Source organism: Streptomyces sp. NPDC107454, assembly GCF_055582885.1.
Window position 1 is genome coordinate 170,213 of record NZ_JBVJPA010000014.1, and the last position, 52,168, is coordinate 222,380.

A 52,168-nucleotide genomic window follows, 5' to 3' on the forward strand; every position below is an offset into this window, starting at 1 on the left:
GGCTTTCGCGGATCGCCGTTCCTGAACGCGGCCGCCGAGTACCCGGACGCCGACCACCCGGTCCGCATCTTGGTGACAGCGCACCGGGACTGGCTCCGCGGCCTGTTCCAGGGCCTGCTCACCCGCCTTGGCCACAGCGACCCGGAGTCGGCAGCCGGCGCCCTGCTGATGCTGTACGACGGAGCGATGGCAGCCGGTTACCTGGACGATTCGACGACCGCCCACAAGACACTGCTGGACGCCGTCCGTCTGATCCGATCCGGAGGCTGACCCGTGCGCGACCGCGCGGAGCACCGGCTCCGTGCGGCGCCCCGGCCAGGCCGGGAATCGGATTGACTTCATGGAATCCTCTGATCGCTTGCCGATGTGCATCGGCGACCCACGGCAGCTCTCCCGGGAAGGTGGCCCGAGTGGGATGCCTGCCGGCCGCCTCAACAAGTAGGTAGACCGGTCACTCTACCTCTCGACGGTATCACCCGTGAGGCCCGCGCGCGAACAGTCACCCTTTGTGCGGAATTCATCGCCGACCGTCACGGCTCCTTGGTGTGCATCCGCGGGAGAGGGCTGGTTTTTGTTTCATAGGCGGTCGCTCATGAATCACCCCACCGTGCGGCGGTCCACCTGCGCCGCCCCCGCGGGCTCGCCGTGCCGCACCGGCAAGAACAAGGTGGCCATCCAGTACCACACCGCCCGCTTCCGCCTCGTGCCCCAACTCGCCAAGGCCCTCAGCGTGCCGACCCCCGCCGTACGCAAGCCCGGCTCGGCCTGGACCGAACTGCCCGGCCCGTAAGCGCCGGCATCACCCCGGTCGGGCACGTCCGCCTCGGCTACGCACGCGCCTCGACGGCCCGGCAGTCCCTGGACGCGCAGCTGGACTCGCTTGCCGAGGCCGGGGTCACCCGGGTCTTCTCGGAGAAGATCTCCACCCGCGCCACCATGCGTCCCGAGCTGGACGCCGCCGTGAAGCTCGCCGGGGAGATCCGGGCCTCCGGCGTTGCCGTCACGCTCGTCGTGCATGAGCACAAGCGGCTCGGCCGCGGCATCGAACTGGCCATGCTCGCCGAGGAGCTGAAGGCGAGCGATGTCGGCCTGGAGTTCCTCACCGGGGAGCTCAAGGGCTCACACGAACCCTCCGGGATCGTCTTCACCGTGCTCGCTGCGATGTCCGGCATGGAACGCGAGTACATCCGGGACCGCACCCTCGAAGGCCACGAGTCCGCCCGTAAGCGCGGCAAGACCATTGGCGGCGCGGGCGTCACCGACGACGACATGCTGTTCACCGCCCTGCGCCTACGTGACGAGGAGTTGAGCCTGCGCGACATCGCGGCCCGGCTCGTCATCTCCAAGGGCGCGAAGAAGGGTCAGCACCCCTCGCCCGCCACCGTCCTGCGCATGCTGCGCGAACATGATGAACAAGTCGTCACGGCCTCGAATGCCTGAGCCGCCAAAGCTACCGGCGGGTTACTTGTTCCCTGGTGTCTGGGCTAGGACTTCGAGGCCGATACGAGTCGATTGGGACGGACGGACCCTGCGGGATCGCCATGGGCAAGGACAGGGAGGATGGTGGCCTGGGGTGGCCCCGCCATTGCGTAGACTTTCGTCGTTTGACCTCGTCGATCCGGGCGGGGAGCCGCGGCGGTCTGAGGGACGGGCCGTCGTGGAGCAGCGCGGTGTCCCGAGGTGGTGATGATGACCGGCAGGACGAGGCGGGACGAGCAGGTCAGCGCGACGCGTGAGGCGCTCCTCGACGCGGCCGAGCGGCTGTTCGCCGAGCATGGGGTGCACGCGGTCGCCAACCGCCAGATCAGCCTGGCCGCCGGGCAGGGGAACAACGCCGCCGTCAGCTACCACTTCGGCACCAAGACCGACCTGGTGCGCGCGGTCGCCCGTCGTCATGCCGAGCAGATAGAGGTCGGCCGACTGCGCATGTTGGAGAGCATCGGCGACTCCACCGAGCTGCGGGACTGGGTGGCCTGCGCGGTCCGGCCCGTCACCGAGCACATGGAGTCCCTGGGCAGCCCCAGTTGGTACGCCCGGTTCATCGCCCAGGTCACCAGCGACCCCGCCTTGCGTGCGGACATGGTCGAGGCGTTCGTGGCCGCCTCCCCGTCGATGGAGAAGCTGCAGGGCGGCCTGAACCGCTGCCTGCCCGATCTGCCGCCAGAGGTACACGACGAACGCGCCGCCATGACCCGTCACCTCATCACGCAGATGACCGCCGAGCGTGAGCGCGCCCTCGCGGACGGCGGGCCGACGTCCCGCGCAACCTGGCACGAGGCGGCGAACGGCCTGATCGACGCCATCGTCGCTCTGTGGCAGGCGCCCGTCACGCACGAGAGCTGAACGACGGCCGGTTCTGCGCGTTCCTGCGGGTCTGCCGGTGTGGTCCGGTCCGGGTGGCAGGGTGCGGTGGACGGCTCCGTCGAAGAGGGTGAGCCGGACCAGGTCGGCCGAAGGGTGCCGCAGGGCGATCGGCGGAGGCGCGCTGAGCAGGACGAGGTCCGCGCGTGCTCCGGGACGCTGGGGGCGGAGCGCCTGGCGAGTGTGCCGGGGACAGGTTCGCTGTCAGCGCCTGAGCGGGTGTGATGCGCTCGGCAGGGCTTGCGGTTCTCCTGTCCGGGGCGCGTCGCGAGGCGGCCGCCGATATCACGGACCACGGGTCGAGAGAGCCGGGGCCGTACGGGGCGTCGAGCGCGAGCGGAATGCCGTGGCCGATGAACGAGGCGCACCGGTAGAGGTCGGTGTGCTCGTCGGGTGCGATGCCGTGGAGGAAGTCGCTGCCCCGGTTCGGGAGGAATCCCGCCAGGCGGCGGCCGGTGAGAAGGCGCGCAGGCACGCATGCGTGCAGCCTGCCGCCGCGGAAGACCGAACCCGCCCAGGCGGTTGAACCTCGCCTCGAAGCGGGGTGGTGGAGCCGGACATGCTGGGGCGGTGGTCGGTCGTAGCAGCATGTCCGGCCGCCGACGCCGCCAGCGGTCAGGACTGCAGGAGGGCGAGGATCCGCGGGTCGTCGGTCAGCCCGGAGCCGTTCACCACCCGGCCTGCCGCTACGCGGTCGACGAAGGCGGCGACCCGGTCGAGAGCCTCCAGGGCCTCGGGCAGGATGACTCCGCAGATGGGCCAGGCGTGATGCATGTCGGGCCAGATCTCCAGCACCGTTTCCACCCCGCAGCTGCCCGCGCGCGTGGCCAGGCGGATCGAGTCGTCCCGGAGCAGTTCCCCGCCCGAGACGAGGACGAAGAGTGGCGGCAGACCGGTGAGATCGGCGAGGGCGGGGGAGGCCTGCGGGTCCTCCGCACGGTGTCCGCCGAGGTAGTTCTCGGCGATCGACGGCCCGTGGGCAGTCGTGAGCATCGTGTCGCTGTCCTCGTTCTCGGCCCAGCTGCCCGAGACGTAGTTCTCGGGGCGCAGGTCGAAGACGCCGGAGTACAACACCCCGGCGAGTGGGGACGGGTCGCCCGCGTCGCGCAGGCGCAGCAGGAGAGCGGCGGCCAGGCCGGCTCCCGCGGAGTCTCCCGCCACGACGACGCGGGCTTCGGGATACGCGGCGCGGACGGCGGCGTAGGCCTCGGCGCAGTCGTCCAGACCGGCAGGGAAGGGGTGCTCCGGAGCGAGCCGGTATTCGGGTGACACCGCTCGGGCGCGTGTCCGCAGGGCCAGGAGTCCTGCTGCGGAGCGCGTCTGCGCCGCACTGCCGAGGCGGAAGCCGCCGCCGTGGATGTGGAACAGGATCACATCCTCACGGGGAGCCGCCGGTTCGAAGAGGAGGGCCCCCTCCTGACCGGCGAACGGGGACTCGGTGATGCCCTCCGGCGTGGGGGTGAGGGCCGCGTTGGCGGCGGCAGCGGCGCGCTCCTCGGCAAGCGTGGGGGGAGCCTGACCGCGCCCGGACTGGATGCGGTCGGTCAACCATTGATCGGCCTTGCTGGGCATGGGCTCTCCATGTCGTGTCGTGGCGCTGGTGTCGAAGGCCGGCGACGGGTACCGGAATGACGGCGCACATCGTTCGCGTCACCTCCACGGTGCGGTCCGCCGCCGGTCGGCTAGGCGGCGCCGCTCCTGGCATCACCGACGAGTCACACCGGGCAGGGGGGCATCACGGAATCCCGTGACGGTGCGTAGTGTTCGCGGAAGGAGTCGAGGCGTTTCCGGTGGACCGGGCCTTCGCCGTCGTACACACGCCCCCCGCCGTCGTCGGTGCCCATGAGGAACGCGCCGCCGGAGTTGAGGGCGATGCCCTCAGACGAGCCCACGTTCCTCGGAACCGGTGCCTGTGACCCGTGTTCCTGCTGTCCGCCGAGCGGCGCACAGTCGGCGGGTGGGGACGTCGAAACGTGGTCCATGGCGCTCCGAACTGCCGGTTCCTGGGTTGATCACCGAGTCGCTCGCTCGATGTCACTCCAGCTTCAAATTTTTGTGATTAATAGATTTTCGCGTTGAGATCTCGGCTGCCACGTCGCGAGGCAAGGCGGGGGCACGGTCTGCCGGGCCGACTGCCGACCTGGCGGAGAGCGCGGTGGCGAGTGCCCGTCGCAACGCGGACCGTCCCGGGCGCGAGAAGCCCTCGGTCACGGTGCCGGCATTGGCCATCAATCCGCTGAGCCCCTGCGCACGAGTACTTCACCCAGCGCTGCGGCGACCTCTCGGCGAAGGTGTCGCTCGCGCGCCAGGCTTCCGGCGTGGACGGGCCTGATTGACGCCTGCTCAGAATGCTGACTTCAGAGTCGATTCGCTTCCACGGTGTGCCGAACCCTCGAAATCCGCACCTCGTGTTCCGCCGCGGCGTCGGCCGCGGACCGTGTTGTGCAGAGCTGTATGTGGTGGTCGTGCGGGGGTGCGGCCGGAAGAACTCTCGGCCGCGGAACACAGGTTGAGGAGTGTTCAGTTGCCTTCATCGCTCCGGACGAGACGCATGAGTGTGGAGACGATGTCGTCGACGAGTGCAGCGTTGGCCCTCTTGGTGTCGGTGGCGCGGTGGTTCCACGAGGGTACGAAATTCATGGCCTCCTGAAGCGACATGTGTGCCGCCAGTTCGTTCCGGCAGTCGAATTCGCCGGAATTCATGTCATCGGAGATCATCTGGCGGAAGATCCGGCCGTGTTCCCGCTGCCAGCCGTGAATGTCGTCAGCTCGGCTTCTGCCTCGGACTGGGCAACTTCAAGATTGCTGGGATCGCCGAGGGCATCCACGCCCGTCACCAACAGGGACTGACGGTGGGCGAGGGCTTCGAAACCGTCGGTCTGGCGGTTCCGCGACTCGTGGCCGCCGGTTTGCGCGCGCTCGACGGAAGGCAGGCACCGTGACCGGGGTGGGCGGCCGTCCGGTCGCGCCGGCCACCGGGGCGTCACGGGGGATCGGGCGGGGGCCTTCCAGCGGCTCGCCGACGTCGGCTACGGGGCGGCCGTCACCCGTGTCGCATCGCCCCGGTGATCACCGGGGCGAGACGGCACGGTCAGTGGCTCAGCTGTCGATGAACGTGATGGCGGCGGCGGGACAGACGGCGGCCGCGTCCCGGACAGCCTCGTGCTGGCCCGCCGCGGGCTCCGGGTCGAGCAGCACGACGATGCCGTCCTCGTCGCGCTGATCGAAGACCTCCGGCGCGGCCATCACGCAACTCCCGGCGGCGCAGCACTTCTCCTCGTCGACGGTGATCTTCATGGTCGTTCCCTTCTGTTCACCCGGCCGCTCGGCCGGAAGGTCTGTTGTCTCTGCGGTCGGTACGCAGGTCTCGTCGGCGCGCGTCACCACCGCGCGGGCGCTTCCCGCAGCCCGGCGACGGTCAGCCCCTCGATGTGCGGCAACTCCGCCACCGGCACGGCCGGTTCAAGGCCCGGCGGGTTCGCAGCGGCACCTCCAGGGCGACCTTGCGCTCGGTGCGGGCCAGGGACCGGCCCAGGCACGAGTGGATGTCGGCGCTGAAGGTGAGACGGCGGTCGGGGCTGCGGGCGAGGTCGACCCCGTCCGGGTCGGCGATCGCCCGCCCATCGCGGTTCGCGGCGGACGCGACCAGCCGGTTCCAGTGGGCGGGAGGATCCGGCGGCCCGACTGTGGGGAGCGGTAGACGGAGGGGGTCGTGATGACTCATCTGACATCTCCATGTGAGGGAGGAGGATGTGCATCGCGCAGCGTCGGGGCCCGCAGGGGAGTGGGGGAGATGTTGCATGTGTTGTGAGGTCTCGGCTGGTTGGCGGGACGAGCGGTCTATTTTAAATCAAGGGATTTATTTAAAATAGCGGTACCGGAATCCTTCTTCAAGGGCGGGTCGTCGTGTGACCGGATGTGATCCTCCTCTCCCTTGTGATACGCCGTACCGCGCGATGTCGAGCCTCTGGGGCCAGGCGAGCCGCCGTCCGAGGAGGTAGGGCGCCGAACAGGGCGCCGGTCGGCCGGCTCCAGAGTCGTCAGTACGCTGAACACGTGCGGGGGGATCACAGGCCTGGGGAAGGCGCCGCTGTTACAGGTGCTGACAGGCCCCCCATGTCTGCTGAGGTTCTGCGGTTCCGCCATGGGACGCGCACAGCCGCGGGCAGTGACCGTATCCGAGGCGGTGAGCGAACGGGCCCCGCCCACGCCCTGCGCACCGCATCGGGCGGCCCCTCCGTTCTGGCGCCCAGCCTCAGGTCAGCGCGCTTGTCACACGCGAGGCCACGGCCCGACGCACGCGCCGGCACCGGGTGTCGGGCCGTGCCCGTCCGGTCCGGGCGGGTACGGCCGGCACCCGCACTCGACGTGGCGCCGTCCGTGCTCGTTCAGCCGCTGACGGCGGCGTGGACCTTGGCGATGTCGAACATGTTGTGGACCGAGACGAACTTCTCCGACTCGATGTCAATGGTGAAGATCGACGTCGCGGGCAGCGCGAGACGCGTCACCGCCGAGCCCGTGCCTATGGAGAAGATCGGAAGAGCGGTGGACACGACGGTCATGGTCGAGACGGACCGCTCAGGCAGCAGGTTCACCGGCACGACGTCACCCATCAGCGGGGTGGCCCATATGTCGATCATGGTGTGCCGGATCCCGGAGACGACGTGGAGGAACCCTTCAGAGAACTGCTTGATGGCTTCGACGGTCACGATGGGGTCGTCGGCGTTGAACTGCAGCGTCGTGGTCGGAGCATCGCGGTAGGTGTTGGCAACGCGGGTGGCATCCCCGGAGTCGACGGCGTCGTAGTACGCCTGGACGATCCGGACAAGGTTGGCGTTGGGGATCGCGGTCTGGGTACTCATTTTCGGTTCACTTTCTTGTACTTCTGAAACGGACTGCGGCCCCCGCCGGGCGGGCGACGGCTCGGCGGGGTGGCTGACGGGTCAGGGAAGCAGAACGACCTTGCCCTTGTTGTGGTGGGCCTCGACCTCGGTGTGAGCCCGGGCGGTCTCGGTGAGGGGGAAGGTGCGCCACACCGGCACCTCAAGCCTGCCGCGGACGACGAGGTCGGCCAGCAGGGGCAGGGCCTGCGGGAACCGGTCGGCCGGGTCGAGTCCGGTGAAGCGCACCTTGTGCTCGGCGAAGGCCATGTCGGCGATGGTGATGACCCGCGCGGGGTCGCCGGTCAGAGCCACGGAGTCAGCGAGGACACCCACGCCCGCGGCATCGAGCACGTGATCCACCCCCGGCACGGCGGCCCAGACCCGCTCGGCCCAGCCTTCGCCGTAGCGGACTGCCGTGGCCCCGAGCCTGCCGACCCGGTCGAGGTCGTCCTCGCCGGCGGTGCCGACCACCGTGACGCCGCGGGCGACGGCCAACTGCACCGCGACAGCGCCGACGGCACCACCCGCGGCATGGACCAGCAGGGTCTGCCCGGGCGCGACGCCCAGGTGTTCGAGCGCCCGGTAGGCGGTCTCACCGACCGTGATCATGGCCGCCGCGGTCTCGAACGACAGCTCCTTCGGCTTGGCGAACGGCCGGTCCAGCAGGACGTACTCGCTGTAGCCGCCGAAATGAACCGACCCGAAGACCTCGTCACCGGGCGAGAAGCCGGTGTCCTCGCCCGCCTCGTCGACCACCCCGGCGACGTCCTGGCCAGGGATCACCGGGAACTCGACCGGGATGATCCCCTCCATCCCGCCGGAGCGGATCCTGAGGTCGATGGGGTTGACGGCGGCGGCGCGGACCCGGATACGGACCTGGCCCGGACCGGGCTGCGGCGTCGGGACGTCGGACACGGTCAGAACGTCGGGCGCGCCGTACTCGGAGAAGGTGATTGCAGCAGACACAGGGACTCCTGAAACGCAGGGAAACCAGTTCTCACACCCTGAATCACTCAAGGCGTATGATTTCTGGTGTATCACACGCTGTGTATGATTCACAAAGCCTGAGAGACGTATGTCACACATGGCGTATGATTTGGAGTCGTGACCTCGATGCCGGCCCACCGTCGCCCGCCCGCCCTGAGCAACCCGCGCGCCCAGCGCACTCGCGCCCGGATCCTGGCCGTCGCGCGCGAGCTACTGCCCGAGGTCGGCCCGACCGGACTGACCTACGCCCTGCTCGCGGAGCGAGCGGACGTCACCCGCCAGACGCTCTACCGGCACTGGCCCAACCGCTCGGCCCTGCTCTTCGACCTGATCCTCGACGGTCCCGACGTCGGCGACTACCCCGACCCGAACAGCGACGTACGCGCAGCTGCCACGGCCTGGCTGAAAAGTCTGCGCGCCGGCGTCACCGTCCCGGCGATGCGCACCGCTCTGCTCGCCGTCCTCGCCGAGGCCGACCACCACCCCGACAGCACGCAGGCGCTCGTCCGTATTGGCGAGGACCGCCGCGCGGCCTTGAACCGGGTCCTCGAACCCTCCGGCATCCAGGTCGACGCCGACGAATACACCCTGCTCTACGGACCCGTGCTCGCCCGGCTCCTGCTCGACCGCGGCCCAATCACCGACGCCTTCATCGACGCCGTCGTCGCTCAATGGCTCAGCACCCTGCGGTGAACAGGAGCCGGCCCTCGCACAGATCTCCAGGTCCGAGGCCTCCCCGATGGACCCCCGAGCGATCAGTAAGCACTGGTGGCTCCCGGCCGTCCTCAACTCGAAATGATCACCGGCGGCCGGCATGGCTCGAAGCGCTCGTTCCCCTGGCTCTCGGTCTCGGTCGTAGGTCGCAGTAGGACAGGACCAGAGACGGATGGCCCTGCTGCGGACGGTTGTTAGCGTGGCAAGTGGTTCCGGCAACCAAGTGGAAGGAGGCCGATCGATGGCTGTCGAGCTCAACCACACGATCGTCGCCGCGCACGACAAGCGGGCGTCCGCACGGTTTCTCGCCGAACTGCTGGGTTTGGAAGTGGCACCGCAATACGGTCCGTTCGTCCCGGTGCATATACCGAACGGCGTGACGCTGGACTACGCGGACACGGCCGGTTCGATCACCCCACAGCACTATGTGTTCCTCGTCTCCGAGGACGACTTCGACGCGATCTTCGCCCGTGTCCGCGAAGCGGGCCTGAGCTACTGGGCGGATCCGTACCACCACCGCTCCGGCGACATCAACCACAACGACGGTGGCCGCGGGGTCTACTTCGACGACCCGAACGGGCACAACCTGGAGATCCTGACCAGACCGTACGGGAGCGGCGGGGGCTGACGGGTCTGAAGACGAGTCCTGGGATCAGCCATCCATGGGCGCCGGCGCGGACTGCCAGGACGCGACGTCGTACTCGGGCATGGTCCCGCTTTTTCGGACCGGGCGTCGTGGTGCTCGCCGAAGAACATCCAGTCCCGGGTGGGGCCGTCGGTCATGCGCCAGGTGCTGTCGCTGACGATCCGTTGCGTCCCGTCGTTTCGCAGGGTGCTGTCGAGCTGGGCGAGCAGACGCGGTTCCGAGGCCCAGACAGACTCGTGGCCGCCGGCTCCGGAGGCATGGGAACGGCCGAGTGCGACGCCGATGGTGTTCTCGCCCTCGCGCAGCAACTCGGTGACGTCGAAGGTGCGTGAGTACGCCGTCTTGTCGTACGGGGAGGGAGGGGGGTCCAACAGCGCGTCGCTCACCGCGCGACCGTTGACCTCCGCCACGTAGTAACCCAGGCCGACGATGTGCAGTGGGGCGTGCTCGGGTCGGTCCGCGAGTCTGAAGTCCCTCCGGAGGAGCGGTGCCGGCGGCTGATCGTCAGGGGGCGACGGAGGCGTGGGGTTGTCGCGGCCGGTCCACTGGGCGCTGAGGGCGAAGGAGTGGGGTGCGACCTCCTCCGGCGGCGGGGAGCCGGCCTGTCCTCGCGAGGACGGCGAAGAACCCCGGAGGCGGGTGAACTGGGTTTTTCGGACGGCATGAGTCTCCCGTCGAAGAGGAACGTGGCAGGTCCGAGGACGCCTGCGGTACGCGCACGGCCGTTCGGCGGGTCTGTGCCCCCAGAAGGCGTAGGCCGTCGTCGGCCCCGGCCGGTTCCGACGTCGAGACGGAGCCGGCCGGGGAGGGAGCGTGGGCAAGCGAGGTCAGGCAGCTTGTCCGACCGGTACCTCGTCGAGGGTTTTGGCCTTGGGGATCAGGGCGATGAGCAGGGTGCCGACGGCGATCACGCCGGCGAAGAGCAGGAAGCCCTTGCTGTAGCTGTCGTCGACGTAGAAGGCGGTGCCCTTCATCACCTTGCTGTTCTGCGCGACGATGACGAACGCCACCTGGGTGAGCACGGACTGCAGAACGCCCTGCATCATGCTCTGTGCGCCGTTGCCGAGAGCCTGTTCCTCGGGCCTCACCGACTCGATGACCATGATGGGCGCCAGAGCCACGACCATGCCCATACCCACTCCGCTGATCACACCGATCGATATGAGCTGGGCGGCGCTGTGGTGGAAGTGGGATATGAGGGCGACACCGACAGCGACCAGAGTGCCGCCGATCGCCAGCAGTACGCGTGAGTCGATACGTCGGACGAGAGCGCCGGTCGCCACCGAAACCGCGATGAGCAGGAGGCTGTTGGGTGCGCTGACCCAGGCGTTCTTGGTGGCGGTCCAGCCCAGGCCGTCGGACAGGCCGGGGATCTTGGGCATGAGGACGAGCAGGTTCAGCACCGTGCCCTGCGCGAAGACCGCCCCCATGATGAGCGAGGTCACCAGGAACGTGGACCAGATCCGGCGGCGTCCGAGGAGGGTGATGGGGAACATCGGGTGGGAGACCTTGCGTTCGACCAGGACGAAGGCGATCACGGCTGCCAGGCCTCCGCCGATGAAGCCCAGCGTGTCACCGCTGGTCCAGCCCCAGGCCTGGCCCTTGCCGACGCCGTAGGCGACCGACGCCAGGCCGCCGCCGAGCAGGAGGCCGCCGGGCCAGTCGATCGGGGTACGGGCCTCGCGGACGGGGCTTTCGGGTACGAGGAAGAGCAGGGCGAGCAGGCTGATGGCGGTGGCGATGACCATGAACCACAGGACGCCGCGGTAGCCGTAGTCGTCGAGGATCCAGCCGGACAGGAAGGGGCCGCCGAGGGCGAGTACGCCCATGCCGCCGCCGAGGAAGCCGCTGGCCGGGCCGACCAGCTTGGGCGGGAAGACGTCCCGGGCCAGTGCGTAGACGAGCGCGATCGAGGGGCCGTAGAAGCCTGCGATGGCGCGTCCGGTGAGCAGCGTCTCGTAGTTGGTGGAGAGGGCGGCGATCAGGTCGCCGATCAGGCCGAGGGTAGTGATGATGACCAGCAGGCGCTTCTTACCGAAGACCCCGGCGGCCTTCACGATGAAGGGCGTGGCGAAGACGCCGACGAGCGAGCCGATCTGGGTGAACCAGGCGATCTGGGTGGTGTGGTAATGGATCGCGATCTGTGACTGGGCGTTGGAGCCCATGAGGCCGATGAGGCCGTTCAGCTGGGACGCCCACAGCAGTGCGATCAGGATCAGTGCGAACCGCGCGCCGAAACCGGACTTACCGGCTTCCTCTTCATGCTGCGGTGACTCGACGTTGAGTGACATTGCGGAACCCCGGCCCTTTCGTACGGGTGGAGCCCTTGTGCTCCCAGCGCGCAGGCTAGCTCTTAATTTTTTGGCGTGATAGATTTTCGTCACGGAAACATTTCCGTGACCTTGGGGTGGACGAAGCCTCCGGGTCCTGGCAGGCCCGCGTTGACGTGGTCGTATCCCCGGAAGGGGCCCCGCTCATGCAGCAATCGGATCCGGCCGTCCTCCCGTTGGAGAGGAAGACGTCTCTGCTCTCCGGCGGGGGCTTTTGGTCCACTGGGCCGCTTGACGAGGTTGGTCTGCCGGGGTGGTGTTGACGGATGGCCCGCATGTGATCCGTCGTCAGAAGGTTGATGCGGATCACCTGGGTTTCCATGCGAGTGAGCCGTCCACCCGTTTCCCGCCGGCTGTCGCGGTCGGATCGAGCTGGGATGCCGAGCCGGCCGTACGGGTGGGGGAAGCGGTGGGCCGGGAGGCCAGTGGGCTGGGCGTGGGGGGCGTTCTGACCGTCACCCTGACCGGCGACACCGCCGCGGCCATCCTGTCCCTCGACTCCGCTATCGGCGATTGGTTCGCCCATCCGGTCGCCGGACCGCTGCTGCGTGAGGCGCTCATGACCGGAGCGACCGAAGGACGACGTCAACAGGCCGCGGTCAACAGCGACTTGATGGAGATGGTCGCGTCCTTCCCGGCCCGCCAGTGCCTGCACTTCCCCGACGTCCCCGTGTCCACCGACGACCTGACCGAGATTCTGGAGGCCATCCGATGAACCGCCCCCCGACCTTCGCCCCGACTTCCTGTGGGGCGCCTCGACCGCGCCGCACCAGATCGAGGGGAACAACCTCAACAGCGACTGGTGACGCATGGAGCACCAGAGCCAGGGCCGCCTTGAGCTGAGCGGCGACGCCTGTGACAGCTACCACCGCTACGCATGAGGACATGCGGCTGCTGTCGGAAGCCGGCCTCAACGCCTACCGGTTCGGCATCGAGTGAGCCCGCATCGAGCCCGAGCCCGGTGAGTTCTCGTGGGCCGAACTCGCCCACTACCGGCGCATGATCGAGACCGCGCGGGGCCTCGGCCTCGAACCGGTCGTCACCCTGTACCACTTCGCCGGCCCGCTCTGGTTCGCCGACGAGGGAGGCTGGACCGGTCCGACGGCCGTCAACCGCTTCACCCGGTACGTCGAGCGGGCCTGCACGATCCTGCACGACGTCAACTGGGTCGTGACGATCAACGAGCCGAACATTCTGGCCCTGATGAGCGGCATGGTGACGGTCGTGGCCGAGGGCGTCGAGATCAATCTCGGCGCGGACTTCCGGATGCCCACCCCCAGCACGGCGATCGGCGAAACCCTGGTGCGGGCCCACCGTGCCGCGGTGGCCGTCGTACGCGAGCACACCTCGGCGAAGGTCGGCCGGACCGTGGCGCAGCAGTCCCTCGTGCCGGCCCCCGGTTGCGAGGAGCTGCACGCCGAACTGCGGTGGGCGTGGGAGGACCTCTACCACCACGGGGCGCGCGGCGACGACTTCCTGTGCGTGCAGTCGTACACCAGCCAGACCGTCGAGGCGCAAGGCATCGTGGCCCACCCCGACCACCCCGACAACACCCTGACCGGCTGGGCCTACCGGCCCGACGCCCTCGGCATCGCGCTGCGCCAGGCCTGGGAAGCCACGGAAGGGGCGGTTCCCCTGCTCGTCACGGAGAAGGGCATCGCCACCGCCGACGACACCCGCCGGATCGCCTGCACGACCGAGGCGCTGGGGCACCTGTACGACGCGGTCGCCGACGGAATCGACGTCCGCGGATACCTGCAGTGGTCGGCGCTGGACAACTTCGAATGGGGCCACTGGGCACCGACGTTCGGCCTCATCGCCGTCGACCGCGAGATGTTCGCCCGCACGCCCGAGCCGAGCCTGGCCTGGCTCGGGGACGTCGCGCGCAAGAGCGGCGCGCTGGAGGCGGACGGTTCGCACGCGGGACGCTGAGGTCAGACGGGGAAGTTCTCCGGTCGTGGCCGCGTCAGTAGGGCGACGGCCGGAGGCAGCGGATTCACCGCGGCCACCGTCAGGGCGTCGAGTACGAAGGCGATGTAGCGACGCCACCCGTCGGTCCCCGTGTCCATCGTCCACAGGATGCTGAAGAACATGACCATGAATCTGGGCAGGTCCTCTTCGACCAGGTCGGCGCGCATGAGGCCGGCCCGCTGGCAGCGGCGGGCCAGCTCGGCGAGTGTCTCGTGGAACTCGGCCGCGACGTCAGAGGTGAGCGAGTCGGACATCCGGGCGGCGGTCAGGGTGTTGTGCTCGCGGGCCGCAAGCGCCAGCGCCGCCTCGATCAACATGGTGAAGGCGAGCAGTGGATCGGGGTCGGCGAGCGCCCGTGCCTGGGCCGGAGACAGGTCCTCGGCAAGGCACTGTTCAAGTGAGGCCCGGGCCAGCACCCCCTTGTCCGGGAACCGGCGGTAGAGCGTCGAGATGCCCACGCCGGCCTGGCGGGCGATCTCCTCCAGCGGGGCATCGGCCCCCTGCTCCGCCCAGACCTTCCGTGCGGCGCGCTGGATCCGCTCGGCGTTGCGCGCGGCGTCTGCGCGCAGGTGTCGTGAGGTGTCCGTAGTCACCAAATCAGTCTAGCAAGTAGTAGCGCACTCTCGCTTATGGTTCACTAGGGCAACCGGTAGTGGACTTCCAGTTGCGGGAGGAGAGACGGGTGAAGGTGACAGTCGGCATCGAGAAGCGGGTCGGCGGATGAACCGCGTCGTGGTGGTGGGTGCGTCGGCGGGCGGGCTGGCCGCGGCGGAAGCGCTGCGCAGAGCGAAGTATGAGGGTGAGATCACGCTCGTCGGTGATGAACCGCATCTCCCCTACGACCGTCCGCCGCTGTCCAAGCAGCTGCTGTGCGGGGACTGGGAACCGGATCGCCTCAGCCTGCGGTCGAGCACCGATCTCGAGGCGCTGGGCGTGGAGTGGCGCCTGGGTGCGGCCGCGACCGGCCTGGACGCCGCGCAGCGCGTGGTGACGCTGGCCGACGGTTGCGAGGTGCGCTACGACTGTCTGGTTGTCGCGACCGGGGTCCGCCCCCGCCGCCTGCCGGGAGCCGATGCGCGGCCCGGCCTGCACGTCCTGCGCAGCCTGACGGACGCGCTGGCGCTGAAGAAGGCGCTGCGTCCGGGCGGGCGGCTGGTGATCGTCGGCGCCGGTTTCATCGGTGCGGAGGTGGCCGCGACGGCCCGCGGTCTCGGAGTCGAGGTGACGATGCTGGAGTCGGCGGCGGTACCGCTGGCCCTGGCTGTCGGTGAGGAGGCCGGCCGGTTCCTGACCCGTCTCCACCACGAGCAGGGCGTCGATGTGCGGACCCATGCCGCCGTCGCCGAGATCCTCGGCGGCGACGGCGGTGTCACCGGCGTCCGGCTGAACGACGGGACCGTCGTCCCGGCCGACGACGTACTGGTCGCCATCGGCTCGGTACCGAACACCGAATGGCTCGCCGGCAGTGGGCTCACCGTGGACAACGGACTGGTGTGCGACGAGTACTGCGCCGCCGCGCCCGGCGTGTACGGGGTCGGGGACGTGGCCCGCTGGCACAACCCGCTCTTCGACACCCTGATGCGCGTCGAGCACCGTACTCATGCCGCCGAGCAAGGCATGGCGGTCGCGCGCAACCTGCTCCAGCCCGACGAGAGGCGTTCCTTCGCCCCGGTGCCGTACTTCTGGTCCGATCAGTACAAGACCAAGTTCCAGGCGTACGGCAACCTGCGCCACCACGACGAGGCACTCGTCCTGGACAGCGACTTCGGGGAGCGGCAACTCCTCGTCGCCTACCGCAAGGGCGACCGGCTGACCGGAGTGCTGGCCACGGGCAAGACCCCCAAGGTCCTGCGCGCCTGGCGTTCCCTCATCGCCGCGCGCACTCCATGGACGGACGCTCTCACCGAACCGGTCCCCGGGTGAGAGCCGAGCCCCTAGACGAGCCGGGAGCCGTCACCGCCGGGCCGGGGCGGACTCCTCCGGCCTTCATGCGGCGTGCGGGTGCTCCGGGAGAGGGCCGGGAGAACCCGTGAAGCCGATCAGCCACCTCGCCCAGAGAGCGCTCAGACTGCCCCCGCCGCTGACGCGGGACGTGGTCGTCCAGCGGGATCTGCGGGTACCGATGTCCGACGGCATCGAGCTGCTGGCCGACCGGTGGGCGCCTCGGTCCGGCGGTGGCGGCCTGCCGCTCGTCCTGGTGCGATCCCCGTACGGGAGACGGGGGCCGGTCGGTGTGCAACTGGGCCTGATACCTGCGGAGCGCGGCTTCCAGGTGCTGATCCAGAGTGTGCGAGGAACCCACGGCTCGGGCGGGGCCTTCGACCCCATGTGCCAGGAACGCGACGACGGCCTGGCCACGCTGGAATGGGTGGTCGGGCAACCCTGGTGCGGCAAGTCCGTCGTACTCGTCGGCGCCAGCTATCTCGGCTATGTGCAGTGGGCCATGGCGGACCGGCTGCCGCCGCAGGTCAAAGCCATGATCCCGAACATGACTGAGTCCGCGCTGACGTTGGAGTTCCTCCGCCCCGACGGACTGTCCCTGGAGACGCCGTTCACCTGGGGAGTGAACAACGCCCTCGACGAGCCGACCGGCGTACTGCGCGGGCTGGCACAGATCCGCAGGAAGCAACGGGCGCTGTACACCCTGCCGTTGAGCCAGGCCGACGTCGCCGCCACCGGGCAGCGCGTCCAGTACATCCAGGATGTCCTCGCCCACGACGCGGACTCGGCACGCTGGACCGGTTTCGACCACCGGCACCGGGTGCCGGCCACCACCGTGCCCGTGAGCTCGATCGGGGGCTGGTTCGACATCTTCCTGCCCGGTCAGATCCGTGACTTCCAGGCCTTGCAAGGAGCGGGCCGAGAGGCGCGGCTGACGATCGGCCCCTGGACCCACGCCAACCTCGACAACACCCCGAGCCGTGAACTGCTCACCTTCGGACTCGCCCTCGCCCAGGGCAGGAAACCACCGCCGCGGGCCCCCGTACGGCTGTACATGATGGGCGAGGAGGCCTGGGCGGACTTCCCGTCCTGGCCGCCGCCAGGCTACTCGCCCCGGCGTTTCCACCTCCAGCCCGACGGTGCCCTGTCCACCGGGGCGCCGGCCGATTCGGCGCCCGACCGCTACCGCTACGACCCGACGGACCCCACTCCGGCGGTGGGCGGGGTCCGCGCCGCCGGCGGCGGACGCAAGGACAACGCCAAGCTGGAGGCACGCCCGGACGTGCTCACCTACACCACCTCCGTCCTCGACAGGGACGTCGAGGTCGTCGGCGAGGTGAGCGCCGGGATCTGGTTCCGCTCCAGTCGGCCGTTCGCCGACGTGTTCGTGCGTCTGTGCGATGTGGACGAGCGCGGCCGTTCGGTCAACGTGTGCGACGGCCTGGTCTCGCTCTGCGGCGCCGACGAGCTTTCCCTCGCCACCGTACGGCTGTGGCCCACCGCCTACCGGTTCCGGCGCGGACACCGGATCAGGGTGCAGGTCTCCAGCGGAGCCTTCCCCCGTTACGCCCGCAACCCCGGCACCGGCGAGCCCCACGCGACCGCCACCGAACTCCGTCCGGCAGACCAGGAGGTGTATCACGACCCGGCTCGGCCGTCGGCCGTCGTTCTTCCCGTGCACGGCGGGCACTAGCTCATCCGCGGAGCGAGTGCACGTCCCGATCTCAAAGACCGAGCATCGCCCGGGACATGGTCCACAACCGTTCGGCGGCGCCGGGATCCAGGGCGTGAGCGGCCACCCCGGTCGGCTCCGCCTCGTCTGCGGCGGCGGCCGGGTCGTGGGGCAGGGCTTCGTTGCAGTTCTCGAAGTACCGTCCGCCGATCCTGTCCACCAGAGGCGACGCGGCGAGGAACACGGAGGTGGCCGCGCCCTGTTCCGGGGTCCGCCAGGGGAAGCGCGCCATCACCTCCTGCGCGTGTGCGTTCGACGCCAGGATCGCCGTCTGATGGCGCTGGATGCCGGTGCGGATGCCACCGGGGTGCAGGGCGTTGGCCGTGATGCCGTCGTCGGCCCAGCGCCGGGACGCCTCGACGGCGAAGAGCACGTTGGCGGTCTTCGACTGACCGTAGGCGAGCCAGGGATCGTAGGCGCGGCGGTCGAAGTGGATGTCGTCGAAGTCGACCGGAGCGTGCAGATGGGTGAAGGAGCTGACGGCGACGACGCGCGCGCCCTCGGCGGCGAGCGCGTGGTGCAGGCCCAGGGCGAGGTGGAGGTGGCCGAGATGGTTGACAGCGAACTGGGATTCCCATCCTTCCGGGGTGCGGCGCAGCTCCGGCACGGCCATGACGCCGGCGTTGTTGACCAGGATGTGCAGCGGGCCTGACCAGCCGGAGACGAAGGAGGCCACCGAATCCTGGTCCGTCAGGTCCAGGGCGGACACCTCGACCTGGGTGCTGCCGGTGGTGGCGGTGATGTCGGCGGCGGTCTGCCGGCCGGCGTCGGTGTCGCGCACGGCGAGGGTCACCTCGGCGCCGGCCCGGGCGAGGGCGCGGGCGGTTTCCCTGCCGAGGCCGGAGGAGGCGCCGGTGACCACCGCGCGCCGGCCGGTCAGGTCGACGTCGGCCAGGACCTCGTCAGCGGTGGTGCCGCGGGTGAAGGGCGTGGTCAGACGGCGACCGTTGCTCATGGCGCTCCTCCGGGAGGGATGGCTTCCGCAGCACCATGCGAGGCGACGGACGGTCGCGGGGTCGACCTGGCCCTCGACCCGGTCGGCAAGGCGCGTTCGGTGAGGGCGCGCAGGGCGGTCGGGGACGTCTGGGCCAGGGTGAGGATGGAGAAGCCAGAACCTGTATCTGACCTCCGACATCGACGAGTTCGGCCGCGAGGACTCCTGGATCGCGGTCGCGGTGGCCACCGACGAGCAGTGGGCGGCCCTGCGGGACGCGATCGGCCGGCCCGGCTGGGCGACGGACCCGGAACTGGACACCGCCGACGGACGGCGCCGACACCACGACGACATCGACGAGCACCTGGCGGCCTGGTGTCGCGAGCGCGGCGCGGACGAGATCGTCGAACGGCTGTGGAACGCCGGTGTGCCCGTGGGCAAGGTGATGCAGCCCCACCGCCAGGAGGAGCTGGCACAACTGCGGTTCCGCGGCTTCTTCGAAAGGGTCGAGCATCCCGTCAACGGCTCGGCCCGGTACAGCACCCTGCCCGTCAGGCTGTCCCGAGGGCCTGATCGGCACCACGTCCATCACGCCCCTCTGCTCGGACAGCACAACAACGAACTGCTCACCCAACTGGGTCTCAACGAGCAGGAGATCGCCGCCCTCGAAGCCGACGGGGTGATCGGCCGGGCGCCGGCCCGATAGACCCCGACCAGGTTGCCGGGCCCATGAACCGCTGAAGGAAAGGAGCCGACATGCAGCCGCAGATCGGAATGATGCTTGCGAGCACGGTGGACAACACCACCGTCGTGATCGTCCGCTGGACGGCCGACGAAAAGGAAGCGACCTGCGGAGGCCGGCCGATGGTCGCCCAGACGCAGCACGACGCCTCACTCCAGCAGCCCCTCGACCCCGACCACGCGACCGGAACACTGCTGGGCAAGCGGTACGCCACCGAGGACGGGAGCGTGGAGCTGCTGTGCACCAAACCCGGCCAGGGCACCCTCGCCGTCGGAGGCGTGCCGCTGGCCGTGAAGAGCGCCAAGCCGTTGCCGGCTTCGGACTGAATGCGGACGGACGCCGATGGATCTCACGATGCTCCTGGACATGGCGGCCGACGGGTACGCCGACCGCACACTGGTGGGCACCGCCGAGGACGGACTCACGGCCCGGCAACTGCGCGATGCGGCACGCCGAGGCGCCTCGCTCGTCGCCGCGTCGGGCGCCGGTTCGGTCGTCTACCTGGCGGCCAACGGCCCGGCCTTCCCCGTGGCCCTGTTCGCAGCCGCCACCGCGGGGGTGCCCTTCGTTCCCCTCAACTACCGGCTCGTCACAGAGCAGTTGCAGTCCCTGCTGGCGAACCACGCCGACGCTTATGTGATCGCGGACGATCACCACGCACCCCTGCTCGCCGGCGCCGCGGCCCACGCACACACCCCGAAGGCATGGCTCGACACGACGACCTCCAAGGCGTCCGGGGAAAGCCCGTCACCCGAGACCGGCCAACCGGCCGCGGCCATCATCTACACCAGCGGAACGACGTCTGCGCCGAAGGGGGTCGTGCTGCGCCACGACAACCTGGTCTCGTACGTCATCGGAAGCGTGGAGTTCGGCAGCGCACAGCCGGACGACGCGGCCCTGATGTGCGTACCCCCGTACCACATCGCCGCCGTGTCGAACGTCCTGACCAACGTCTACGCCGGCCGGCGGCTGGTCGTCCTCGACACGTTCTCGCCCACGCGCTGGCTGGAGTTGGTGCGTGCCCAGCGCATCACCAACGCCATGGTCGTGCCGACCATGCTGGCCCGGCTGATGGACGAACACGAGGGCGAGCGATCAGCACCCACGCTGCGCACGCTCGCGTACGGCGGCGCCGCGATGCCGCCCCGGGTGATCGAGCGGGCGCTGGAGGAATGGCCGCATGTCGGGTTCGTCAACGCGTACGGGCTGACGGAGACCAGCTCCACCGTCTCCGTCCTCGGACCGGACGACCACCGCCGCGCCTTCGACTCCGAGGAGCCGAAGGCGCGGGCGCGCCTGCACTCCGCCGGGCGCCCGATCCCGGGCGTCGAGATCGAGATCCGTGACGACGACGGCACACCCGTGCCGCCGGATGTGTCGGAGTGTGTCTGGGTGCGCGGGGCCCAGGTGTCGGGGCAGTACGCCGGCATCGAATCCCGGGCGGCCGACGGCTGGTTCGACACCCGTGACCTGGGTCGGCTCGACCATCAGGGCTTCCTGTTCATCGAGGGTCGCCGGGACGACACGATCATCCGCGGTGCGGAGAACATCGCACCGGCCGAGATCGAGGACGTCCTGCTGCGCCAGACCGGTGTCGCGGACGCCGTCGTGGTCGGCGTGCCCGACGAGGAGTGGGGCCAGCGCATCGAGGCCGTCGTCGTCCCCGCCCGGGGAGCCTCGCTCGACAGCGAGGACCTGCGCACCGAAGTCCGGCGACGGCTGCGTAGTTCGAAGACACCCGACCGCATCGTCGTATGGGACGAGATACCCCGCACCGCCACCGGAAAGATCCTGCGTCATGAAGTCCGAGCGGAGCTGAGCCGCTGATCCGGCGACTTCGTCGGCGTCGTCCGGCCGCGGCAGGGATGGCCCCGGCCCGGTTCGCACTATCCCACGGAGACCGGAATGATTACCCTGGATGCATTGCCCCCTGACCCCGCGACCCTACGACGGGCCTACGGATGCTTCCCTTCCGGAGTGACCGCGGTCTGCGCCCTGCTGGACGGCGTCCCCGTCGGAATGGCGGCCAGCTCGTTCACCTCGGTGTCGTTGAGCCCACCCTTGGTCTCGCTGTGCGTGCAGCACTCGTCGCGGACCTGGCCGAAGCTGCTGGACTGCCCGAGGCTCGGGGTGAGTGTGCTCGCCGCAGACCATGACCTGGCATGTGTGAGTCTGTCCCGCAGGGAAGGCGACCGTTTCGCCGGAGTGAAGTGGGAACCGACCGAGCAAGGGGCGGTGTTCGTGCACGGGGCGACCGCCTGGCTCGAATGCTCGGTGGAGACGGAGATACCGGCCGGCGACCACGACATCGCCCTTCTTCGCATCCACGGGCTGCGTGCGGAACCCGAAACAACGCCACTGATTTTCCACGCGAGCAGGTTTCGCACCCTGGCGGCGACCGACTGATCCGCCCCCCTCGCAGGGTCGGGATGCCACGACGCGGATCACTCCTGCTGCAACGACCGGGCCCGCAGTGGCAGTTCGGTGACCACTTCGAAGCCCCTCGTTCCCGTGGACCCACGTGGAGCACACCGGCGCCGGCCTCGAGTTCGCTCAGCGCCGTGGCGGCGGTGCCGGTGAGGCCGGTGGCCACCGACCGGGCCTCGGCGGGCCGGGCGTGGACCAGGCGAGCCACGGTGTCGGCGTGGAGTGCGGTCGGGACGAGGTGGTGGGCGACGACGTCGTGCAGGTCGCGCGCTCTGCGCAGGCGTTCGTCGGTGACGCGCTGAGGGGCCTCTTTTTCTGGATGGGCCTTGTACGTCCGGCTCGTGGTGCCGAGGGCGGTGGGGAACAGCAGCCAGGCGGTGGGGCCGTCGAGGAACCCTGTCAACACCAGCGGGGCGACGGAGGTGCGGGCGAAGGTGTTCGCGACCTCCGCCGCGTGCGGGCGGCCGACGAGAGGTCCGGGCCGAGGCGCGTGCCGAACGCACAGTCATGGCGCGCCACCTGAACCTGCATGACTGCGCCGAGTGTGGGCGTGACCTCGCCGCGAACCTTCCCACGCCCCGTGATAGTTGGCAGGGCACGGCTTCCGGCCTGATCGGCGTATCGTCGCCGTGTGGTGTGCACCGACCAGCCGTAGATGGCGGCGCCGCTGAGGGCACCCCGTTGCGGCGGGCTGCCCTCTTGCGCTCGTCCTGTCCCGAGCAACCGACGAAACGCTCGCTTGGCTCCGTCGGAGGGCCGGGGCAGGAATCAGCCTTTGCCCTGGAGGCGCCAGATCTGGTTCTTCTTGGTGCCGAGGGCGCTTGCGGGGTCGCAGGTCCACTGGTGGATCAGGGCACCCGCTGTGGTGGAGACGTTGGAGACGTCGACGCACTTGCCGCTGTGGACGGCGACGACCTGGTAGTCGTGGCTGTTGCCGAGCGCGGTGACGGGGTTGAGCGTGAACTGCTGGTTGGTGGCGCCGTTGCAGGTGTACTGGATGACGGCGGCGCCGTCTGTGGTGGAAGCCCCGGACACGTCCAGGCACTTGCCGCTGAGCTCGTTGACAACGGTGTACGTGTTCGTCTTGCCGCTGACCGGTTTGAGGTCGAGCATCTGCTGGTAGCCGCCCTCGCAGTACCACTGCTGGTACTGCGTGCCGTTGGCCGTGCTCAGGTTGGTGTCGTCCAGGCACTGCCCGCTGTTCTGGCTCACCGCGACGGTGGAGACGGTGGTGTTGGACGGCGGCAGGAGGGTGACGGTGTAGCCGTCTTTGGCGTTCGACCAGGGGATGGACAGCGAGGCGGCGTTGCCCGTGACGGTGAGGGTGGTGTCGGAGATGGTCTCCGGGCCGGTCACGGCGGCGCCGTTGTTGTAGGGGATGCGCTGGACGACCGCGCGGACCCGGCTGTTCTCCATCACCGATGTCGTGTTCAGGCCGGTGAGGTTGACGGTGACCGTGCCGGTGTTGCCGCTGCTGCCGAGCAGGATCTTGGCGTTCTTGGCGGTGTTGTCCTTGGTGGCGAGTCCGTCGGTGCCGGTGCCCGGGAGCAGGTTGACGATGTTGCCGGTCTGCGAGCCGTAGTAGCGGTACATGAACCACTCGCCGAGCGGCAGGTACTGGCCGGCGCTGTTCTTGGTCAGCAGGTTGGCCTCGTTGTCGTGCAGGCCGGTTCCCGAGGCCCAGTTGCCGCGCAGACCGTCGGCGCCGGCCCGCTCCAGTCGGCCGATGAACCAGGCGCCGCCGCCCGGGGACTGCATGGACAGTGTGGCGTACTCGTTGATCTGGTACGGACGGTTGTTGGTCAGGCCCGCCGCCGAAAGCGTCGAGTTGGCGCGGCCGATGTCGGTCACCGGGTCACCGGGCTCGTCGTGCCAGCTGTAGATGTCCGGGGCGACGTTGTTGGCCTTGACGTAGTTCAGGTACGTGGTCCACCAGCTGTTGGAGGAGTTCGGCTGTCCCGCGGTACTGGGGCCGACGATCAGCTGGGTGGGGAAGGCCGCCCGGACCTTGGCGTAGAACCGCGACCACATCTGCAGGTACTGGCTCTGCGAGGGCTTCCAGAAGCCGCTGCCGTCGGGTTCGTTCCACAGGTCCCACTGGACGGTCATGTTGTTGGCGCGCACATCGTTGATCAGCTGGGTGACGAAGTTGTCGAACTGCGTCCAGTCACCGTTGTCGCCGGGCCAGCCCTGACTGGTGGTGCCGTCCGCGCCCCACAGGTCGTGCGGGAGCAGGACGAATGTGCCGCCGAGGGCGGCGGTCCGCTTGTACTGGGCGAGGGTGGAGTTCCAGCGGGTCTGGTAGTCGGCGAGGCTGGTGGCGTAGCCGCCGCTGTTGAGCTGGGCTCCGCCGGCCCGCATGAGGTGCCACTTGATGTCCTTGAAGAAGTGGTCCTGCGGGAGTGAGCCGTCCGGGGTCATCCCGTAGATCGTGCCGGAGGCGTGGTAGGCAGGGGCGCCGCCGGCGGTGGCGAAGTCCACGGTGACGCTGGTGTCGGCGGCATGCGAGGCGGTGGCGGGCAGCAGGCTCGCCGCCAGGGCCGCCAGCAGGACTGTGGCGGTGGACAGCAGACGTGGCGAATGCAGGCGCATGAGCGGTTCTCCGAGTGTCAGGGATGTCCGGGGGCAATGGGGGGCCCGGGCCTTCTGTAGCCCGGGAGAGAGGGGGAGGCGGGGGGCCGGCACGCATCGCGGCCCATCGGTGGGTCCCGGGATGTCCGCGGGGCTACTTCCGGGTGAGCGGTGTGACGGCGATCTGGTCGATCACCGGGGCGAACGGAGAGCGTTGGTCGTACTGGTTGTAGGTGTCGCCGTTGAAGTCGGGTAGCTCTTCCGAGGTGAAGGAGAGCCGGTTGGTGCCCTTCTTGAGCGTGACGGGGACGGTCAGTTCCCAGAAGTTGTTGAAGTGGAAGGTGGTCGGGAAGAGCACCCTGCGGGCCGGTCCACCGTTGACGGAGAGGTCGGCGTGACGGGCGATCGGGTCGGGGTTGTAGTGCGTGGCCGGGGCCTGTTCCGCGTTGGAGTAGCGGATGGTCACCGCGTGCCGCCCGGACCGCCCGGCGACGACGTCGAAGGTGAGGGCGCTCTGCTTGCCGTCGCCGACATCGGTGACCGCTCTACCGCCGGTGGCGAAGGTGTAGGCGTCGGTCACCTTGGCGGCACCCTTCAGCCGGCCGTCCTCCGCCTGGTAGACCTTGGTCGCCAGAGTGCCGCTGGACGGCGCGACCCGCAGCCGGTCGAGGAGCAGCTCGCGCGAGGCGCCGGTGACGGTGATCTTGTTGATGCCGCCGGACAGGAAGACCGGGACCTGATCCGTGCCCTTCTTGCTCCCGCCGATCTCGGGCGCGCTCAGTTTCTCGCCGTTGAGCGACACGCTCGCCGTGCCGCCGCCGAGGTGGTCGACGGACACAGTCGACTCGCCGTCGGTGCGGGAGTAGACCCAGAACGTCGCCGAGTCGCCCTTGCACAGCGCCACCGTGCCGGCGCCCGAGGCTCGGCGGTGGGTGTAGTCCGGCATGGCCCCGTCGAGGGTGGCGTACTCGGCCTCGTAGACCGCCGGCGCGGTCACGTGCTGGTCGCGCAGCGACAGGTCGATCTTGTCGATGATGGCGTCGCCCTTGGTGACGCCGAGGTCCGGGTCCTTGGCGGCGAGCGTGATGCGGTGCTTTCCGGCGGTGAGCTTCACTGTGGTGTCGGTGTGGCCCCAGACCACCCATTTGTAGCCGAGCGGCAGCCGCAGCTCCTGCGGGTCGTTGCCGTCGACACGGAGGAAGACGTTGGTGGGTCCCTGTTCCTTCACCAGGTCGTACAGGTTGTAGGAGTTGGCGAACACGCTCAGGTCGTACGTGCCGTCCTGCGGGACGTCGACGTCGAAGCCGAGGACGCCGTCGGATCCGGTGCGCAGACCGCCCACGTTGTAGGTGCCGGAGGTCGCGAACCCGCCGACGTTCGAGGGTGTGCCTTCAGGGCCGTTCTTGGAGTAACCGCCACCGGTGTACGTGGCGTTCTCGGCCTCGTACGTCCTGCGCCAGCTGACGGACGGTTCGTCCGGTGCGCTGCCCTTGCCGCCGGGGGAGAGGATGACCTGGTAGGCGGACATCTCGTTCATGCCGGTCATCGGCAGCGTCACCGAGCCGTCCGTGCCGACCGTGACCTCCTGGTCCGCCAGCCGCAGCGGTTGCGCCGAGTCGCCGACCTGTCCGCTCCAGGGGATCTCCTGCACGGTGGCGTGCACGGTCGTGCCGAACAGCTTCGGGTCGACGTTCCGGAAGACCACGTCGGCGTCCCCGCTCTTGCCGCCGAAGATCGCCCGGGACTGCTTCTTGCCCTCGTCGAGGGTGGCGACGCCCTGGAGGGTGTACTGCTGGTTGGGGTGCGGGGCGGTCACCTGGACGGTGTGGCCGGTCATCTGGCCGTAGGCGTTGAACAGCCACCACTGGCCGTTGCCCTTGTTGGCCTCGACGGCCGAGTCGTTGAGGTTGCCGTCGATGTTCCAGTAGGCGAGGTCGGCGTCGATCTTGGACTCCTCGATGGCGGAGACCCACTGGACGACCTGGCCGGGCACGGAGAGGTGGTAGTTGTGGCCGTACTCGTTGACGTTGACCGGCAGCGGGCCGATGCCGACGTCCTTCTCCATCTGCCGGTACTTCGCCACATTCGTGCGGACCGCGGCGGGCGACGACAGCTCGTGCCAGGTCATCACGTCCGGGACCACGTCGTTGGCCTTGGCGTACTGCAGGAAGCCCTTGACCTGGTCGTAGAGCACGCTGGTGTTGGGGCCGGCGATGCGGGCGTCCGGGTCGAGGCCCTTGATGAGGTGGTAGACCTCCTTCCAGGCCGCGAAGTAGTACTGCGGGTCGTTAAGCCAGGAGGTCTTGTTGTAGCTCCACTCGCCGGTGCCGAACATGTTCCCTTCGGGCTCGTTGAACGGCACGAAGACGACGTGGTCCTTGTAGCCGTCCATGGTCAGGACCTGCTGGACCTGTTTCTTGATCTTCGCCTCGAAGTCGGCGAGCCGTGCGGGACCGTCGGCCCCCGGCCACTGGTAGGGGAAGCCGCGGTAGATGTCGGTCATGTAGACGTAGACGTCCTTGCCGCCGGAGTCCACGAACGATGGCAGGACCTCCAGTGCGTCCGCTCCGGGGTGCTGGGGCCCGTCCTGCGCTTTCGTCGACACCGTGCGGACGTGCATGCCCTCCAGGAGGTTGCGGCTCGGTACTCCGTCACCGTAGACGCCGTACAGGGAGCCGGACGCGCCCCCGTGGAAGGGGCCGGTGTCGGTGGCGAGATCGATCGTGAGGTGCTCCGGTTCCGCCGCGCGGGCCGTGCCGATGGCAGGCACGGCGAGGAGGGCGGCGAGGGCTGTCACGGCTGTGGCGCCGGCGGTTGCTCGTCTGCTGCGTCTGCGTGGCACTGGGGTCTCCGTAAACCGTGTGGGTGATCCGGTCCCGTCATGCGAACCGGTTCGATCGATTCGATCGGTGCAGAGTCCGGACGGGCGGGAAGAGTGCGGCCCGGGTTCGGCGGGAAAGACGGCTTCGAGCGGCTCCCGTCGAACCGGTTCGCCGGAAGCTAGCACCGCCGGAAACAGCCCAGCAATACGTGTGACACAGATGAGGCGGCAGTTTTTCCGATGTGTGCGCAAAGCATTGACAGCGGCTCCAGTCGCTCTTAACTTCCCTTCACGCGAACCGGTTCGACAGCTGGCTCGCTGTCGAACCGGTTCGATCAATTCGGTTAAGGAGTCCCCCGTGAACATCGGTGAGATCGCCAAGCGGGCCGGTGTCTCGCGGAGCACGGTGTCGTACGCGTTGAGCGGCAAGCGCCCGGTGTCGGACGAGACCCGCGAGAAGATCCAGCGGGTCATCAAGGAGCTGGGGTACCGGCCCAACGCGAGCGCACGTGCCCTGGCCAACGGCCGGACCAGCACCATCGGTCTGGTCTTCCCGCCGGCCGGCGACCACTACACCGGCATGCAACTCGACTTCATCGGCAGCGTGGTGGAGGCCGCGGCCGCCTATGACTACGACGTACTGCTCTCCCCGAGCGGTGTGGACAGCGACCGCTCGTTCCAGCGGCTGCTGGGCGAGCGGCGCGTCGACGGCGCGATCCTCATGGAGATCAGGCTCCAGGACGACCGCGTGGACCATCTCGTCGCCGAGAACTTCCCCGCCGTCTGCATCGGCCGCACCTCGCAGCCGGACGGCGCCTGGTGGGTGGGCCTGGATCACACCGCGCTGGCGGCGGCCTGTGTCCACCACCTGGCGGACCTGGGCCACCGCAGGATCGCCTTCGTCAACCGTCCCGAGCAGCTCCTGCGTGCCGGGTACGAGTCGGCGCACCGAGGGCTCGACGGCTTCACCAAGGCCGCTGCCGAGCGAGGGCTCACCGTCCGCGCGTACACCTGTGGGGACGATGCCACCTCGGGTGAGGCCTGCCTGGAGCGGATCCTGCACGACGACCCCGCCACCACGGCCCTCGTCACGCTCAACGAGGCCGCGCTGGGCGGCCTCTACCGGGGCCTGGCCCACGCGGGCCGCCATGTGCCGCGCGACTTCTCCGTCACCGGGGTGGTGGCCGGCCGGTGGGCGGAGACGGTGACCCCGCAGCTCACGGCGGCCGACGTGCCAGCGCCGCAGATGGGGCGCCTGGCCGTCGAACTGCTCGTCGAGCGGCTCGACCATCCCGAGGCGCCACCGCGCCATCACCTGCTGGCCCCGCCGATCTCGCTGCGCGCCAGCACCGGGCCCGCCGGCCCCGGCTCGTCCACGGACGCACACGGCACCCTGGACGCCGCCCGGTCTACCTGACCGGCACCCCCTGTTCCTCACCCCGGCGACTTGCTCCACTCCTTCGCCTTTCCGCCTGACCGTTCGGGCGGCCGTCCGCGACTCCGTGGCGCCCTTCGGCGCGCCCTGCCATGTCTCTGCCATCTCCGGACACAGCACTGTCTGCATGTCCATGCCCAATATGAAGGAACGTCCGATGAACAGATCCACCAGAGGCCGTCTCACCCTCACCGCTGTGACCGTCGCCGCCCTCACCATCGGCGCCACCGCCTGCTCCTCCGACGACAGTTCGTCCACGAAGGGAAACGACAACGGCACCTACACCGTCTGGGACCCCTACCCGCAGTTCGACAAGAGCTCGGCATGGGCGAAGCTGCTGGACAGCTGTGGTACCAAGGCGGGGGTGAAGATCAAGCGGACGGCGTTCGACACCAGCGACCTGACGAACAAGGCGCTGCTGGCGGCCCAGCAGGACAACTCCGCGGACGTGCTGATCGTCGACAACCCGGTGGTGTCGACCCTGGCGGAGGCCGGAGTCCTCACCACCACCGAGGACAGCAAACTGGACACCTCGAAGGTCGACCCCAACCTGCTCGCGGCCGGTCAGTCGGGCGGGAAGACCTACGGAACGCCCATCGGCGCAAACACCCTGGCCCTCTACTACAACAAGGCCGTCCTCAAGGCGGCGGGCGTGGACGTCGCCTCGGTCAAGGACTGGAAGTCGCTGACGGTGGCCCTGGAGAAGGTCAAGAAGGCGGGCAAGAAGGGCATCACCTTCTCCGCGATCGGCACGGAGGAGGGCAGCTTCCAGTTCCTGCCGTGGTTCTGGGGCTCGGGCGCGAAGCTGACAGAGCTCGACTCCGCCCAGGGCGTCTCGGCCGTCTCCCTGTGGAGCGACTGGCTCAAGAAGGGATACGCGCCCAACTCGGTCATCAACAACACCCAGACCACCAGTTGGCAGGAGTTCGCGAGCGGCGACTATGCGTTCGCGGAGAACGGCACCTGGCAGCTCGCGAACGCCGAGAAGGCGGGCTTCGACTACGGCGTCCTGCCGATCCCCGGCGCCGGGGGAGGCAACGCGGCGGCTCCGACCGGCGGCGAGTTCGTCACCGTGCCGGTCCAGAGCGACACCGGCCGGTACGCCACCACGCAGAAGCTGGTGTCGTGCCTCACCAGCACCGAGAACCTGTACGCCACCGACACCACCCTGTCCTACGTGGCTCCCACAAGTGAGGTGCAGGACAAGCAGGTGGCGTCAAACGCCAAGCTGAAGCCCTGGGTCGAAGCGGTCAAGGCGGCCAAGGGCCGCACCAGCGACGACCTTGGCACCAAGTACCCCAAGATCTCCGAGCAGATGTGGAAGGCGGTCCAGTCCGCCCTCAGCGGGGCCAAGTCTCCGAAGGACGCGCTCACCACGGCACAGGACGCCGTCAAGTAAACCGTCAGGCAACCACATTCCGGGGCTCCTTGATGAACCGCACGACACACCTGCCGGAACGTCGGCCGGTGCGCGACCGGGGTGGGGCGGTCACCGCCGCCCCACCCCGGTCGCGCACAGCGCCGTGGCGCCGTCGCCCGACCTCCCAGCAGTGGGCCGCCTGGGCCTTCCTCGCCCCGGTGACCCTCTACCTCGTCCTCTTCTACGCCTATCCGCTGTACCGCAACCTCGACCTGAGTCTGCGGAACTACACCGTCCGCTCCTTCGTCCACGGTGACGCGCCGTTCACCGGCCTGGAGAACTACCGGACCGTCTTCGACGACCCGACCTTCGCACCAGCGCTGCTGCACACCGTGGTGTTCACCGCCGTCTGCCTGTTCTTCCAGTACGCCATCGGCCTGGCCCTCGCCGTCTTCTTCAACCAGAACTTCCGGCTCTCCGCGACCCTGCGCGCCCTGTTCCTGGTGCCGTGGCTGCTGCCGTTGATCGTGTCGGCCTCCACCTGGTCGTGGATGCTCAACAGCGACTCCGGCATCGTCAACGCCGCCCTGCACGCAGTCGGCATCGGGCCGGTGAACTGGCTGACCTCACCGTCGTGGTCACTGACCTCGGTGATCATCGCCAACATCTGGATCGGCGTGCCGTTCAACCTCGTCGTGCTGTACAGCGGTCTGCAGGCGATCCCCGACAGTCTGTACGAAGCGGCCGCGCTCGACGGCGCGAACGCCTGGCGGCGCTTCTGGAGCATCACCTTCCCGCTGCTGCGACCAGTGTCCGCCATCACCCTCCTGCTGGGCCTGGTCTACACACTCAAGGTCTTCGACATCATCTGGATCATGACCAAGGGTGGCCCGGCGGACTCGTCCACCACCTTCGCCACCTGGTCCTACCAGCTCGGCTTCGGCAACCTGCTGCCCGCCTTCGGCCCCGGCGCGGCCGTCGGGAACCTGCTTGTCGTCGCCGCCCTGGTCTTCGGCCTGGTGTATCTCAGGGTCCAGCGAAAGCAGGCACTGTCATGAGCGCGCCCGCCATGAACCGCACCGGCCGCACGTGGTGGAAGACGGCCACGGGCCTCCTGCTCACCGCCGCCATGCTCTTCCCGGTCTACTGGATGCTCAACGTGTCCTTCACCCGGGAACAGGACATGCGCAAGAGCCCGCCGGACCTGTTCCCCGCCCACGCCACGCTGGACGGCTACCGCGCGGTTTTCGACCAACAGTTTCCCTACCTCGGCACCAGCCTCGTCATCGGCCTGGGCACCGTCGTCCTCACCCTGGCGCTGGCCGCACCCGCCGGCTACGCGCTCGCCAAACTGCGGCCACGCGGCGGCGGCGTCGTCAGCTTCCTGCTCCTGGTCGCGCAGATGATCCCCGGCATCATCATGGCGATGGGCTTCTACGCCATCTACCTCAGCCTCGGCCTGCTCCAGTCGGTGCCCGGGCTGATCGTCGCGGACTCCACGCTGGCCGTCCCGTTCGCGGTACTGATCTTCACCGCGTTCATGTCCGGGATCCCGGAAGAACTGCTCCAGGCCGCCAAGACCGACGGAGCCGGGCCCCTGCGCACGTTCCGCTCGATCGTGCTGCCCATGAGCCGCAACGCCCTCGTCACGGTGTCGCTGTTCGCGTTCCTGTGGTCATGGTCCGACTTCGTGTTCGCCAGCACCCTCGCCGGCGGCGGAGCACACGAGCCGATCACCCTCGGCATCTACCACTACATCGGCAACAACAACCAGGAGTGGAACGCCATCATGGCCACCGCCGTCGTGGCCTCGCTGCCCGCGGCGGTGATTCTCGTCCTCGCCCAGCGTTACGTCGCCGCCGGTGTGACCGCCGGTGCCGTCAAGGACTGACGCCTCCTCCCGGCAGTTCACCGGTGATCCCCGCTGAAGAAATGAGTGACTCCGCATGACCGCCGCCCGACCCGGCCCGGCCTTCTCCGTCCACGACATTCCGTTCAGCACACACGGCTCATGGTTCGACATCTCCCCGGTGGTGGCGGAGAAGACGTACGCCGAAGACCTCCATCTGGTCTCCCACCAGAACGGGATGCGGCCCGTCCTGCGCTTCGTGCCGCTCGACGCCACCACGGGCGCCCGGGCCGAGGCACATGTCGAGGCGACTCCCGCTCTGCTCAGCTGGACGCACGGGGGCGGTCGCGTCGATCTCGCCTACCAGTCGCCGGAGGTCATACGGCTGCGGGGGGAAGGGGTGAGCCTGCGGATCACCGCGGCGGCGCAGACGCTCACGCCTTTCACGGGCACGTACTTCTTCCGCGACCCCGCGGACGGAGCGTACGTGTTCACCTCGTACGAGACCGGCCGTCGCTACCGGGTCACCGTGCTGTCCGGAGTGCCGGGCGACACCTCGGGCGGCCAGGCGCTGGGCAGCGCCGAGCGCGGTCTGACGATCACCGCGGAAGCGGGCGGAACCTGGGAGGCCGCCGTCGAGGAACTCGACACCGCGCGTCGTTCCCGTACTTCCTGGGCAGCGTTCAGCAAGGTCGTGGCCGCGGCGTGGCAGACCTTCGCCGACTTCGCCGACGCGGTGGCTCCCTGGCGCTCCCCCCGTACCCCGGCCGCCGAACTGGCCGCGTACGTCCTGTGGTCGGCGACGGTCCGCCCGGTGTCCTTGGTCACCCGGCCCGCGGTGCTCATGTCCAAGCACTGGATGGACAAGGTCTGGAGCTGGGATCACTGCTTCAACGCCCTCGCCCTGGCACCCGGAGCGCCCGCCCTGGCCTGGGACCAGTTCTCGCTGCCGTTCGACCACCAGGACGAGAGCGGGGCCCTGCCCGACTCGGTGACCCACTCGGAGGTCCTCTACAACTTCGTCAAACCGCCCATCCACGGCTGGGCCCTGGCCCACCTGCGCCGACGGCTCCCCGAACCCCTCGCCCGCACGGAACTCGCGGAGATCTACGACCGGTTGAGACGCTGGACGGACTTCTGGCTCACCGCGCGCCGCGCACCGGGCGCCGCCCTGCCCCACTACCAGCACGGCAACGACAGCGGCTGGGACAACGCCACCACCTTCGACCCCGAGCGTCTGGTCGTCACCGCCGACCTGGCCGCGTTCCTCGCCCTCCAGCTCCGTCAACTCGCCGGTCTGGCAACCGAACTGGGCTTTCCCGACGAGGCCCGCCGCTGGACCCGCAGCGCCGAGGCGACGCAGACGGCGATGCTCGACGAGCTGTGGACGGGGGAGTGGTTCGTGGCCCGTGGAGCCGAGAGCGGTGACACCTGGAGCAGTGCGAGTCTGCTCGACCTGATGCCGATCGTCCTGGGCGAGTACCTGCCCGAGCACGTCGCCAAGACCCTGGCCACCCGGATCGAGGCCCACCTGACCCCGTACGGCCTGGCCACCGAACTCACCGCCTCACCGCACTACCGCTCCGACGGCTACTGGCGCGGCCCCATCTGGGCCCCCGCCACCGTCCTCGTCGAAGACGGTCTGCGCCGCGCCGGACACCACCGCCTCGCCGACGAGATCAGCGCCCGCTTCCGGACCCTGTGCGAAACCCACGGCTTCGCCGAGAACTTCGATGCTCTCACCGGCAGCGGCCTGCGCGACCGCGCCTACACCTGGACTGCCGCCGCCTACCTCCTGCTCGCCGAAGCCCACGAACTCCGGCGCATCGCGCCCACATCCGCCGCGCGCAACGGCGGCTGAGCCGCCCCGACAGGCCGCGAGGCAGGCGAAAGCGTTCGCCGGCTCGTGTCTTCAGCGCCAGGTGGCGGTGATCCGCAGGTGGGGGCGGTGGCCTCTACGGGTGATGCGGTGTACGGCAGTCGGTAGCGGGGCTTCTTCGGCTCGGCGTCGGCGAGTTCGCCGTCCGGCACCAGGGTGCGCGTCCAGGCGAGCAGGTCGAAGGGGGTCAGGGACAGCTCCAGCCAGGCCGTGTTGGCCTGGAAGAGCCGGGAGGGAAGCGGTCGAGGCCGGTGGCTCTGTGCCGCAGCGGATCCGGTTCTCGAGGCGGGCGTGCGCGCGGTGACGGACTTGTTCTTGGCCCACTTGCTGATCTTTAAGGCCAAGGGTAACGACGAGACATGGCCCCGCCTTCAGCCGCTACACCGCCTGCCTCGCGCTGGACTGCCCCGAACGTCTTGGCCGTTGGAGAAGGGGCGGCAATATGGCGGAGACGGCAGACCGAGGTGGCCGGGCGGTTCTGGAGCCGCTGGAGCGGGGCCAGGTCTGCAAAGGGGTGATGTCGTCCATCGAGCGGTTCGGCGCGTTCGTCGACATCGGGGGCTTCCATGGACTGGTGAACACGGCCGAGTTGACCTGGGCTCACCTCTTCGACGCGGTGTCGGACATCGTAGAGGCCGGGCAGGAGGTCAACATCGTGGTCCTGGACGTCGATGCCGAACGGGAACGGGCTTCCTTCTCACTGAAGGCGGAGCACCCTCCGTAACAAGCCCCCGACCGGCTACCTCGCAGCACTCCACCTACGCGGCGCGATCATCTGGCTCCGTAGCCTCCGCTGAAGACCGGAACTCGGCACACGCTCTACGGCCGGTAGCGGATCTCCAACATCAAGCAGCCTCCGGTTGTCCGGTACGGGCCGTGTTCCATACCCGGGGGCCGGGCGGCGAAGTCTCCGGCGCAGAAGGTCTGATCCAGGGTCAGGTCGTGCAGGTCGCCTTCGAGCAGATAGACCTCCTCGACCCACTCGTGCCGGATCACGCCGGAGAGCGAGGTGTCGAGGCCCGGCTCCCAGCGCACCAGCCGGGTCAGCACCTCCGGATCAGCGTCGTCCCTGCTCAGAATCCTCTCGGCGGTCCCGGGCTGCGGCCCGGTGTGCCACTGCATGGCGTCCGGTGAAAAGAATTCCCGCTCGTTCTTCATGTCAGTGACCTTCTGAAAGTAGTGAGGAGTAAGAAGCCGGGGTTGGCCAGAGCCCGCTGGAAACGTGACGTATGCGGTCGGCGGTGTCAATGTCGTTGTCCAGCGCGGCCAGCGGACTCGGCACATGGGGGCCGTGCATGGCGCGTTGGGCGTTGATGTGGGCGGCCAGTGCCTCCCGGGCCGGGGCGGCGATGGGGTGGCAGGACGCCAGGACGGCTGCGGCCTCGGCGGCGACCTCCTGGTCGGCCATGGTGAGCTGGTCGGTGACCAGCAGGAGGAGCGGGGTGTGGTCCCCGCGCCAGGTCCGCAACAGCTCCCCGCTCATACGGACCGCGTCCAGGCGTGAGCCGGGGTCGGGGCTGCACAGGTGTTCGGCCAGCACCGCGGTGCGCTCTTGCACCCGGCCTCCAAGGGCTTCGTGGAACGTGCGGAGCAGGACCGTGGTCGGCGCCTGCACGCGCGTGCGGTGGTCGAGGTCCTCGAAGGCGGCGACGACCTGGGGTGCAGCTGTCTTGGTGGATACAGCCGGACGGCTCGGGGCCGGTGCTGTCCGTCGCACGGGTATGGCGTGGGTGCTCTCGCGCAGCAGGCCGACCGTGGCCGGCACGACGTCCTCGCCGATCTCGTCCGGAGCGCAGCGGGCCCGCTGGACCACGGCCGCGAGCCGGGTCACCGGGCCCTGGGCCCGGTCAGCGGCGAGCCCGGAGAGCCAGTCCATCACCTGGTGCCTGGCCGCCGGCATACGCAGTGCCACGCTGGCCGCGGCCCTCCACGATCCGCATCCGCGCCGCGATGCCGCGCTCGGCGGCCAGCCGCTCACGCACCATGGCGGTGGCCCGGTCGGCGTCGTCGAGGAAGAGGCCAAGCCCTCCGATCGCGGCCAGGCGCACGTCCGGGTCGGGGTCACGGGCAAGTTCGGCGAACTCCGCACCCCGCGCACGTAGGAAAGCGACGGCCTGCCCACAGTCGGTCGGGGGTAGTACTCGATCTCGGTGCCGTCGTCCTCGAATCCCCGGTCGAGGGACTCCCGGCCGACACTGACCAGCAGCGCGACGACGGCAGCCCGGCCGGATACACGTCGCCCTGGTGATGGACCGCGCCGCAGAAGCGGTCGAGGGCCTCGCTGCGTTCCCCGGCGTCCGGTGAGCGCAGCGCCCACAGCAGCGCCGGTACCTCCGATGTCATGAAGTCCGTCGAACATGATCAGAACCATGCCAGACGGCACTGACAACAACGGCCGTTCCGGGCAAGGCTGTAGGACACCATCGGTTGCTGTCCGGGCTGCCGAGCCAGAGGCCTTGGACGAGGAGGCACGGCGCACGGCCAAGCACTTCGCCGTCGAGCAGCAGCATCGTGTGGAAGCCTGCCGTAGCCGGGAAACCGAACACCGTGGAAGCTCCATGATCGCGTACCCTCTCCTGGCACGCACACGACAAGGGGAGGATCATGAGAGGCAGAACGTCCTGGGCCGCGGCCGGTGGGGCGGTGGCCTTGGTGCTGATGACGGCGACCGGGGCGCACGCGGAGGGGCGGGGTGATGTCCGGGTGGTGAAGACCGTCGTCAACGGCGGTGGCAACGTCATCGTGGGGACGTCGAAGACGATCCGGTACCCGGTCGACATCACCGTCAAGGACAACTCGGGGGTGAAGGGGCTCACGGACGTCAGCACGTTCAGCAGGGCGAGCGCCTACACGTTCGCGACCTGGAACGATGACTCGTCGTGCACGAAGAAGAGCGCGACGACCTCGGTGTGCCGGGCCACGCTGACGATCGACCCCGCCTGGATCGCCGACAGCGACGACATCGACACCAACAAGGTCGCCGGCGTCTGGCAGGTCAACGCGACCGTCAAGGCGAACGACGGCGACTACTGGATCTCCGACCATATCGCCGAGTACAAGGTCAAGCGTGCCGCCCAGCTCACCACGGTGATCACGCCCGAGAAGGTTGCCAAGGGCGCCAAGGTGACCGTCACCGGCAAGCTGTCGCGGGCCAACTGGGAGGACCGCAAGTACCACGGGTTCCCCGGGCAGCAGGTCAAGCTCCAGTTCAGGAAGAAGGGCGCAGCCCACTACGACACCGTCAAGACCGTCACGACGGGCAACATCGGGCAACTGGCCACCAAGGTGACCGTCACTTCGGCAGGCAGCTGGCGCTGGTACTTCCCCGGTACCACGACCACCTCACTGAAGGCATCGGCCGGGAACACCCTCAACCTCAAGTAGCCGGCGAACAGCGCCCCAGAGTTCTCGCCATGGTGCATTCCGCGGGCTGCACAGGCCCACAGGATGCAGCCCTGGGTGCGAGCGGCACCGCCCAGCCCCTCAACTGGGGCCTCCTCCAGTTGCTCGCGGCGAGCGTGCGCGGTGGCTGTCTCGGTGCCAAGGGAGCCTGTTGGCAGGCCAGGGCGGTGCCGTCCTTGGCATGCGCGAAGCCGGCGCGATGTCGGGCGGTGTCCGTCAACGGGATCTCCGGTGGTGGGCTGGGGTGGGGCTGGGCACGAGTCACTCGCCCGGTGCCTGCCTCTGCGCGGAGGGCCATCTGCCCTTGCTCACGGCCGTGTTGATCTGCCGTACGAGTTCACGCGCGACGACCTCCACGGCGGGCGGCGTCCGGCGGGACCGCGGTGTCGCCAGTACGACGGAACGCCACACGTCGGGCTCGCACAGTGGTGCGGCGCTCAGCGTGCCGTTCGCGACGTCCTCGGCGATGCCGACGCCCGGCAGGACGGTCCAGCCGTGCCCGGCCAGGACGAGCTGTTTCTGCAGCCGCATGGAGTTCGTCTGGACGATGACGTCCATGGAGGCCTGGGTCCGCGCCGCGGCGGCGTCGATCAGGGCGCGCAGGGCATGGCCCGACGCCGGCATCACCAGCGGATGGGACGCCGCCTCGGCGAAGGGTACGGGACGTTCGGCCCGTAGTCCCGCGGAGAGCGGAGCGACCACCCAGAGGTGCTCCCGCACCAGCGGACGGGCGTTGAGCGACGGTGTGCTGTCCAGGTTGTACAGGAGGGTCAGGTCCAGGTCGCCGACGTCGAGCCACTGCTGGAGATGCCCGGAGTAGCCGGTCATCAGCCGCAGTTCGATCCCGGGGTGGTCCCGTGCCAGCGTCGAGACCAGGGGCTCCGCCAGCAGATCGGTCGTGCTCTCCAGCAGGCCGGCGGTGACGATGCCGGTCACCGCGCCCGGAGTGGGCTGGACCTCGGCGCGGCCCCTCTCCAACTCGTTCAGGGCCCGTCGCGCCCGGTCCACCATGATCATCCCGGCCTCGGTGGGCCGCATGCCCTGCCGGGTCCGCTCGAACAGCGGGACGCCCAGTTCCCGCTCCAGCGTACGGATCTGCCGGGTCACGGCCGGCTGAACCAGGTGCAGCAGCTGCGCGGCCCGGGTGACGCTGCCCACCTCGGCGACCGTGACGAGCGCGTTGAGCTGTTTGACGTCCACGACTCTCCCTCCCCGCCATCCGTGCCGGGCACGGTACCATCAAGGATCGCTATTTCACTCACGCTGCCATGAGCATTCATGATGTCAGGGTCGAGCCCATTCCTGGAGTCCCGGAGGCCAACGCATGCCCGAGCATGCTGAAGCCCTGCCCCTGTCCGGCGTCACCGTCGTGAGTGTCGAGCAGGTCGTGACGGCCCCCTTCGCCCCCCGCCGACTCGCCGACCTCGGAGCCAGGGTGATCAAGGTGGAGCGTCCGGGCGGCGGCGACTTCGCCCGCCGCTACGACACGACTGTGCACGGCGAGTCCAGCTACTTCGTGTGGCTCAACCGGTCGAAGGAGTCCCTGACAGTCGACCTGAAGTCGGAGCACGGGCGGCGCGCCCTGGAGTGACTCCTCGCGCGGGCCGACGTGTTCGTGCAGAACCTGGCGCCCGGAGCGGCCGTGAGGTTGGGCCTGGGGGTGGACACGTTGCGCGAGCGCTTCCCGTCGTTGATTCCCTGCTCGATCTCCGGATACGGCTCCAGCGGGCCCTGGGCCGATCGCCAGGCATACGACCTGCTGGTCCAGTGCCAGACCGGCTTGGTCTCCCTCACCGGGAGCCCTGACGAGCCCGCCCGCGGGGAGTCTCCGTCGCCGACATCGCCGCCGGCGTGTACGCCTGCTCCGGCGCCCTCACCGCCTTGCTCACCCGGGCCACCACGGGTGTCGCCCGGTCCGTCGAGGTCTCCCTGTTCGAGGCGTTGGCGGAGTGGATGGGCCAGCCCGCCTACTACACCCGCTTCGGCGGCAGCCAGCCACCGCGGGTCGGCACCCAGCACGCCATCGCCTTTGCGGAATGAGGTCAACGGATCCGTTCCGCGACGAAGCCCGCAGCCGTGGCTTACCGGAGGACGAGGTCGAGCGGTGGCTCGGCACCGTCCGTCTCTGCGCGATGCTGAGCCCCGCTGGTCAGGCGCCACCCGACGGCCCGGTGGCCGGACGGCTCGGCGGGCTGCCGCCGATGCCCGAGGACGAGCCCGTTCCGGACCGAGCGGGACGCCGCCGCTCAGGAACGAGGCGCAGCGGTACAGGTCGCTGTGCTCGTCGGGCGGGGTGCCGTCGAGGAAGTCGTCGCCCCGGTCGGCGAGAAAGCCCGGCTGGGTGACCACGCTCGGTCCCAGGCGGCGAACGGTGGGGAGTGCCTCCGCGGGCAACACGGCCGCGTGCTCGAGCCGGTCGCCGGGGAGCACGCCCGTCTGCTCCAGCGCCGCGAGGAGCAGGGCGAAGGAAGGCGCTGTGACCGTGTGCACGGCAACCGGGCGGCCCCGCCGGTGCGCGGCCTCGATCTCCTCGGTCAGCCGGGCCAGGTCGGGCAGCCCCGAATCCGCCAGGACGATCTTCCAGGCGCCCGCTGCCGGCCAGGCGCCCCACCGGCGTGCGAGCGGTGCCCCGAGGAGCAGGAGCCGTTGGGGCAGGTGTCCGCTGCTCACCTCGGCGGCCGAGCTGTCGACGGCGTCGGGGGACAGACCGGGCGAGGCGTCGGTGACGGCGGTGATGCCGTAACGGGCGAGCCGGCTGCCGACCTCGGCCAGGGGCGGCGGACCGGTCTCGGGCAGCCGGGCGCGCAGCCAGGCGTCCGCACGCCACAACCGGCCCGTCGGCCGGCCGTCGGCGTCGTGTTCGATGCCGGGATGGTCCCCGTCGGCGAGACCGACCCGGGCGGCCGCAAGGGAGTTGAGCACCCACAGGGCGCCGCTCCGGTGCTGGACACGCAGCGGGAGGTCCGGTCCCAGCACGTCGAGCGCGGAGCGTCCTGGCGGCGCCGGACACCACGGTCCGCCTGCCGGAACTTGCCATGGGCCTGATCCCCGGCGCCGGGGGCACGGTCGGCATCCCGCGCAGGATCGGTCGCTGGCGGACGACGTACCTGATCCTGGACGGCCGGACCGTCCCCGCCGAGCGTGCCCTGGCCTGGGGGCTGGTGGATCATGTCGAGTCCTGAGGCCGGGGCCGCGGCATCTTACGCGGTGGCCAGGACGGGAGTGGCCAGTGCCGCCTTCTCGCGCGGGGTCCGCGCGGTCTTGTCGCGGCGGGCGGAGAAAACGTGCAGGCGCAGGACGAGGAAGCGGCCGATGCCGGCGAGACCGGAGGCGGAGAGGTAGACGATCTGCTCGGTCAGCATGCCGGGGGAGGGCTGCACCATGTGCAGGACGAAGACGGCGATGCTGGTCGCCAGGTAGGCGGCGGTGGCCGAACCCGCCGACTCCCAGTGCTCCCGCCATCCGGCGCGGCGCCCCTTGCCGAAGGTGTAGCGGGCGTGGAGCTCGGTGCACAGCAGGGTGGAGACGACGGTGATGAGCGCGTTGGACAGGGGCCACGGCATGGTCATGGCCACCAACGGCACCGCGAAGCTGGACAGGACTCCGACGCCGCCACCGAAGACCACGAAGCGGACGAACGAGGTGAGCGGTCCGAGGGCGGTCGCCGCCTCGGGCTTGTTCGCGAGCTGCGCGTTCATGGCGACGTCCTTCCTGGGTTAATTGCTTGATTCACTCAATCATAACGAGATTGCTTGACTTACGCAAGTAAGAATTCCGTGGGGCCCGGACGCTTCAGAGACGGGGCCGGACGAGCCCGGCGTCGTAGGCCATGATCACGGCCTGGATCCGGTCCCGGGCGCCCAGTTTCGCCAGGACACGACCGACGTGCTTCTTCACCGTCGACTCGGTCAGCACGAGCCGTTCGGCGATCTCGGTGTTGGTCCAGCCCTTCGCGACGGCGTGCAGGACCTCCTGTTCACGCTCGCTGAGCGTGTCCAGCCGCGGATCCGGCGGCGGCGCGCCGCGGCTGGTAGGGGAGGAGAGGGTCTGGTCGGCATACGCGTCCAGCAGGCGGCGGGTCAGCCGGGGCGAGACGACGGCGTCGCCGCTCGCGACCGCCCGGATGCCGGCGACGAGTTCCTCCGGGCGGGCTTCCTTGAGGAGGAAGCCGCTGGCTCCGGCACGCAGGCTCGCGTGGGCGTACTCGTCCAGGGCGAAGGTGGTCAGGACCAGAACGCGCGTGCGGCCCCCTGAGGCCACGATGCGACGGGTCGCCTCGATGCCGTCCATGCCGGGCATGCGGATGTCCATCAGGACAACCTCGGGGCGGAGTTCGGCGGCCATGGCGACTGCCTCCGCGCCGTGCGCGGCCTGGCCCACGGCCGTCATACCGGGGGTGCCCTGCAACAGCATCTGATAGCCCATGCGCTGCAGGGGCTGGTCGTCGGCGATCAGGACGGTGGTCATGACGTCGGATCTCCTGGCGTGCGCTGGGAGAAGACGGGGCGGGGCTCCCCGGGCCCGGACGGTTCGAGCATGACGTCGACGACCCAGCCGGGCCGGTCCGGGCGAGGCCCGGCGTGGATGGTGCCGCCGTACATCGCGGTTCGCTGGCGAACGCCCACCAGGCCGTGCCCGGCAGGGTCGGATTTCCTGCGCAAGCGGCCGGTGCCGGAGCGCGGTCCGTTGTCGGTCACCCGCACGCGGACCCCGTCCCGGGTGATGCTGACGGTGGCGCACGCGGCGGCGCCGGGACCGGCGTGTTTGAGGGTGTTGGTGAGGGCTTCCTGGACGATGCGGTAGACCGTCAGCTGCGCACCGCCGGAGAGGGTGCCGAGGTCACCTTCGGTGCGGTAGGAGACGCTCAGTCCGGCGGCACGCACGCGGGCGAGCAGTGTGTCCAGGTCGGCGAGACGAGGCTGAGGGCTGAGCGGCGCGTGCTCCGGTTCGTCGCCGAGCATGCCCAGCACGCGGCGCAACTCGCCCATGGCCTCACGGCTGGTGTCGCCGATGAGGTGCAGTGCTTCGGCACTGTGTTCGTTCCGGGTGGTGGCCAGGGTGGCGGCCCCGTCGGCGAGCCCCACCACGACGGCGAGATTGTGCCCGACGATGTCATGCATCTCCCGCGCCACCCGGGCACGTTCGGCGGCGGCTGTCAGGCGCTCCCGCTGCTCCCGCTCGACTTCGAGACGGGTCGCCCGGTCCCGTAGCGCCGCCAGATAGCCGCGTTGCGTGCGCAATGCCAGCGCTAGAGCGATCGCGGCGATCTCCTGGCTGACCAGCAGCAGCATCGCCGGGAGGGGATCGTCGGACGGCAGCAGCAACCAGACCGCCACGCTCATCTCGGCGACGACCGCCAGCGCCGCCCAGCCCAACAGGCGCAGCGGACCGTGCAGCGCGAGGTTGTACAGCGAGGTGAGCAGGCAGGCACCGGCGAGCAGCCACAGGTTCAGCGTCCACGGGATCAGGGCGCCCACGGCCACGACGACGAAGACGGTCACGCCCGCCCGCCGCCGCCACCACAGCGGCACCGTCAGCGCGGCGACCAGGGCGAGGAGGACGGGGAGCGGAAGGTCGGGACGGGTCGCGTCGAAGGGACCACGATCGCTGCCGAAGCAGGAGTCCCCCACGGCCGTGGCGGCGAGCAACGCCACCACGGCCGTGTCCATTACCCAGGGCCGGCGCAGGTCGGCCCTGCGCAGCCGGCGCTTGGTGCGCAGCAAACGGATCAGGAACGGGTGCGCGCAGGCGGCCTCCCACCCCGGAGGTGGCGCGCACACCGTTCCCCGGGTGGGGGACGTACCGGCGGCCGGGGGGTGGTCGGCCGCCGCCGTTCTCGTCACCGTCATACGGATACTTGTCTCCTTTCGGGGAGCCGGTCTCCGGCCGCTGCGACCGCTCAGGCGTCGGTCCTGGCCAGCCGGTACGCGGCCCCGGCGATCGTCAGGGCCACCCAGCCGGCGAACACCGCGAGCCCGGCCCAGGGGCCGAGCGAGTCGGACGCCTGGTGCAGATGAGTGACCGCCTGACCGGCGTTGTTGGGCAGGTAGGGCGTGACGTCGTCATGGATCGACGAGGGCAGCAGGCCGGTCAGGCCCGGCAGGACGAGCAGGATCGACACCAGTACGGCGATGCCGGCCGCCGTCGAGCGCAGCAGCGCGCCCAGGGCCATTCCCCACACGGCGACCAGCGTCAGGTACAGCCCGCCGCCGACCAGGGCACGGAACACGCCCGGGTCGGAGAGGCTCTGCGCCATCTCTCCGTCCTTGAGGACGACACTTCCCAGCCCGAACGTGGCCAGGGTGCCCGCGACGGTCACCGGCAGCGCGACCACCGCGACGACGAGGCCCTTGGACCACAGCACGGGCAGCCGCTTCGGTACGGCGGCCAGCGTGGCGCGGATCATGCCGGTGCTGTACTCGCTCGCCGCGAGCATGACGCCGAGCACACCCAGCGCGAGTTCCGCGAAGGTCGTGCCGGTCAGGGCCAGACCGGTGGCGCCCTCGGAGACGTCCGGGCCGTTGCCGCCGCGCTCACCGGGGGTGAAGACGGCCGCGGCGATGATGCCCACGGCCAGAAGCAGCACGAGAGCCAGGCCCAGCGTGATCCAACTGGAGCGCACGGACCAGAACTTGCTCCACTCCGAACGCAGAACCCCGGGGAAGGTGACCTCGTAGACGGGTCGGGTGGCGGGGCGTTCGGTGACAGCGGACGGGGTGGTGATGGTCATCAGGCGGCCTTTCCGGCGGGCGGGACAGGTCCGCTCTGGTACTCGACCGCCTCACTGGTGAGTTCCATGAACGCCTCCTCCAGCGACACGGTCTGCGAGGTGAGTTCGTACAGCGGGATGCCGTGCTCCGCGGCCAGTGCGCCGATGCGGCGGGAGTCCAGCCCCACGACCATGAGTTCCTCCACGGTGGTGGAGGTGATGGAGACGTCCGGGCCCGACAGCACCGCCCGCAGCCGGTCCGCCTCGGTACTGGCGACCTTCACGCCCCGGCCTCCGGCCTGCTCGATGAAGGCGTCGACCGTGGTGTCGGCGAGCAGCCTGCCGCGGCCGATGATCACCAGATGCTCGGCGATCAGAGCGGTCTCGCTCATGAGATGGGAGGAGAGCATGACGGTGCGGCCCTCGTCGGCGAGCCGGGCCAGGAGGTTGCGCACCCAGAGCACGCCCTCGGGGTCCAGCCCGTTGACGGGCTCGTCCAGCATCACGATCTCCGGGTCGCCGAGGAGCGCCGCCGCGATGCCGAGCCGTTGGCCCATGCCCAGGGAGAAGGCTCCGGCCCGCTTGCCGGCGACGCTCTGCAGTCCGGAGAGTTCGATGACCTCGTCGACCCGGCGGCGGGGGATGCCGTGGGTGTGGGCCAGGGCGGTGAGATGGGCGACGGCGCTGCGGCCCGGGTGGACGGACCGGGCCTCGAGAAGGCTACCGATCTCCTGCAGGGGAGCGCGGTGCTGTCCGTAGTGCTTGCCGTTGACCGTCACCGATCCGCTGGTGGGCCGGTCCAGGCCGATGATCATGCGCATGGTCGTGGACTTGCCCGCGCCGTTGGGGCCGAGGAATCCGGTGACCTGGCCGGGTTTGACGGTGAACGTCAGCATGTCCACGACGGTCTTGTCCCCGTAGCGCTTGGTCAGTTGTCGTACTTCGATCACGGGTCTTTTCTCCCGGCAGGTGGGACTGTGCTTGCGGTTCCACGCTATGAGCGTCGGCGCGACGGCCCCCGGGTCCACGGGCCACATTGGTACCCAGGTACCAGTGCGGCCGGTCACCGGTCCTCCCGCGCCGCGCCCGGCAGACCCAGGGCGGGCAGGACCACGGTGTCGACGAACTGGTGCAGGAAGGCCCGGTCGCACGGTACGTCCTCGATCACGGCGCGGGTGATCACGGCCCCGAGCATCAGGTGCGGAAGGTACGCCGCCGCCGGGTGCCGCACGGGGAGTTCCCCGCGTTCGACCGCGCGGGCGAGCAGAGAGGCGACCTGTTGCGGCCCCGTCGAGCGGCGCGCGGACGCCGGACCGAGTTGGGACTCCCAGCCCGGCACGTTCCGTATCGGGGCCGCGTCGTCGGCCAGCCGCCCGTCTCCGCGCATGTCGATCATCGCGTGCGGGTCGCCGGCGAGCGAGCCGGTGTCGCAGAGGACGACGTCCAGAGGCGAGACGTGCCGCAGCGCCTGCGCCACGAGCTGCTGCTTGTCGCTGAACCGACGGTACAGAGTGGCCTCGCTGCAGCCGACCTGGGCGACTACCGCTTCCATCGTCAGGGCCAGGTAGCCCGTCTCGCACAGCAGGTTGATCACCGTCAGGTACAACTCGGTGGTGCGCACGGGGCCGATACGGCCACTGCGGGGCGTCGTGCGTGCCATGCGGGATCCTTGCGACGGGCGGGCGGGGCGGTGTTCAGCGGCGCGGCGACCGCCGCAGGGCCAGTACGGCGATGTCGTCGTGCTGGCCGTCGGCCCCGGCGAACGCGCGGGCGTCGTCGTGGAGGGTCTGGGCCAGGTGGACTGGTGACACGCCGAGGTGACCCTTCAGCTGTTCCTCGACGGGGTAGAACGAGCCGTCGGCGCTGCGGGTCTCGGTCAGGCCGTCGGTGGTCAGGAGCAGCGTGGAACCGGTCGGGAAGGCGAACCAGTTGACGATCGTGGGTTCGACGGCGAGGTCGGCGAGTCCGAGCGGGACGCCTATGTCCAGCAGGGGCGTGACGACACTGCCGTCGTGCATCAACCAGGGAGCGACATGGCCGCAGTTGACGATCTGGGCCTCACCGCCCTTGTCGACGCAAAGGACCAGCGCGGTGACGAACCGCTCGTCGTCGCCGGTCTGCTCGGCATAGGAGTTGTGGCGAACGACGGCGGCGTCAAGGGCGTCGACGAGCGCGGTGAGCGTGGGTTCCCGGTGGGCGGCCTCCCGGAAGGCGCCGATCACGGCGAACGCGGCGCCCATGGCGGCCAGCCCCTTGCCCTGTACGTCACCGATGAGGATCCGGGTCCCCCAGGGCGAGGCGACGACGTCGTAGATGTCGCCGCCGATCAGCCGGTCCTCCTGCACGGGTTCGTAGATCCCGTGGACCAGGACGTCGTCGGTGACCAGGGGCAGGGGGTGCAGGATGTGCCGTTGCATGGCCACGGCGGTGGACCGCAGGCGCAGCATCTCGTGCTCCCGCCGCATCCGTCGACGGCAGGCGAAGACGGAGGTCACACCCAGCGCGAAGGTGAACAGCACGAGCAGGACCAGGTCGAGCCACTGCCCGCCGTTGGTACCCCGGATCAGCACCGTCGCCGTCACGACGAGCGTGGTCCAGGCGGCGACGTACCTCGTCTGCTGGAGCGAGCACAGTGCCGACGCCGTTCCGGGCAGGAAGACGAGCAGTCCGAGGAGCCACACGGCGGATCCGGACACGATCCCGAGGATCTCCACCGCGACGGTGACCGACAGGACGGCCACGATCAACTCGCCGTTGCTCGGCGGCTCGATCGATTCGAGCGGGTGGATGGGTCGTTTCGGGCGGGTACGGAGCATCACAACTCCCGGACGGAAGGCGGGTCTTTGAGGTCCCGGGCCGCCTTTGGCCGGCGGCGGGTGTGCGTGCTGTCGCATCTCGTCACTCCGTCGCTCGGGTTCGGGCGAGCAGGTCGAGTGCGACGTGCAGAGTCGCGGCCTGCTTCTCGGCCGGAGTGGCTTTGAGGCCGTCCAGGGCGGTGATGGCCTTGTCGATCGTCAGGAGCGCGACGACGCAGCGTACCTGGTCGTGCAGCGGTGCGCCGTCGTCCCGCAGGAACGAGACGACGCGCGCCATGGTGTCCTGGAACGCCGTGCCCACGGCCTGGTCACGCAATGCCGCCCTGTTCGCCTCGAACAGCCGGTATATCGGGCCCGCCAGGACCAGCGAGGCCGCGTAGCGGCGCAGGAACTCCTGCTTGGTCTCCAGTCCGGGCGGTGCCTTCCGGGCCCATTCGATGACATCGTCGACGGGCCGGATCCACTCCTCGAAGAGGGCGGTGAGGATGTCCTCCTTCGTCTTGAAGTGGTAGTAGAGCGCGGCCTTGGTGACACCGAGCAGCTCGGCTATCTCACGGAGCGAGGTCTTCTCGTACCCCTGCTCAGTGAACAGCTCCAGAGCCACACGCTTGATGTGTCCACGGGTGTCACCTCGTGTCATGGGCTGCGTCACCGTCCGTCGAATGTCCCGAAGGGGAGGTCAGGTCAGGATTGCGTCACCGAAGCGTCCGCCGTGTGGGGCGCATGGTCGGGGGCCGTGCCCGAGGATGTGGCGACACGGGCGCGCAGGCCTGGCAGGAAGGAAGCGAGGGCGAGCGAGACGAGCGCCGCTCCGCAGCCGATGGCCATGATCAGCTTGAAGGCGTTCTCCGAGGGCAGGGCGTGGCCGCCGAAGGTGGTGGTCATCTGGGCCACGATGACACCGCCGAGCGCGCTGGCCACCGACGTGCCGACGGCCCGCATCAGGGTGTTGACACTGTTGGTCGCGGCGGTCTCGGACGGCGGTACGGCGCCCATCAGCAGCAGGGGAAGCGCCCCGTAGGCGAGACCGACGCCCGCGCCGATGATGCAGGCGACCAGGATCAGCTGCCAGATCTCGCTCATCATCACGAGGTTCAGGGCGTAACCGGAGGCGACGACGACGGCGCCGGTCATCAGCGTCACCTTCGGTCCCTTGGCCTTGGAGACGGCGGCCGACACCGGCGCCATGAGCATGAGGACCAGACCCTGCGGTGCCATGACGAGCCCCACGGTCAGCAGGTCCTTGCCCAGCCCGTAGCCCGTCTGCTCGGGCAGCTGGACGATCTGCGGGACGAGCATCTGCAGCGAGAACAGGGAGAATCCGAAGGCAGCGCCGGCGAGGTTGGTGAACAGCACCTCGCGACGGGCGATGGTGCGCAGCTTGACCAGCGGCTGCGGGGTACGCAGTTCGAACCACGCCCACGCGAGGAGGATGACGACCGCGGCGGCGAACAGGCCGAGTGTGGAAGCGCCGCCCCAGCCCCAGTCCGCGCCCTTGGACATGGCGAGCAGCAGGGAGACCAGCGCGGCGGACAGGCCGAGCGCTCCCGGCAGGTCGAACCTGCCACCGGCGCGTACGGCGGACTCGGGAATCAGCAGCAGGACGAGCACGGCACCGAGGGCGCCGATGGCACCGGAACCCCAGAACAGCACGTGCCAGTCGAAGTTCTCCGCGACGAGGGCGGAGAGCGGCAGGCCGAGGGCGGAACCGACGCCCAGGGACGCGCTCATCAGCGCGGTCGCGGAGCCGAGGCGCTCAGCCGGCATCTCGTCGCGCATGATGCTGATGCCGAGGGGGATGACGCCGGCGGACAGGCCCTGCAGGACGCGCCCGAGGAGCATCGGGACCAGGGAGTCGCTCATGGCGCACAGGAATGAGCCGGCGGTCATCAGGGTCAGGCTGACCAGGAGCATCCGGCGCTTGCCGTACATGTCCCCGAGACGTCCCGCCACTGGGGTGGCGACGGCGGCCGCGAGCAGGGTCGCGGTGACGACCCAGGCGGTGTTCGCCGACGAGGTGCCCAGCAGCCGCGGAAGGTCCGGGACCAGCGGAATCACCAGCGTCTGCATGAGCGAGACCGCGATGCCGGCCAGGGCAAGGACGGCCACGATGACGTTCGGCTTCGGCTGTGCGGATCGTCTCACCAGTGGGGTGGGAACGGACATCTCACGGGGCTCCGGGGGTCGTGTGCGGCCTGCGGACCAGACTTATAAATCAATGGATTGATTTAAAATGTACCCGCATGTGAGCCGCCTATCAAACAGCCGGGGTGGCCGGGGTGTGATCGGCGGGCCCGTGGGTGAGGTGGCGCCGCTCGTCCCGGGCTCGACCGGATCTTCGGGCGAGTGGAACGGTCGCGGTGTCACGTGTTCGTCTCGGTTCGGATGTGCGCCGGGTCCGTTGTCGTCGCCGCGGGATCGAACCTCGCCGCCGCCACTTCAACTTGCTTACCGGCCCTGGCGGTTCACCCGGTGGGCCGGAACCGGCTCGCCCGAACGCCCGCGACCGGGCCTGGCCGGCGGCACAGCCGAGTCCACCCGGTGGCGGCAAATACTTCCGCCCGACCTCTTGTCACGCCGGTTCGAAAAATTTTAGGCTCACGAAATTAACCGGGATGAAACGTTTCAATTACCCGGGATCCTCGTATGGAGCCGCCATGAGCCTTTCCCGCAGACAGTTCTGCGCCAGCGCCGGAGCGACGGTTGCAGCCGTGGCCGTAGTGCCCGCTACCGCGACGTTCGCCGGTGCGTCACCGGCTGCCGGCCCGGCCGCTGGGGCGCCGAAGGAGTTCGCCGCCCCGCCCGCGACCGCGAAGCCGAAGATCAGGTACTGGTGGCCCTGCGGCGAGATCGAGCCCGCGACTCTCGACGCCGAACTGAAGACGATCGCGGACCGCGGCTTCGGAGGCGTCGAACTCCAGTGCATGTTCACCCTGGACCCGAAGCAGTACGGCTGGGGCAGCGACATCGAGACCGCGCGCCTGGAGCAGGCGGTCGAGACGGGCCGGCGGCTCGGGCTCCGCGTCGACCTGACCGTCGGCCCGGCCTGGCCGCTGGTCGCGCCGGGACTGACCCCGGACAGCAAGCAGGCCGCGCAGGAACTGGCCTACGGCCGCAAGCAGGTCGCGGGCGGCGACACGTACTCCGGGCCGGTGCCGGCCGCCGCCGCCCCGCAAGCCGGGGTCACCGCGCAGACCCTGGTCGCGCTCCAGGCGTTCCGCGTCCAGGGCGACTCGCAGGCGAAGCCGACGGTGCTGGACCAGGACTCCTTCGTCGACCTCACTTCCAGGGTGAGCGACGGCCAGATCTCCTGGACGGTGCCGGACGGCGGGCAGTGGCTGCTGATCGCCCACTGGCAGCGCGGCACCGGGCAGGCGGCGGTCACCGGACAGTACGTCGCCGTCGAACCGGCGTACGTCGTCGACCACTTCTCCGCGGCCGGCGCCCGTGCCGCCATCGCCTACACCGAGCAGCACGTCCTGACCCCGCGCCTGCGCCGCCTGCTGAAGAGCAACGGCGGCAACCTCTTCGAGGACTCCCTCGAACTCGACTCCAACCTGCACTGGACCTGGGACCTGACGGCCCGCTTCGAGAAGCTGCGCGGCTACTCCCTCGGCGAGCGGCTCCCGCTGGTCTATATCGCCCGCATCCACCGCCAGTACACCGGCGTCACCCCCAGTTCTACACCCGACTTCGAGTTCACCGACCACAGCGGCGCCCGGGTCCGCGAGGACTACTTCCAGACCCTGACCGACCTGTACATCGAGGGGCACGTGGAGCCGCTGAAGGACTGGGCGCACTCGCTCGGCCTGGAGCTGCGCGCCCAGCCCTACGGCACCACCATCGACACCCCGTCCGTCGCGGCCGCGCTGGACATCAACGAGACCGAGTCGCTCGGCGTCTCCCTTGACTACACCGACGACCCCTCGCACTGGATCTCCTCCGGTGCGGTCCACCTGGCCGGCCAGAAGATCTTCTCCATGGAGGGCTGCGCCACCCTCAACCAGGCCTACGCGCAGACCTGGACGCAGTTCCTCAAGCACGTCAACGCGAACTTCGCGCACGGCGTCAACCAGGTCGTCTACCACGGGTTCTCCACCGCGCAGGGCATGGGCGTCAAGGACTGGCCGGGCTTCTCCCCGTTCACCTTCGGCCAGGCCGGCAACGGCTTCTCCGAGTCCTGGGGTCCGCGCCAGCCCACCTGGGGCGACACCGACAAGATCACCGGCTGGACCAGCCGTATGCAGTGGGTACTGCGCCAGGGCGACCCGCAGGTCGACCTCGTCGTCTATCGGCACAGCTACGCCAACGACGTCCGCACGCCCACCGGCGCGGCCGGCTTCACCTACGACTTCGCCGGTCCCGACCAGCTCAAGGGCACCCGGGTCCGGGACCGCCGCCTGGCCCCCGACGGCCCCGCCTACCGGGCGCTGATCCTGGACCGCCAGCCCACCCTCCCCGTGGCCACCGCCCGCCTGCTGCTGTCCCACGCCCGCTCGGGTCTGCCCGTCGTGATCGTCGGCGACCTCCCGAGCCGCGTCCCCGGCGTCTACCGGGCCGACCGGCAGGACGCCGAACTCGCCGGTGTGCTGGCCACGCTGGTCAAGCAGTCCTCGGTACGGCGGGTCAGCGGCCAGGACGGACTGCCCGGCGCGCTGAGCGACCTCGGCGTCCGGCCCGCCGCGGACCTCACCCAGGCACCGGGACTGCTCGCCCTGCACCGTTCCGTGGACCGGGGCTCCCTCTACTACCTGCACAACCCGACCGCGAAGAGCGTCACCGCGGACGTCACCCTCGACGGCGGGGGGGTTCCGCACGAACTCGACGCCTGGACCGGGGCCACCACTGTGCTCGGCCGCTACACGACGAACGGCGGGCGCACCGTCGTACCGGTGCGGCTGGCGCCCGGCGGCTCGACCGTCATCTCGCTCGACGGCGGCAAGGCGGCGCACGCCGTGAGCGCCACGGGAGGCGAGGTCGTCGCGACCGCGGGTGGAGCCCTGCGCCTGCGGGCCACCGAGGCGGGCGCCTACACGGTCACTCTCGACAACGGCACCACGAAGCAGGGCACGGTCCCCGACGTGCCCGCCGCACAGCAACTCGACGACTGGACACTCGACGTCGACGACTGGCACCGCGGGACGGACGGCCAACGTGCCGTCACCACACACGAGTTGCAGGTCGACGGCCTCAAGGCCTGGTCGGACATCCCCGAACTCCAGGACGTCTCCGGCGTCGGCACCTACGCCACCGCCGTGGGGCTCGGCCGGCTCGAGGGCGCCTATCTCGACCTCGGACAGGTCACCGACACCTTCGAGGTGACCGTCAACGGCAAGGTACTTCCGCCGCCGGACCAGATCAGCAGGCGCCTCGACCTCGGCGGGTACCTCAAGGAGGGCACCAACACCATCACCGTCCGGGTCGCGACCACCCTGCGCAACCGGCTCCGGGTGACCGACGGGTACTCCGCGCAGGCGGCGATGCCCCGCCAGCAGTACGGCCTGATCGGACCGGTCCGGATCACGCCGTACCGCGAGGTGGCGATCCGCGGCTGACCGGGTGTCGGGGTGGTGTCGGCTGGGGAAAAAAGGGGGGGGGAGAAGAACAAACCTCCCTTCTGCCTCCCCCCCCCTGCAGAGGGAGGGGGGGGGGTATTCT

General features: G+C 69.6%; 48 protein-coding genes and 2 pseudogenes (1 of these 50 only partly in view). 25 read left to right on the top strand and 25 right to left on the bottom strand.

The features are described from left to right. The 4 genes from ACZ69M_RS33690 to ACZ69M_RS33705 all read left to right on the top strand — a co-directional run. A protein-coding gene (locus ACZ69M_RS33690) for a TetR/AcrR family transcriptional regulator (RefSeq protein ID WP_470055839.1) crosses the window boundary here: on the top strand, positions 1 to 270 show its 3' portion. The gene continues 339 nt to the left of window position 1, outside the view; the window shows 270 of its 609 coding nt (coding positions 340-609); its start codon lies beyond the left edge, outside the window; the stop codon is at positions 268 to 270. 322 nt (positions 271 to 592) lie between these two features. Further along, positions 593 to 790: a zinc finger domain-containing protein gene (locus ACZ69M_RS33695; RefSeq protein WP_470055841.1), complete on the top strand. Its 198-nt coding sequence runs from the start codon at positions 593 to 595 to the stop codon at positions 788 to 790. A gap of 80 nt (positions 791 to 870) precedes the next feature. Beyond that, positions 871 to 1,440 carry a recombinase family protein gene (locus ACZ69M_RS33700; protein ID WP_470056200.1) on the top strand — a complete coding sequence of 190 codons (570 nt, stop codon included), beginning with the start codon at positions 871 to 873 and terminating at the stop codon, positions 1,438 to 1,440. 249 nt (positions 1,441 to 1,689) lie between these two features. Further along, a complete protein-coding gene (locus ACZ69M_RS33705) occupies positions 1,690 to 2,343 on the top strand; it encodes a TetR/AcrR family transcriptional regulator (RefSeq protein ID WP_470055843.1) in 654 nt (217 codons plus the stop codon). A gap of 633 nt (positions 2,344 to 2,976) precedes the next feature. Here ACZ69M_RS33705 and ACZ69M_RS33710 read toward each other — a convergent pair. The 6 genes from ACZ69M_RS33710 to ACZ69M_RS33735 form a co-directional block, all read right to left on the bottom strand. Next, the gene (locus tag ACZ69M_RS33710; protein WP_470055845.1) at positions 2,977 to 3,933 is read right to left on the bottom strand and encodes an alpha/beta hydrolase fold domain-containing protein; all 957 of its coding nucleotides are present in this window, start codon (positions 3,931 to 3,933) and stop codon (positions 2,977 to 2,979) included. Between the two features lie 948 nt (positions 3,934 to 4,881). After that, complete coding sequence (locus ACZ69M_RS33715; RefSeq protein ID WP_470055847.1) at positions 4,882 to 5,079, bottom strand: hypothetical protein; 198 nt, start codon at positions 5,077 to 5,079, stop codon at positions 4,882 to 4,884. Positions 5,080 to 5,460: 381 nt separating this feature from the next. Next, positions 5,461 to 5,658 (bottom strand): ferredoxin, encoded by a 198-nt coding sequence (locus ACZ69M_RS33720; RefSeq protein ID WP_470055849.1) that lies wholly within the window; start codon positions 5,656 to 5,658, stop codon positions 5,461 to 5,463. Between the two features lie 121 nt (positions 5,659 to 5,779). Continuing rightward, the gene (locus ACZ69M_RS33725) at positions 5,780 to 6,085 is read right to left on the bottom strand and encodes a hypothetical protein (RefSeq protein WP_470055850.1); all 306 of its coding nucleotides are present in this window, start codon (positions 6,083 to 6,085) and stop codon (positions 5,780 to 5,782) included. Between the two features lie 664 nt (positions 6,086 to 6,749). Beyond that, complete coding sequence (locus tag ACZ69M_RS33730; RefSeq protein WP_470055852.1) at positions 6,750 to 7,223, bottom strand: nuclear transport factor 2 family protein; 474 nt, start codon at positions 7,221 to 7,223, stop codon at positions 6,750 to 6,752. A gap of 81 nt (positions 7,224 to 7,304) precedes the next feature. Next, positions 7,305 to 8,210 carry an NADP-dependent oxidoreductase gene (locus tag ACZ69M_RS33735; RefSeq protein WP_470055854.1) on the bottom strand — a complete coding sequence of 302 codons (906 nt, stop codon included), beginning with the start codon at positions 8,208 to 8,210 and terminating at the stop codon, positions 7,305 to 7,307. A 147-nt stretch (positions 8,211 to 8,357) separates the two neighbouring features. Here ACZ69M_RS33735 and ACZ69M_RS33740 point away from each other — a divergent pair, with 147 nt between their 5' ends. Next, complete coding sequence (locus ACZ69M_RS33740) at positions 8,358 to 8,924, top strand: TetR/AcrR family transcriptional regulator (RefSeq protein WP_470056202.1); 567 nt, start codon at positions 8,358 to 8,360, stop codon at positions 8,922 to 8,924. Between the two features lie 262 nt (positions 8,925 to 9,186). After that, positions 9,187 to 9,573 (top strand): VOC family protein, encoded by a 387-nt coding sequence (locus ACZ69M_RS33745; RefSeq protein WP_470055855.1) that lies wholly within the window; start codon positions 9,187 to 9,189, stop codon positions 9,571 to 9,573. Here the strand turns inward: ACZ69M_RS33745 and ACZ69M_RS33750 are convergent. Both ACZ69M_RS33750 and ACZ69M_RS33755 read right to left on the bottom strand, forming a co-directional pair. Beyond that, positions 9,504 to 10,412 (bottom strand): alpha-L-rhamnosidase N-terminal domain-containing protein, encoded by a 909-nt coding sequence (locus tag ACZ69M_RS33750; RefSeq protein WP_470055857.1) that lies wholly within the window; start codon positions 10,410 to 10,412, stop codon positions 9,504 to 9,506. The genes ACZ69M_RS33745 and ACZ69M_RS33750 overlap by 70 nt on opposite strands. Positions 10,413 to 10,418: 6 nt before the next feature. Continuing rightward, positions 10,419 to 11,882 carry an MFS transporter gene (locus ACZ69M_RS33755; RefSeq protein ID WP_470055858.1) on the bottom strand — a complete coding sequence of 488 codons (1,464 nt, stop codon included), beginning with the start codon at positions 11,880 to 11,882 and terminating at the stop codon, positions 10,419 to 10,421. Between the two features lie 475 nt (positions 11,883 to 12,357). Between ACZ69M_RS33755 and ACZ69M_RS33760 the strand changes: the two genes are divergently transcribed. Further along, entirely contained in the window at positions 12,358 to 12,636 is a 279-nt protein-coding gene (locus ACZ69M_RS33760) for a hypothetical protein (protein ID WP_470055860.1), read from the top strand. A 284-nt stretch (positions 12,637 to 12,920) separates the two neighbouring features. Then, on the top strand, positions 12,921 to 13,853 hold the full coding sequence (locus ACZ69M_RS33765; protein WP_470055862.1) for a family 1 glycosylhydrolase: 933 nt from the start codon (positions 12,921 to 12,923) through the stop codon (positions 13,851 to 13,853). A 2-nt stretch (positions 13,854 to 13,855) separates the two neighbouring features. On the opposite strand, the gene ACZ69M_RS33770 is transcribed toward ACZ69M_RS33765, so the two are convergent. Next, positions 13,856 to 14,485, bottom strand: coding sequence for a TetR/AcrR family transcriptional regulator (locus ACZ69M_RS33770; protein WP_470055864.1), 630 nt, complete (start codon positions 14,483 to 14,485; stop codon positions 13,856 to 13,858). A 127-nt stretch (positions 14,486 to 14,612) separates the two neighbouring features. Here ACZ69M_RS33770 and ACZ69M_RS33775 point away from each other — a divergent pair, with 127 nt between their 5' ends. After that, a complete protein-coding gene (locus ACZ69M_RS33775; RefSeq protein WP_470055866.1) occupies positions 14,613 to 15,815 on the top strand; it encodes an NAD(P)/FAD-dependent oxidoreductase in 1,203 nt (400 codons plus the stop codon). Between the two features lie 106 nt (positions 15,816 to 15,921). Continuing rightward, positions 15,922 to 17,526, top strand: coding sequence for a CocE/NonD family hydrolase (locus ACZ69M_RS33780; RefSeq protein ID WP_470055868.1), 1,605 nt, complete (start codon positions 15,922 to 15,924; stop codon positions 17,524 to 17,526). A 31-nt stretch (positions 17,527 to 17,557) separates the two neighbouring features. On the opposite strand, the gene ACZ69M_RS33785 is transcribed toward ACZ69M_RS33780, so the two are convergent. Further along, positions 17,558 to 18,520 (bottom strand): SDR family NAD(P)-dependent oxidoreductase, encoded by a 963-nt coding sequence (locus ACZ69M_RS33785; RefSeq protein WP_470055870.1) that lies wholly within the window; start codon positions 18,518 to 18,520, stop codon positions 17,558 to 17,560. A 178-nt stretch (positions 18,521 to 18,698) separates the two neighbouring features. Here ACZ69M_RS33785 and ACZ69M_RS33790 point away from each other — a divergent pair, with 178 nt between their 5' ends. From ACZ69M_RS33790 to ACZ69M_RS33805, 4 genes are all read left to right on the top strand, one after another. Continuing rightward, positions 18,699 to 19,205 carry a CoA transferase gene (locus ACZ69M_RS33790; protein WP_470056204.1) on the top strand — a complete coding sequence of 169 codons (507 nt, stop codon included), beginning with the start codon at positions 18,699 to 18,701 and terminating at the stop codon, positions 19,203 to 19,205. A 50-nt stretch (positions 19,206 to 19,255) separates the two neighbouring features. Next, the gene (locus tag ACZ69M_RS33795) at positions 19,256 to 19,567 is read left to right on the top strand and encodes a hypothetical protein (RefSeq protein ID WP_470055872.1); all 312 of its coding nucleotides are present in this window, start codon (positions 19,256 to 19,258) and stop codon (positions 19,565 to 19,567) included. A 16-nt stretch (positions 19,568 to 19,583) separates the two neighbouring features. Beyond that, the gene (locus ACZ69M_RS33800) at positions 19,584 to 21,068 is read left to right on the top strand and encodes a class I adenylate-forming enzyme family protein (protein WP_470055874.1); all 1,485 of its coding nucleotides are present in this window, start codon (positions 19,584 to 19,586) and stop codon (positions 21,066 to 21,068) included. Between the two features lie 78 nt (positions 21,069 to 21,146). Beyond that, positions 21,147 to 21,647, top strand: a complete 501-nt coding sequence (locus ACZ69M_RS33805; RefSeq protein WP_470055876.1) for a flavin reductase family protein — start codon at positions 21,147 to 21,149, stop codon at positions 21,645 to 21,647. 130 nt (positions 21,648 to 21,777) lie between these two features. Here ACZ69M_RS33805 and ACZ69M_RS33810 read toward each other — a convergent pair. The 3 genes and pseudogenes from ACZ69M_RS33810 to ACZ69M_RS33820 all read right to left on the bottom strand — a co-directional run. Next, a pseudogene (locus tag ACZ69M_RS33810) lies at positions 21,778 to 22,074 on the bottom strand (histidine kinase dimerization/phosphoacceptor domain-containing protein); the annotation flags it as partial. A 362-nt stretch (positions 22,075 to 22,436) separates the two neighbouring features. Then, positions 22,437 to 24,260: an RICIN domain-containing protein gene (locus tag ACZ69M_RS33815; RefSeq protein WP_470055878.1), complete on the bottom strand. Its 1,824-nt coding sequence runs from the start codon at positions 24,258 to 24,260 to the stop codon at positions 22,437 to 22,439. A gap of 133 nt (positions 24,261 to 24,393) precedes the next feature. Further along, positions 24,394 to 27,036, bottom strand: coding sequence for a cellulosome protein (locus ACZ69M_RS33820; RefSeq protein WP_470055879.1), 2,643 nt, complete (start codon positions 27,034 to 27,036; stop codon positions 24,394 to 24,396). 382 nt (positions 27,037 to 27,418) lie between these two features. On the opposite strand from ACZ69M_RS33820, the gene ACZ69M_RS33825 reads away from it, so the two are divergent. The 6 genes from ACZ69M_RS33825 (at position 27,419) to ACZ69M_RS33850 (ending at position 34,307) form a co-directional block, all read left to right on the top strand. Next, positions 27,419 to 28,477 (top strand): LacI family DNA-binding transcriptional regulator, encoded by a 1,059-nt coding sequence (locus ACZ69M_RS33825; RefSeq protein WP_470055881.1) that lies wholly within the window; start codon positions 27,419 to 27,421, stop codon positions 28,475 to 28,477. A gap of 175 nt (positions 28,478 to 28,652) precedes the next feature. Then, the gene (locus tag ACZ69M_RS33830) at positions 28,653 to 29,894 is read left to right on the top strand and encodes a sugar ABC transporter substrate-binding protein (RefSeq protein WP_470055883.1); all 1,242 of its coding nucleotides are present in this window, start codon (positions 28,653 to 28,655) and stop codon (positions 29,892 to 29,894) included. Between the two features lie 32 nt (positions 29,895 to 29,926). Then, a complete protein-coding gene (locus ACZ69M_RS33835; RefSeq protein WP_470055885.1) occupies positions 29,927 to 30,913 on the top strand; it encodes a carbohydrate ABC transporter permease in 987 nt (328 codons plus the stop codon). A gap of 11 nt (positions 30,914 to 30,924) precedes the next feature. Further along, positions 30,925 to 31,746, top strand: coding sequence for a carbohydrate ABC transporter permease (locus ACZ69M_RS33840; protein WP_470056206.1), 822 nt, complete (start codon positions 30,925 to 30,927; stop codon positions 31,744 to 31,746). Positions 31,747 to 31,801: 55 nt separating this feature from the next. Beyond that, the gene (locus ACZ69M_RS33845) at positions 31,802 to 33,565 is read left to right on the top strand and encodes an amylo-alpha-1,6-glucosidase (protein ID WP_470055887.1); all 1,764 of its coding nucleotides are present in this window, start codon (positions 31,802 to 31,804) and stop codon (positions 33,563 to 33,565) included. A gap of 460 nt (positions 33,566 to 34,025) precedes the next feature. Next, on the top strand, positions 34,026 to 34,307 hold the full coding sequence (locus ACZ69M_RS33850) for a S1 RNA-binding domain-containing protein (RefSeq protein ID WP_470055889.1): 282 nt from the start codon (positions 34,026 to 34,028) through the stop codon (positions 34,305 to 34,307). 95 nt (positions 34,308 to 34,402) lie between these two features. Here ACZ69M_RS33850 and ACZ69M_RS33855 read toward each other — a convergent pair whose 3' ends face one another. Together ACZ69M_RS33855 and ACZ69M_RS33860 are read right to left on the bottom strand one after the other, a co-directional pair. Next, positions 34,403 to 34,741: a cupin domain-containing protein gene (locus tag ACZ69M_RS33855; protein WP_470055891.1), complete on the bottom strand. Its 339-nt coding sequence runs from the start codon at positions 34,739 to 34,741 to the stop codon at positions 34,403 to 34,405. Between the two features lies 1 nt (position 34,742). Continuing rightward, on the bottom strand, positions 34,743 to 35,348 hold the full coding sequence (locus ACZ69M_RS33860) for a hypothetical protein (RefSeq protein WP_470055893.1): 606 nt from the start codon (positions 35,346 to 35,348) through the stop codon (positions 34,743 to 34,745). Between ACZ69M_RS33860 and ACZ69M_RS33865 the strand changes: the two genes are divergently transcribed. Together ACZ69M_RS33865 and ACZ69M_RS33870 are read left to right on the top strand one after the other, a co-directional pair. Next, the gene (locus tag ACZ69M_RS33865) at positions 35,338 to 35,685 is read left to right on the top strand and encodes a hypothetical protein (RefSeq protein ID WP_470055895.1); all 348 of its coding nucleotides are present in this window, start codon (positions 35,338 to 35,340) and stop codon (positions 35,683 to 35,685) included. The genes ACZ69M_RS33860 and ACZ69M_RS33865 overlap by 11 nt on opposite strands. A gap of 502 nt (positions 35,686 to 36,187) precedes the next feature. Next, complete coding sequence (locus tag ACZ69M_RS33870) at positions 36,188 to 36,967, top strand: hypothetical protein (RefSeq protein ID WP_470055897.1); 780 nt, start codon at positions 36,188 to 36,190, stop codon at positions 36,965 to 36,967. Positions 36,968 to 37,246: 279 nt separating this feature from the next. On the opposite strand, the gene ACZ69M_RS33875 is transcribed toward ACZ69M_RS33870, so the two are convergent. Further along, the gene (locus ACZ69M_RS33875; RefSeq protein ID WP_470055899.1) at positions 37,247 to 38,185 is read right to left on the bottom strand and encodes a LysR family transcriptional regulator; all 939 of its coding nucleotides are present in this window, start codon (positions 38,183 to 38,185) and stop codon (positions 37,247 to 37,249) included. Positions 38,186 to 38,309: 124 nt separating this feature from the next. Here ACZ69M_RS33875 and ACZ69M_RS33880 point away from each other — a divergent pair. Then, positions 38,310 to 39,007 (top strand): annotated as a pseudogene (locus tag ACZ69M_RS33880) (CaiB/BaiF CoA transferase family protein); the annotation flags it as partial. Positions 39,008 to 39,978: 971 nt separating this feature from the next. Then, positions 39,979 to 40,167 (top strand): enoyl-CoA hydratase/isomerase family protein, encoded by a 189-nt coding sequence (locus ACZ69M_RS33885; RefSeq protein WP_470056208.1) that lies wholly within the window; start codon positions 39,979 to 39,981, stop codon positions 40,165 to 40,167. An 18-nt stretch (positions 40,168 to 40,185) separates the two neighbouring features. Here the strand turns inward: ACZ69M_RS33885 and ACZ69M_RS33890 are convergent, their stop codons facing one another. The 9 genes from ACZ69M_RS33890 to ACZ69M_RS33930 all read right to left on the bottom strand — a co-directional run bounded on the left by ACZ69M_RS33890 (position 40,186) and on the right by ACZ69M_RS33930 (position 48,676). Next, the gene (locus ACZ69M_RS33890) at positions 40,186 to 40,683 is read right to left on the bottom strand and encodes a GtrA family protein (protein ID WP_470055900.1); all 498 of its coding nucleotides are present in this window, start codon (positions 40,681 to 40,683) and stop codon (positions 40,186 to 40,188) included. Positions 40,684 to 40,777: 94 nt separating this feature from the next. Further along, positions 40,778 to 41,452 carry a response regulator gene (locus tag ACZ69M_RS33895; protein WP_470055902.1) on the bottom strand — a complete coding sequence of 225 codons (675 nt, stop codon included), beginning with the start codon at positions 41,450 to 41,452 and terminating at the stop codon, positions 40,778 to 40,780. Then, positions 41,449 to 42,834 carry a sensor histidine kinase gene (locus ACZ69M_RS33900; RefSeq protein ID WP_470055904.1) on the bottom strand — a complete coding sequence of 462 codons (1,386 nt, stop codon included), beginning with the start codon at positions 42,832 to 42,834 and terminating at the stop codon, positions 41,449 to 41,451. The genes ACZ69M_RS33895 and ACZ69M_RS33900 overlap by 4 nt, the downstream gene beginning before the upstream one ends. Before the next feature lie 50 nt (positions 42,835 to 42,884). Next, entirely contained in the window at positions 42,885 to 43,715 is an 831-nt protein-coding gene (locus ACZ69M_RS33905; protein ID WP_470055906.1) for an ABC transporter permease, read from the bottom strand. Further along, entirely contained in the window at positions 43,715 to 44,644 is a 930-nt protein-coding gene (locus ACZ69M_RS33910) for an ABC transporter ATP-binding protein (RefSeq protein ID WP_470055908.1), read from the bottom strand. The genes ACZ69M_RS33905 and ACZ69M_RS33910 overlap by 1 nt, the downstream gene beginning before the upstream one ends. Before the next feature lie 113 nt (positions 44,645 to 44,757). After that, positions 44,758 to 45,354, bottom strand: coding sequence for a TetR/AcrR family transcriptional regulator (locus tag ACZ69M_RS33915; protein WP_470055910.1), 597 nt, complete (start codon positions 45,352 to 45,354; stop codon positions 44,758 to 44,760). Positions 45,355 to 45,388: 34 nt separating this feature from the next. Next, positions 45,389 to 46,510, bottom strand: a complete 1,122-nt coding sequence (locus ACZ69M_RS33920) for a PP2C family protein-serine/threonine phosphatase (RefSeq protein WP_470055912.1) — start codon at positions 46,508 to 46,510, stop codon at positions 45,389 to 45,391. Positions 46,511 to 46,592: 82 nt separating this feature from the next. Then, the gene (locus ACZ69M_RS33925) at positions 46,593 to 47,150 is read right to left on the bottom strand and encodes a TetR/AcrR family transcriptional regulator (protein WP_470055914.1); all 558 of its coding nucleotides are present in this window, start codon (positions 47,148 to 47,150) and stop codon (positions 46,593 to 46,595) included. 44 nt (positions 47,151 to 47,194) lie between these two features. Next, a complete protein-coding gene (locus ACZ69M_RS33930) occupies positions 47,195 to 48,676 on the bottom strand; it encodes an MFS transporter (RefSeq protein ID WP_470055916.1) in 1,482 nt (493 codons plus the stop codon). 491 nt (positions 48,677 to 49,167) lie between these two features. Between ACZ69M_RS33930 and ACZ69M_RS33935 the strand changes: the two genes are divergently transcribed. After that, positions 49,168 to 52,065 (top strand): glycosyl hydrolase, encoded by a 2,898-nt coding sequence (locus ACZ69M_RS33935; protein WP_470055918.1) that lies wholly within the window; start codon positions 49,168 to 49,170, stop codon positions 52,063 to 52,065. Positions 52,066 to 52,168 lie beyond the last annotated feature (103 nt).

What these genes read in the sequence shown, in the direction of transcription:
- ACZ69M_RS33695 (WP_470055841.1), top strand. Translation starts at nt 593, where the DNA reads ATGAATCACCCCACCGTGCGGCGGTCCACCTGCGCCGCCCCCGCGGGC.
- ACZ69M_RS33705 (WP_470055843.1), top strand. Translation starts at nt 1,690, where the DNA reads ATGACCGGCAGGACGAGGCGGGACGAGCAGGTCAGCGCGACGCGTGAG.
- ACZ69M_RS33710 (WP_470055845.1), bottom strand. Translation starts at nt 3,933, where the DNA reads ATGCCCAGCAAGGCCGATCAATGGTTGACCGACCGCATCCAGTCCGGG.
- ACZ69M_RS33715 (WP_470055847.1), bottom strand. Translation starts at nt 5,079, where the DNA reads ATGATCTCCGATGACATGAATTCCGGCGAATTCGACTGCCGGAACGAA.
- ACZ69M_RS33720 (WP_470055849.1), bottom strand. Translation starts at nt 5,658, where the DNA reads ATGAAGATCACCGTCGACGAGGAGAAGTGCTGCGCCGCCGGGAGTTGC.
- ACZ69M_RS33725 (WP_470055850.1), bottom strand. Translation starts at nt 6,085, where the DNA reads ATGAGTCATCACGACCCCCTCCGTCTACCGCTCCCCACAGTCGGGCCG.
- ACZ69M_RS33730 (WP_470055852.1), bottom strand. Translation starts at nt 7,223, where the DNA reads ATGAGTACCCAGACCGCGATCCCCAACGCCAACCTTGTCCGGATCGTC.
- ACZ69M_RS33740 (WP_470056202.1), top strand. Translation starts at nt 8,358, where the DNA reads ATGCCGGCCCACCGTCGCCCGCCCGCCCTGAGCAACCCGCGCGCCCAG.
- ACZ69M_RS33745 (WP_470055855.1), top strand. Translation starts at nt 9,187, where the DNA reads ATGGCTGTCGAGCTCAACCACACGATCGTCGCCGCGCACGACAAGCGG.
- ACZ69M_RS33755 (WP_470055858.1), bottom strand. Translation starts at nt 11,882, where the DNA reads ATGTCACTCAACGTCGAGTCACCGCAGCATGAAGAGGAAGCCGGTAAG.
- ACZ69M_RS33765 (WP_470055862.1), top strand. Translation starts at nt 12,921, where the DNA reads ATGATCGAGACCGCGCGGGGCCTCGGCCTCGAACCGGTCGTCACCCTG.
- ACZ69M_RS33775 (WP_470055866.1), top strand. Translation starts at nt 14,613, where the DNA reads ATGAACCGCGTCGTGGTGGTGGGTGCGTCGGCGGGCGGGCTGGCCGCG.
- ACZ69M_RS33785 (WP_470055870.1), bottom strand. Translation starts at nt 18,520, where the DNA reads ATGAGCAACGGTCGCCGTCTGACCACGCCCTTCACCCGCGGCACCACC.
- ACZ69M_RS33795 (WP_470055872.1), top strand. Translation starts at nt 19,256, where the DNA reads ATGCAGCCGCAGATCGGAATGATGCTTGCGAGCACGGTGGACAACACC.
- ACZ69M_RS33800 (WP_470055874.1), top strand. Translation starts at nt 19,584, where the DNA reads ATGGATCTCACGATGCTCCTGGACATGGCGGCCGACGGGTACGCCGAC.
- ACZ69M_RS33805 (WP_470055876.1), top strand. Translation starts at nt 21,147, where the DNA reads ATGATTACCCTGGATGCATTGCCCCCTGACCCCGCGACCCTACGACGG.
- ACZ69M_RS33815 (WP_470055878.1), bottom strand. Translation starts at nt 24,260, where the DNA reads ATGCGCCTGCATTCGCCACGTCTGCTGTCCACCGCCACAGTCCTGCTG.
- ACZ69M_RS33830 (WP_470055883.1), top strand. Translation starts at nt 28,653, where the DNA reads ATGAACAGATCCACCAGAGGCCGTCTCACCCTCACCGCTGTGACCGTC.
- ACZ69M_RS33835 (WP_470055885.1), top strand. Translation starts at nt 29,927, where the DNA reads ATGAACCGCACGACACACCTGCCGGAACGTCGGCCGGTGCGCGACCGG.
- ACZ69M_RS33840 (WP_470056206.1), top strand. Translation starts at nt 30,925, where the DNA reads ATGAACCGCACCGGCCGCACGTGGTGGAAGACGGCCACGGGCCTCCTG.
- ACZ69M_RS33845 (WP_470055887.1), top strand. Translation starts at nt 31,802, where the DNA reads ATGACCGCCGCCCGACCCGGCCCGGCCTTCTCCGTCCACGACATTCCG.
- ACZ69M_RS33850 (WP_470055889.1), top strand. Translation starts at nt 34,026, where the DNA reads ATGGCGGAGACGGCAGACCGAGGTGGCCGGGCGGTTCTGGAGCCGCTG.
- ACZ69M_RS33855 (WP_470055891.1), bottom strand. Translation starts at nt 34,741, where the DNA reads ATGAAGAACGAGCGGGAATTCTTTTCACCGGACGCCATGCAGTGGCAC.
- ACZ69M_RS33870 (WP_470055897.1), top strand. Translation starts at nt 36,188, where the DNA reads ATGAGAGGCAGAACGTCCTGGGCCGCGGCCGGTGGGGCGGTGGCCTTG.
- ACZ69M_RS33890 (WP_470055900.1), bottom strand. Translation starts at nt 40,683, where the DNA reads ATGAACGCGCAGCTCGCGAACAAGCCCGAGGCGGCGACCGCCCTCGGA.
- ACZ69M_RS33895 (WP_470055902.1), bottom strand. Translation starts at nt 41,452, where the DNA reads ATGACCACCGTCCTGATCGCCGACGACCAGCCCCTGCAGCGCATGGGC.
- ACZ69M_RS33900 (WP_470055904.1), bottom strand. Translation starts at nt 42,834, where the DNA reads ATGACGGTGACGAGAACGGCGGCGGCCGACCACCCCCCGGCCGCCGGT.
- ACZ69M_RS33905 (WP_470055906.1), bottom strand. Translation starts at nt 43,715, where the DNA reads ATGACCATCACCACCCCGTCCGCTGTCACCGAACGCCCCGCCACCCGA.
- ACZ69M_RS33915 (WP_470055910.1), bottom strand. Translation starts at nt 45,354, where the DNA reads ATGGCACGCACGACGCCCCGCAGTGGCCGTATCGGCCCCGTGCGCACC.
- ACZ69M_RS33920 (WP_470055912.1), bottom strand. Translation starts at nt 46,510, where the DNA reads ATGCTCCGTACCCGCCCGAAACGACCCATCCACCCGCTCGAATCGATC.
- ACZ69M_RS33925 (WP_470055914.1), bottom strand. Translation starts at nt 47,150, where the DNA reads ATGACACGAGGTGACACCCGTGGACACATCAAGCGTGTGGCTCTGGAG.
- ACZ69M_RS33930 (WP_470055916.1), bottom strand. Translation starts at nt 48,676, where the DNA reads ATGTCCGTTCCCACCCCACTGGTGAGACGATCCGCACAGCCGAAGCCG.
- ACZ69M_RS33935 (WP_470055918.1), top strand. Translation starts at nt 49,168, where the DNA reads ATGAGCCTTTCCCGCAGACAGTTCTGCGCCAGCGCCGGAGCGACGGTT.